A 43,267-nucleotide genomic window follows, 5' to 3' on the forward strand; every position below is an offset into this window, starting at 1 on the left:
GCGTCCACCAGCCCGTAGTAGGCGGTCACGAAGACGACCGGCATCGAGGCGGCCTCGGTGAAGGTCCAGCCGGCCGGGATCCGGGCGAGCCGCCGCCGGTCGGCGACGGCGACGGGGCCGAAGCCGCCGGGGAACAGGCCGAAGACCCGCTCGCCGGGGGCGAGGTCGGTGACCTCGGCGCCGACCTCCAGGACGACGCCGGCGCCCTCGGAGCCCAGCTCGGCGCGCTCGGGGTACATGCCGAGCGCGAGCAGCACGTCGCGGAAGTTCACGCCGGCCGCGCGGACGCCGATCCGCACCTCGCCGGGGCCGAGCGGCCGCTCGGCGGTGTCGGCGGGCAGCAGCCGCAGGCTGGTCAGGATGCCGGGCTCGGTGGGGTCGAGGGTCCAGGCGGCGGCGTCCTCGGGGACGGTCAGCGCGGCGGAGGCGGGCACGCGCACCAGTCGCGGCGCGTACAGGGCGCCGCCGCGCGCGGCGAGCTGGTTCTCCCCCAGCTCCACCGCCCGGCGGACCAGCGCCCAGTCGGCCGAGCCGTCGTCGTCGAGCAGCAGGACGCGGTCCGGGTGCTCGGACTGGGCCGAGCGCAGCAGGCCCCACACCGCGGCGCCCGCCGGGTCGGCGGGCTCCTCGCCCGGGTGGACGGCCGCGGCACCGCGGGTGACGACCACCAGGCGGTCGGCCTCGTCCCGGTCGCCGGCCAGCCAGCGCCGGGCGGCGTCGAGCGCCCCGGCGGTGGCGGTGCGGGCCCGGGCGGCGTCGTCCGCGCCGGTCGCCTCGACCCGGTGCAGCACCAGGGCCGCGCGGGCGTGGCCGGCCTCGACGGCGGACAGCTCCGCCACCGGGCATTCCTCGGCGGCGGCGGCGCCGGTCGGCAGCGCGCTCCACTCGACCGCGAACAGCGCGTCGCCGGCCTCGGCGCGGCGGCCGTCCGGCTGACCGGTGGGCGCCGGCCGCAGGGTCAGCGAGCGGACGTCGGCCACCGGTGCGCCGGTGGCGTCGGCGACCCGGATCGAGATCGCGTCCCGGCCCGCGGGGGCGAGCCGGACCCGGGCCACGGAGGCGCCGGTGGCGTGCAGGGTCACCCCGGACCAGGCGAACGGCAGCGGCGTCGCGCCGGCGTCGTCGAGGAACCCGCCGACGGTGGTGGCGTGCATGGCCGCGTCGAGCAGCGCCGGGTGGACGCCGTAGCCGGCGGCCTCCTCGGCGGCGCCCGCCGGGAGGGCGATCTCCGCGTAGACGGCGCCCTCGGCCCGCCAGGCCCGGCGCAGCCCGCGGAAGACCGGCCCGTAGCCGTAGCCGGCCTCGGTCAGCCGCTCGTAGTAGCCGTCCAGCTCCACCGGCTCGGCGTCGGCCGGCGGCCAGGCGGAGAGGTCGTACGGTTCGGCGTCCGTCCCGGCGGCCAGGGCGCCGGAGGCGTGCCGGGTCCAGCCGGCCGCGCCGTCGGGCTGGGCGTGGACGGCCACCGGGCGGTCGCCGGCCGGGTCCGGGTCGCCGACCCGCACCTGGATGCGGACGCCGCCGGTGGCGGGGACGGCCAGCGGGGCCTCGACCATCAGCTCGCGCAGCGCGGTGCAGCCGACCTCCCGGCCGGCCCGCAGCGCCAGTTCCACGAAGCCGGTGCCGGGCAGGATCGCCGTGCCGCGCACGGCGTGGTCGGCCAGCCAGGGCTGGGCGGCGAGCGACAGCCGGCCGGTGAGCAGCGCGCCCTCGCCGTCGGCGAGCGGCACGGCGGCGGTCAGCAGCGGGTGCTCGGTCCGCAGTAGGCCGGCGCCGGTCACGTCGGCCCCGGACCGGCCGGGGCGCAGCCAGTAGGGCCGGCGCTGGAAGGCGTACGGGGGCAGGGTGATCCGGCGGCCGCCGCGGTCGGCGAGGACGGCGGACCAGTCCACCGCGGCGCCCCGGGTCCAGGCGGTGGCGACGGCGGCCAGCAGGGTCTCGGCCTCGGGCCGCTCGCCCCGGGAGGCGGGCACCAGTGCGGCGTCGTCCCGGTCGGTGGCGTCCAGGGTGAGGCGCGCCATGGCGGTGAGCACCGCCTCCGGGCCGAGCTCCAGGAAGCGGGTCGCGCCCTGGCCGGCGAGCCAGCGCACGCCGTCGGCGAACCGGACGGCCCCGCGGACGTGCCGCACCCAGTACTCGGGGGTGCAGATCTCCTCGGCTCCGACGGCGGTGCCGGTGAGGTTGGAGACCACCGGCAGGCGCGGCGGGTGGTAGGCGAGGCGCTCGGCGACGGCGCGGAACTCGGCGAGCATCGGCTCCATCAGCGCCGAGTGGAAGGCGTGCGAGACCCGCAGCCGGCTGGTCCGGCGGCCCTCGGCGCGCCAGTGCCCGGCCAGGTCGGCGATCGCGTCCTGCGGTCCGGAGACCACGATCGCCCGCGGGCCGTTGACGGCGGCGACGTCGACCCCGTCGTGGGCGGCGAGCGCCTCGGCGGCCCCGGCCTCGTCGATCTCGACGGCCAGCATCGCGCCGCCGGCGGGCAGCGCCTGCATCAGCCGGCCGCGCGCGGCGACCAGGGTGCAGGCGTCGTCCAGCGAGAGCACGCCCGCGACGTGGGCGGCGGCGATCTCGCCGATGGAGTGGCCGAGCAGGAAGTCGGGGCGCACGCCCCAGTCCTCCAGCAGCCGGAACAGCGCCACCTCGAAGGCGAACAGCGCGGCCTGGGTGTGGACGGTCCGGTCCAGCAGGGCCGCCTCGGGGGTGTCCGCCTCGGCGAACATCACCGCGCGCAGCGGGTGGTCCAGCTCGGTGTCGAGCCGGGCGCAGACGGCGTCCAGGGCGTCGGCGAACACCGGGAAGGCGGTGTAGAGGGCGCGGCCCATGCCGGGGCGCTGGGAGCCCTGGCCGGAGAACAGGAACGCCGAGCGGCCGTCGGCGCTCTCGCCGCGCAGCACGCCGGGCGCCTCGGCGCCGGTGGCCAGCGCGCCGAGGCCGGCGAGCAGGCCGGCGCGGTCGGCGGCCAGGACGACGGCGCGGTGCGCCAGGCCGGTGCGGCCGGTGGCCAGTGCCAGGGCGATGTCGGCCGGGTCCGGGTCGGTGCCCGTCCCCGCGTCGGCGAAGCCGTGCAGCCGCTCGGCCTGGGCGGCGAGCGCGGTGGGGTCGGCGGCGGACAGCAGCCACGGCAGCGGCGCCCCGGTGGCGGGTGCCGCCGGGCCGCGGGCCGCCGTCTCCTCGACGGGGGCGCTCTCCAGGATGACGTGGGCGTTGGTGCCGCTGACGCCGAAGGAGGAGACGCCGGCCCGCAGCGGTCGGCCGTTCTCGGGCCAGGGCTGTGTGGCGGTCGGCAGCTCGATCGCGCCGGCCGACCAGTCCACGTGCGGTGAGGGCGCGTCCAGGTGGAGCAGGCCGGGCAGCTCGCCGTGGCGCATCGCCATGATCGTCTTGATCACCCCGGCGACGCCGGCGGCGGCCTGGGTGTGGCCGATGTTGGACTTCACCGAGCCGAGCAGCAGCGGCCGGTCGGCCGGTCGGTCCTGGCCGTAGGTGGCCAGCAGGGCCTGGGCCTCGATCGGGTCGCCGAGCCGGGTGCCGGTGCCGTGCGCCTCGACGGCGTCCACCTCGGCGGCCGACAGTCCGGCGTTGGCGAGCGCCTGGCGGATCACCCGCTGCTGGGCGGGGCCGTTCGGGGCGGTGAGGCCGTTGGAGGCGCCGTCCTGGTTGACCGCGCTGCCGCGCACCACCGCCAGCACCCGGTGCCCGTTGCGGCGCGCGTCCGAGAGCCGCTCGACCAGCAGCATACCCACGCCCTCGGCCCAGCTGGTGCCGTCCGCCGCCGCCGAGAACGGCTTGCAGCGGCCGTCGACGGCGAGACCGCGCTGCCGGCTGAACTCGATGAAGGAGTCGGGCGACACCATCACCGTCACGCCGCCCGCGAGGGCGATGCCGCATTCGCCGGAGCGCAGCGCCCCGGCCGCCATGTGCAGGGCGACCAGCGAGGAGGAGCAGGCGGTGTCCACCGTGATGGCGGGGCCCTCCAGGCCGAAGGTGTACGCGAGCCGGCCGGAGGCGACGCTGGTCGTGGTGCCGGTCAGCACGTGGCCCTCGACGCCGTCCGGCAGCACCGCGCCCTGCCCGTAGCCGGAGGAGGTCATGCCGACGAAGACGCCGCCCTGGCTGCCGCGTACGGCGGTGGCGTCGATGCCGGCGTCCTCGAAGGCCTCCCAGGCGGCCTCCAGCAGCAGCCGCTGCTGCGGGTCCATCGCCAGGGCCTCGCGCGGGGAGATCCCGAACAGGCCGGCGTCGAACTCGCCCGCGCCGGCGAGGAAGCCTCCGGAGCGGACATAGGTGTGCCCCTGCCGGTCGGGGTCCGGGTCGTAGAGGCCCTCGACGTCCCAGCCGCGGTCGGTCGGGAAGTCGACGATCGCGTCCCCGCCGGCCGCGACCAGCCGCCAGAGGTCCTCGGGGCCCTCGACACCGCCGGGGAAGCGGCAGCTCATGCCGATGATCGCGATCGGCTCGTCGGTGGCGGCGGTGGCCGTCGCGGCCGGGCCGGAGTCGAGCCCGCCGACCAGGTAGCGGGTCATCTCGCCGATGGTCGGGTGGTCGAACACGGCGGTGGCGGGCACCGGGGTGCCGGTGCCGGCCGCCAGGCGCTTGCCCAGCTCGACGGCGGTCAGCGAGTCGAAGCCGAGGTCCTTGAAGGTCCGGCCGGTCTCCAGGCCGCTCGGGTCGGCGTGCCCGAGCACCGCGGCGACCTCGGCGCGGACGACGGCCAGGGTCTCCCGCTCGCGCTCGGCGGCGGACAGTGCGGCGATCCGGCCGCTGAGGGCGGCCGCGCCGTCGGTGCCGGCGGCGGCCGCGGCGGTGCGCGGGCCGGGCAGGTCGGCGAGCAGCGGGCTGGGCCGGGCAGAGGTGAAGGAGGCCGTGAAGGTCGTCCAGTCGACGTCGGCGACGACGACGGTGGTCTCGTCCCGGTCGACGGCCCGGTCCAGCGCGGCCAGGGCCAGCCGCGGGTCCATGGCCGGGATGCCGCGGCGGCTCAGGAAGTCCGCGCCGCGGCCGTCCGGGCCGCCGGACCACGGGCCCCAGGCGACGGAGGTGGCCGGCAGGCCGAGCGACCGGCGGTGCTCGGCCAGCGCGTCGAGGTAGCTGTTGCCGGCCGCGTAGGCGGCCTGGCCGCCGCTGCCCCAGACCCCGGCGATCGAGGAGAACAGCACGAAGGCGTCCAGCGGCACGTCCGCGAGCGCGGCGTGCAGCCGGGCGGCACCGGCGGTCTTGGCGGCGAGGACGGCCGCGAACTCTGCCGGACCGGTCAGCTCCAGGGCCTCGGTCGGGCCGACCTCGGCGGTGAGGACCACGCCCGCGACGGGGTGCTCGGCCAGCAGCGCGGCGAGCGCGTCGGCGTCGGCGAGGTCGCAGACGGCCACGGTGGCCGGGGTGCCGGCCCCGGTCGACTCGGCGGCGAAGTCGGCGAGTTCCCCGGACGGTGCGGAGGCGACCAGCAGCAGGTGCGCCGCGCCGCGGCCGGCCGCCCAGCGGGCGGCCTGGCGGCCGAGGGCACCGTCGGCTCCGGCGACCAGGACGGTGCCGGTCAGCCGCCGGCCCTCGCCGGCGGGCGCGGGCTCGGGGGCGCGCAGCAGCCGGGCGGCGTAGGTCCCGGAGGACCGTACGGCGCTCTGGTCCTCACCGGTGGCACCCGAGAGGAGGGCCGCGAGGCGCCGCCCGGCGCGCTCGTCGAGCACCGGCGGCAGGTCGATCAGGCCGCCGGTGCGGTCCGGGTGCTCCAGCGCCAGCGACCGGCCGAAGCCCCAGAGCTGGGCCTGCACCGGGTGGTCCAGCCGGTCGGCCCGGCCGGTGGAGACGGCGCCCCGGGTCAGGGTCCACAGCGGGGCGGTGATCCCGGCGTCCCCGAGCGCCTGCACCAGCGTCAGCGACACCGCCAGGCCGGCGGGCAGCACCGTCCCAGGCAGCGGCTCCTCGGCCAGGCCGGCCAGCGAGACCACGCCGGCGAACGGCTCGGCCGCGGGAAGCGCCGCGCGGAGGGTGTCGGCCAGGGCCGTACGGCCGACGGCCGGGTCGGCCACGACCAGGGTCACGGTCTGCGCACCGGCGGTACGGATCGCCGCGACCACCTCCTCGGCGGCGGTCTCCTCGGCGGCCACCACCAGCCAGGTGCCGGTCAGGGCGACCGCCCCGCGCGGGGCGTCCACCGGCTTCCAGCCGATCCGGTAGCGCCAGGAGTCCAGCGTCGAGCGGTCCCGGCGGCGGCGCCGCCAGTCGGCCAGCGCGGGCAGCACCGAGCCGAGCAGCTCCGGCGTGTCGTCCAGCCGCAGCGCCTCGGAGAGCTCGGCCAGGTCCTCGCGTTCCACGGCGTCCCAGAACCGGGCCTCGGCCGGGTCGCCCTCGGCCGCCGGGGCGGCGGCCTGCTCCAGCCAGTGGCGCTCGCGCTGGAAGGCGTAGGTCGGCAGCTCGACCGGGCGCCCTGCGGGCAGCAGCGCGGTGAAGTCGACGGCCACGCCGGCGGTCCAGGCCTCGGCCAGGGCGGTCAGCAGTTGCTCGGGGCCGCCCTGGCCGCGCCGCAGCGTGCCCAGCACGGCCGTCGCGGTCTCGGCCGCGTCGGCGGTCTCCTGCACGCCCACCGTCAGCACCGGGTGCGGGCTGCACTCCACGAACACCGCCCGGCCGCTGCCGAGCAGCGCGCGGGTGGCCTCCTCGAAGCGCACCGGGGAGCGCAGGTTGTCGAACCAGTACCCGGCGTCCATCCGCGCCGTGTCGATCGGGGTGCCGGTCAGGGTGGAGTAGAGCGGCACGGTGGAGGTCACCGGGGCGACCTCGGCCAGGTCGTCCAGGATGCGCCCGCGCAGCCGGTCGACCTGGGCGGAGTGCGAGGCGTAGTCCACCGGGATCCGGCGGGCCCGCACCCCGCTCTCCTCGCAGAGCGCCATCAGCGCGTCCAGCGCATCCGGCTCGCCCGACACCACCGTCGAGGACGGGCCGTTGAACGCGGCCACCGAGATCCGGCCGTCGAACGAGCCGATCAGCTCCTCGACCACCACGCTGCCCGCAGCGACGGACACCATGCCGCCGCCACCGGCGAGTTCGACAATGGCCCGGCTGCGCAGCGCGACCACCCGGGCACCGTCCTCGACGGACAGCGCACCCGCCACCACCGCGGCGGCGATCTCGCCCTGCGAGTGGCCGATCACGGCCGACGGCTCCACACCGTGTGCCCGCCACACCTCGGCCAGCGACACCATCACCGCCCACAGCACCGGCTGGACCACGTCCACCCGGTCCAACTCCGCGCCCGAGCGCAGCACCTCGGTCAGCGACCAGTCCGTGAACGGCGCCAACGCCGCCTCACACTGCGCCAAACGCGCCGCGAACACCGGTGAGGCCTCGGCGAGTTCCCACGCCATACCCACCCACTGCGAACCCTGGCCCGGGAACACGAACACCACGTCACCGGGAACGACCCGGCCCCGGACCACACCCTCGCCACCGAGCACCGCGAGGCCGTCCAGCAACGCCTCCCGGTCCGCACCCAGCACCACCGCACGGTGCTCCAGACCCGCCCGCGACAGCAACGCGGACGCCACATCCGCCACCGACGCCTCCGGACGCCCCAGCACGAACTCCCGCAGCCGCTCCGCCTGCGCACCCAACGCCACCGGCGTCCGGCCCGACAGCAGCCACGGCAGTACACCCCCGGCCTCCGTCGGCTCCTCGGCCGCCGTCGCGGGCGCGGCCTCCAGGATCAGGTGCGCGTTGGTGCCGCTCATGCCGAACGAGGAGACGCCCGCCCGGCGCGGGCGACCGGCCTGCGGCCAGGGGCGCGCCTCGGACAGCAGCTCCACGGCGCCCGTCGCCCACTCCACGTGCGGGGACGGCTCGTCCGCGTGCAGCGTGGCCGGCAGGACGCCGTGCCGCATCGCCTGCACCATCTTGATCACGCCCGCCACACCGGCGGCGGCCTGGGTGTGCCCGATGTTGGACTTCACCGAGCCCAGCCACAGCGGCTCGCCGGCCCGCTCCTGGCCGTAGGTGGCCAGCAGGGCGTGCGCCTCGATCGGGTCGCCCAGCGTGGTGCCGGTGCCGTGCGCCTCGACGGCGTCGACCTCGGCGGCCGCGACTCCGGCGTTGGCCAGCGCCTGCCGGATCACCCGCTCCTGCGACGGGCCGTTCGGCGCCGTCAGACCGTTCGACGCACCGTCCTGGTTGATGGCGGTGCCGCGGATCACCGCCAGCACCTGGTGCCCGTTGCGGCGGGCGTCGGAGAGCCGCTCCAGCATGACCAGGCCGACGCCCTCGGCCAGCCCGAAGCCGTCCGCACCCGAACCGAAGGCCCGGCAGCGGCCGTCCTCGGACAGTCCGCGCAGTCGGCTGAACTCGATGAACAGGCCCGGGGTGGACATCACGGCGGCGCCGCCGGCCAGGGCGAGGTCGCACTCGCCGCCCCGCAGCGACTGGACCGCGAGGTGCAGCGCGACCAGCGAGGAGGAGCAGGCGGTGTCGACGGTGACCGCCGGGCCCTCCAGGCCGAGCGCGTACGCCACCCGGCCGGAGGCGACGCTGCCCGCGCTGCCGGTGACCCGGTAGCCCCCGTAGTTCTCCAGGGCATGGTCCATCCGCGGGCCGTACTCCTGGGTGGCGACACCGGTGAACACGCCGGTGGCGCTGTGCCGCAGCGTGGTCGGGTCGATCCCGGCGCGCTCGACGACCTCCCAGGCCGTCTCCAGCAGCAGCCGCTGCTGCGGGTCCGCGGCGGCCGCCTCGCGCGGCGAGATGCCGAAGAACGCGGCGTCGAACAGGTCCGCGTCGTACAGGAAGCCGCCCTCACGGGTGTACGAGCGGCCCGGCTCGTCGGGGTCCGCGTGGTACAGCCGGTCGAGGTCCCAGCCGCGGTTGGCGGGCAGGGTGGAGATCATGTCGCCGCGTTCGGCGACGACCTGCCACAGCTCCTCGGGCGAGCCGATGCCGCCGGGGAAGCGGCAGCCCATCGCGACGATCGCGATCGGCTCGCCCGGGGCGGCGGTCGCGGCCCTGGCCGCCGTCGGCGCCGGGCCGGTGCCGGTGGCGTCGGTCAGCAGGGCGAGCAGGTGGTCGGCGAGCGCGTTCGGCGTGGGGTGGTCGAAGGCGACGGTGGTGGGCAGCCGCAGGCCCGACGCCGCGTTCAGCCGGTTGCGGAACTCCACCGCGATCAGCGAGTCGAAGCCGAGCGCCTTGAACGCACCGTCCACCGCGATCCCGGCCGGGTCGGCGTGGCCCAGCGCGGTCGCGGCACTGGAGCGGACCAGGTCCAGCAGGGTGCGGCGGCGGTCGGCGGCGGGCAGCACGGTCAGCCGGTCGGCCAGGCCGCTCGCCGCCGCGGCGGCCGACGCCCGGCGCAGCGGGGTGCGGATCAGGCCGCGCAGCACCGCGGGGACGGCCTCGGCGCGCCCGGCCGCCTCGGCGACCGCGATCCGGGCCGGGGCGATCAGCGGGCGGCCGTCGGCGAGGGCCGCGTCGAAGAGCGCGAGGCCCTGCTCGGCGGTCATCGGTGCCAGGCCGCCGCGGACCAGGCGGGCCCGGTCGGCCTCGCCGAGCCGGCCGCCCATGCCCTCGCCGTGCGCCCAGAGGCCGGAGAGCAGCGCCTGGGCGGGCAGCCCGAGGGCGTGCCGGTGCTGGGCGAGCGCGTCGAGGAAGCCGTTGGCGGCGCCGTAGCTGCCCTGGCCGGCGGCGCCGACGGTGCTGGCCAGCGAGGAGAAGAGCACGAACGCGCTCAGGTCGAGGTCGCGGGTGAGCCGGTGCAGGTTCCAGGCCGCGTCGGCCTTGGGGCGCAGCACGGCGTCCAGCTGCTCGGGGCGCAGCCGCTGCACGGAGGCGTCGTCGACCACGCCGGCGGCGTGCACCACGGCGGTGAGCGGGTGCTCGGCCGGGACGGCGGCCAGCAGGGCGGCCAGGGCGGCCGGATCGGCCGCGTCGCAGGCGGCGGCGGTGACCTCGGCGTCCAGCCCGGCGGTCAGCTCCGCGAGTTCCCCGGCGGGCAGGCCGCGGCGGCCGACCAGCAGCAGGTGGCGGACCCCGTGCGCGGTGACCAGGTGCCGGGCCAGCACGCGGCCGATGGCGCCGGTGCCGCCGGTCAGCAGGACGGTGCCGTCCGGGTCGAACGGGGTGCGGGCGGGCTCGGCCCCGGCGAGCGGGGCGGGTCCGGCCTTGACCAGCCGCGGCGCCAGCAGGCGGCCGGCGCGCAGCGCGAGCTGCGGCTCGTCGCCGGCGAGGGCGTCGCGCAGGGCCTCGTCGGTGGGCCGCTCGCCGTCGTGGTCGAGGATCAGGATGCGGCCGGGGTGCTCGATCTGGGCGCTGCGGGCCAGGCCGAGGACGGCGGCCGCGGCGAGGTCGCGCACCTCCTCGTCCGGGCCGGTGGCGAGGGCCTGCCGGGTGAGCAGGACGAGTCGGGAGTCGGCCCGGCCCTCCTCGGCGAGGAAGGCCTGGATCAGCCCGAGGGCGCTGCGGGTCAGGGCGTGCGCGCTCTCGGCGGGGGCGTCGGGGTCGCCGGTGACCGGGAGGAGGACGGCCTCGGGCGCCGGGCCGCCGTCGAGCGGCGGCAGGCCCTGGGCGAGGTCGGCCGGGGCGGTCCGGACGGCGCCGCCGGTGGCGGCGGTGGCGGCGGGGATCCAGTCGAGCCGGTGGAGCGGGTCGGCGGTGCTCCGGCCGGCGGCCGACCGCTCCGGGTCGACGGCCCGCAGGACGAGCGCGTCGACGTCCAGGACGGCGGCGCCCGCCGGGTCGCTCAGCGTGACGGCGTAGCCGCCCTCGGGGCCGGCGGGCGCGGCGTGCACCCGGACGGCGGTGGCCCCGGCGGCGTGCAGCCGGACGCCGGCGAACGAGAAGGCGAGCCGGGTGGTCGCCGGGTCGCCGTCGAGCAGCAGCACGTGCAGCGCGGCGTCCAGCAGCGCCGGGTGGATGCCGAAGCCCTCGGTCGGGAGCGTCTCGGGGAGGGTGACCTCGGCGAACAGCTCCTCGCCGCGCCGCCAGGCGGCGGTCAGGCCCTGGAAGGCCGGGCCGTAGGCGTAGCCGCGCCCGGCCAGGCCGGGGTAGACGTCCTGGACCGTGAGCGGGACGGCGCCGGCGGGCGGCCAGGCGCCCTGCGGTGCGGGCGCGGCGGTCGGCCCGGCGATCAGCGCGCCGGTGGCGTGCCAGGTCCAGGGGCGGTCCTCGGCGGCGGCCCGCGGGCGGGAGTGGACGGTGACGGGGCGGCGGCCCGCCTCGTCCGGCGGCAGCAGCACCACCTGGATCTGGACGGAGCCGTCGGCCGGGAGGACCAGCGGGCTCTGGAGGGTGAGCTCCTCCAGGTGCGGGTGGCCGCAGCGCAGGCCCGCGTGCAGCGCGAGGTCGACGAGCGCGGAGCCGGGCAGCACGACCGCGCCGTTGACCACGTGGTCGGCGAGCCAGGGCTGGTCGGCGGTGGCGAGCCGGCCGGTGAGGACGAGGGTGTCGTCGCCCGCGAGGGTGACGGCGGCGCCGGCCAGCGGGTGGTCGGCGGGGTCGAGGCCGAGACCGGTGGCGTCGGTCGAGCCGGCGCCGGGCGCCAGCCAGTACCGCTCGCGCTGGAAGGGGTAGGTGGGCAGCGGGACCCGCCGGGCGGAGCCGGGGAAGGCGTCCGCCCAGTCCACCGCGACGCCGGCGACGTACGCCTCGGCGAGCGCGCCGAGGAACCGCTCGGGGCCGCCGTGGTCGCGGCGCAGGGTGCCGAGGGCGGCGCCGCCGCGGCCGTCGGCCTCCAGGGTCTCCTGGACGCCGACGGTGAGCACGGGGTGCGGGCTGGACTCGACGAAGGTGTGGTGGCCGGCCGCGAGCAGCGCCCGCACGGTGGGCTCGAAACGCACCACCTGGCGCAGGTTGCGGAACCAGTAGTCGGTGTCGAGTGCGGTGGTCGCCAGCAGGCCGCCGGTGACGGTGGACCAGAAGGCCGTGTGGCCTTCGCGCGGCTCGATCCCGGCGAGGGCCTCGGCCAGCTCCTCGCGCAGCGGGTCGACGGCCGGCGAGTGCGAGGCGTAGTCGACCGGAACGCGCCGGGCGCGGACGTCCTGGGCCTGGCACTGGGCGACGAACTCGTCGAGGGCCTCGGCCTCCCCCGCGACCACGGTGGCGGACGGGCCGTTGTGCGCGGCGACGGTGATCCGGCCGTCGAAGCGGGCGATGCGCGCCTCGACCTCGGCGGTCGGCAGCGGGATCGACGCCATGCCCCCGGTGCCCGCGATGGCGCGCAGGTAGCGGCTGCGCAGGGCGACGATCCGGGCGGCGTCGGCCAGGGTGAGGCCGCCGGCGACGTGCGCGGCGGCGATCTCGCCCTGGGAGTGGCCGATCACGGCGGCGGGGACGACGCCGGAGTGCCGCCAGAGCTTCGCCAGCGACACCATCACGGCGAACAGCGCGGGCTGCACCACGTCGACGCGCTCCAGCGAGGGGGCGCCGGGGGCGCCGTGCAGCACGTCGATCAGCGACCAGTCGGTGTGCGGGGCGAGGGCCTCGGCGCACGCGGTGAGCTCGGCGCGGAAGACCTCGGAGGAGGCGTACAGCTCGGCGGCCATGCCCTCCCACTGGGAGCCCTGGCCGGGGAAGACGAATACGGGGCCGTCGGGGGCGCCGGCCGTGCCGGTGGTCAGGTTGGCGGCGGGCAGTTCCCGGGTCAGCGCGTCCAGGCCGGCCAGCAGCTGCTCGCGGTCGGCGGCGACCACCACGGCGCGCCGGTCGAAGGCGGCCCGGGCGGTCAGCGACAGGCCGAGGTCGGCGAGGGACGCGGCGGCGGCCGGCCCGGCGCCGGCGCGGACGGCCTCGGCCAGCCGGGCGGCCTGGGCGCGCAGCGCGGCGTCGCCGTGGGCGGAGAGCGGGAACGGCAGCGGGCCGGTCCCGGTGGCGGCGGGGGCCGCCGGGGCGTCCTGCGGCACGCTCTCGACGATCATGTGGGCGTTGGTGCCGCTGATGCCGAAGGAGGAGACCGCGGCGCGGCGCGGACGTCCGCGCTCGGGCCAGTCCCGGGCCTCGGTCAGCAGCCGGACGCCGCCGGCGCTCCAGTCCACCCGGCTGGAGGGGGTGTCCGCGTGCAGGGTGCGCGGCAGCGTGCCGTGCCGCATCGCCTGCACCATCTTGATGATCCCGGCGACGCCGGCGGCGGCCTGGGTGTGCCCGATGTTGGTCTTCACCGAGCCGAGCCAGAGCGGGTCCTCGGCGGCGCGGTCCCGGCCGTAGGTGGCCAGCAGCGCCTGGGCCTCGATCGGGTCGCCGAGGGCGGTGCCGGTGCCGTGCGCCTCGACGGCGTCCACGTCGGCGGCGGCGAGCCCGGCGCCGGCCAGCGCCTGGCGGATCACCCGCTCCTGGGAGGGGCCGTTCGGCGCGGCGAGGCCGTTGGAGGCGCCGTCCTGGTTGATGGCGCTGCCGCGGATCACCGCGAGCACCGGGTGGCCCAGCCGCTCGGCGTCGGAGAGCCGCTCCAGGGCCAGCAGGCCCACGCCCTCGCCCCAGCCGGTGCCGTCGGCGCCCTCGGCGAAGGCCTTGCAGCGGCCGTCGGCCGACAGGCCCTGCTGCTTGCTGAACTCGATGAACATGCCGGGCGTCGCCAGCACGGTGGCGCCGCCGGCCAGGGCCATGTCGCACTCGCCGAGGCGCAGCGACTGGGCGGCGAGGTGCAGGGCGACCAGCGAGGAGGAGCAGGCCGTGTCGACGGTGACCGCCGGGCCCTCCAGGCCGAGCACGTAGGCGATCCGGCCGGAGGCGACGCTCGCGGTGTTGCCGGTCAGCAGGTGGCCTTCGAGGTCGGCCGGGGCCTGGTGCAGCCGGGGGCCGTAGTCCTGGGCGGTGGCGCCGACGAACACGCCGGTGCGGCTGCCGCGCAGCACGGCCGGGTCGACGCCGAGGCGCTCGACGGCCTCCCAGGCGGTCTCCAGCAGGAGCCGCTGCTGCGGGTCCATGGCGAGGGCCTCGCGCGGGGAGATGCCGAAGAACGCCGCGTCGAAGCGGGTCGCGTCGGTCAGGAACGCCCCGGCGGGGGTGAGCGTGCCGGTCGGGTTGCGGCCCTCGTCGGCGTAGACGCCCGCGATGTCCCAGCCGCGGTCCTCGGGGAAGCCGGTGACCAGGTCGCGGCCGTCGAGGACCGCCTGCCACAGGGTCTCGGGGGTGTCGATGCCGCCCGCGTAGCGGCAGCTCATCGCGACGATCGCGATCGGCTCGGCGCTCACGGCGCCGGGGGCGGGCGTCGCGGGCGCGACGGCGGCGGGCTCGCCGTAGAGCAGGCCGGACAGGTGCTCGGCCAGGCGCAGCGGGGTCGGGTGGTCGAAGACCAGGGAGTCCGGCAGCCGCAGCCGGGTGGCCGCGGCGAGGCGGTCGCGCAGTTCCACGGCGGTGAGCGAGTCGAAGCCCAGGTCGCGGAAGGTGAGCCGGGCGTCCACGTCGCCGGGGGTCTCGTAGTCGAGGACGGCGGCGACCTGGGCGCGGATCTGGTGCAGCAGCGCCCGCTCGTCCCGCCGCTCGGCGGCGGGCCCGGTCGGGGCCTCGACCGGGGCCGGCGCGGCGGGAGCGGGTTCGACGGCCGGACGGGCGGCCGCGTCCAGCCAGAAGCGGCGGCGCTGGAAGGCGTAGGTGGGCAGGTCGACCGGTCGGGGGGCGTGGCCCGCGAAGAGGGCGTCCCAGTCCAGCGGCGCGCCGGCGGTGTAGAGCCGGGCGACGGCGCCGAGCAGGGTCTCCGCGTCGTCGCGGTCCTTGCGCAGGGCCGGGGCCAGCAGGCCCTGGGCGCCGGCCTGCCGGGCCATCGCGCAGAGCACGCCGTCCGGGCCGACTTCGAGGAAGCGGGTGACGCCCTCGCGGTGCAGGGTGTCGACGCCGTCGGCGAAGCGGACGGCCTCGCGGACCTGGCGGACCCAGTAGTCGGGGGTGGTGAGCAGCCCGGGCTCGGCGATCCCGCCGGTCAGGTTGGAGACGACCGGGATGCGCGGCTCGGCGAAGGTCAACTCCGCGAGCACGGCGGCGAATTCGGCGAGCATCGGCTCCATCAGCGCCGAGTGGAAGGCGTGCGAGACCGTCAGCCGGCTGGTCTTGCGGCCCTCGGCCCGCCAGCGGGCCGCGAACTCCTCCACCACCTCGGTCGGACCGGAAACCACCACGGAGGTCGGGCCGTTGACGGCCGCCACGTCCAGGCGGTCACCGATCTCCGAGCGCACCTCGGCCTCGGCGGCCTGCACCGCCAGCATCGCCCCGCCGCTCGGCAGCGCCTGCATCAGCCGGCCCCGCGCCGCCACCAGGGCGCACGCGTCGGCGAGCGAGAACACGCCCGCCACATGGGCGGCCGCGATCTCACCGATCGAGTGCCCGAGCAGGAACTCCGGTGCCACGCCCCAGGATTCGAGCAACCGGAACGACGCCACCTCGACCGCGAACAGCCCGGCCTGCGCCCACACCGTCCGGTCCAGGTCCTCCGCACCCGCGAACACCACGCTGCGGACCGATCCGCCGAGCAGCGGGTCGAGCTCCGCGCACAGCTCGTCGAAGGCGGTCGCGAAGGCGGGGTGGGCCTCGTACAGGCCCCGGCCCATGCCGACCCGCTGCGCGCCCTGGCCGGTGAACAGGAAGGCCGTGCGGCCCTCGTCCGTCTCCCCCGAGACCACCCCGCGCACCGGCTCGCCGGCGGCCAGCGAGCCGAGGCGGCGCAGCAGTTCGTCCCGGCCGCGGCCGAGCACGGCGGCCCGGTGGCCGAAGGCCGCGCGGGTGGTGGCCAGCGAGTGGCCGACGTCGGCCGGGTCGGCGGCGGGCGTGGCCTCCAGGTGGGCGCGCAGCCGGGCGGCCTGCTCGCGCAGCGCGTCCTCGGTGCGGCCCGACAGCGGCCAGAGCACCGGCGCGTCGGCGTCGGCGGTCCGCTCGCGCGGGTCCTCGGCCCGGCCGGGCCACTCCGTGAGCACGACGTGGCAGTTGGTGCCGCCCATGCCGAAGGAGCTGACACCCGCGATCCGCGGGCCCTCGGGCCAGGGTTCGAGGGCGGTCTGCACCCGCAGACCGAGGTCGTCCAGGGGGATGCGCGGGTTGGGCCGTTCGAAGTTGAGGCTCGGCGGGAGCTGCCGGTTGGCCACCGACAGGACGGCCTTGAGCAGGCCGGCCGCGCCGGCGGCGCCTTCGAGGTGGCCGATGTTGGTCTTGGCGGAGCCGACCCGCAGCGCGGCGTCGGGGGTGCGGCCGGCGCCGAGGACGGCGCCGAGGGCCGCCGCCTCGACCGGGTCGCCGACGGCCGTGCCGGTGCCGTGCAGTTCGACGTAGCGCACCGCGTCGGGGGCGATCCCGGCGCGCCGGTAGGCGGCGCCGAGCACGTCGGCCTGGGCGTCGCGGCTGGGGGTGGTCAGGCTGTCGCCGCCGCCGTCGTTGTTGACGGCGCTGCCGCGGATGACGGCGTAGATCCGGTCGCCGTCGGCGACGGCCCGGGCGACGGTCTTGAGGGCGACGACCACGCCGCCCTCGCCGCGGACGTAGCCGTTGGCCCGCTCGTCGAAGGTGTAGCAGCGGCCGTCCGGGGAGAGCGCGCCGAAGCGGGCCGCACTGACGGTGCTCTCCGGGGCCGCGATCAGGTGCACGCCGCCGGCCAGGGCGAGGGTGGCCTCGCCGCGCCGCAGGCTGTCGGCGGCGACGTGCACCGCGACCAGGGAGGAGGACTGTCCGGCGTCGACGGTCATGCTGGGGCCGCGCAGGCCGACGGCGTAGGAGACCCGGTTGGCGATCAGGCCGCGCTGCAGGCCGGCCAGCGAGTGCGGGCCGATCTGCGCGGCGCCGCCGCGCTGGGCGAGGGTGGCGTAGTCGGAGGCCATCACGCCGACGAAGACGCCGGTCCGGCTGCCGCGCAGGGCGTCCGGCACGATCCGGGCGTCCTCCAGCGCCTCCCAGCTCAGCTCCAGCATGAGCCGCTGCTGCGGGTCCATGGCGGTGGCCTCGCGCGGCGAGATGCCGAAGAAGCCCGGGTCGAACCCGTCGATCCGGTCGAGGAAGCCGCCGCGGCGCGGGACGTCCCGCTCGGCGAGGTCGCCCCGGTCGAGGGGGACGTCACCGATCGCTTCCACGCCGTCGCACAGCAGCTTCCAGAAGGCCCGCGGGGTCGCGGCGCCCGGCAGTCGGCAGGCGAGTCCTACGACGGCGATGGCAGCGTCATCGGCATGGACCTCAGGCATGGGACACCTCAACACGTAATGCGCCGGAAATAGCCGAACGGAATTCACGGGTGGAATTGCCCACCCGTCGACCTGGGCGGATTGGCGTTTCGCAAGGGCCACCGCGGTCCGCCGGGTGGAATTCCCCGGCGTACCCGATGGCGCGTCATCCGCGAGCTTAGGGAGCGAACCGACCGGCACCAACCCCTAAGCAGGGCGGATGCCGGCCCCCGGTACCGGCCCCACAGTTAGGGGTGCCGGTCCGGGGACTTCCGGCCGGGGACCCCGGTCCCGGGGATTCCCACCGGGCGGTGCGGGGTTCGCCGGGTCAGCGGTTCTTGCGCTGGAACGACCGCACCGACAGCGGCACGAAGACCACCAGGAGGCCCACCGACCACAGCAGCGTCGCGGCCACCGGGTGGTCCACCGGCCAGGCGTGCGAGCCGGTCACCGTCCCCGGGTTGCCGAACAGCTCGCGGCAGCCGGCGGTCAGGGCGCTGAGCGGGTTCCACTCGGCGATGAACCGCAGCCAGGCGGGCATCCCGTCGGTCGGCACGAAGGCGTTCGACAGCATGGTCACCGGCATCACGAGCAGCGTGAGCTGCTGCGCCATCTGCTCGTTGGGGACCTTCAGGCCGAAGAAGCAGCCGACCCAGCTGAGCGCGTAGCGCATCAGCACCAGCAGCCCGAAGCCGGCCAGGGCGTTCAGCAGCCCGTCGGACGCGCGCCAGCCGACCAGCAGGCCGGCCACCGCCATGATGGCCACGCTGAGCAGGCCGCCGACCATGTCGGAGGCGGTGTGCCCGAAGGCGACCGCGACCCGCGACATCGGCATCGAGCGGAACCGGCTCATCAGTCCGCGCGAGACGTCGGCGGCGACCCTCTCGATCACCGCCACCACCGAACTGGCCGTCACCATGGCGAACAGCCCGGGCATCAGGTAGGCGCGGTAGTCACCGCCGCCCGGAATCCGGATGGCGCTGCCGAAGACGTAGCCGAACAGCAGCACCATCACGGCGGGGAAGATCAGGGCGGCGATCAGTGAGCCGGGCTCCTGGCGCAGCCGGCTGAACTCGCGCCCGACGAGGACGAAGCCGTCCGACAGCGCCCAGCGCAGGCGGGTCACCGGGGTCCGGCGGGCAACGGGGGTGATCTGGACGGTCATCAGGCGTGGTCCTTGACTCTGTCGTCGGCTCGGGCGCCGGCCGGGGCGTCGCCGTCGGTTTCGGTGTCGGCCGGGGCCGAGCGGTCGGTCAGGCGCAGGAACACCTCGTCGAGGGTGGGGCGGCGCAGGCTGACGTCGGCGACCTCGATCCCCGCCCGGTCCAGCTCCCGGACGAGTTCGGCGACCCGCACGGTGCCGTCCGCGGACGGCACGCTCAGGCTGTTCTCGCCGGTCCCGGTCGGCTCGGCCCCGGTCAGCCGGTGCAGCACGGCGGAGGCCTGCGGCAGCAGCGCCGGGTCCTCGACGACCACGTCGAAGCGGTTGCCGATCGTCGACTTGAGTTGGTCGGGGGTGCCCTCGGCGATCACCCGGCCGTAGTCCACCACCGCGATGTCGTCGGCCAGTTGGTCGGCCTCGTCCAGGTACTGGGTGGTGAGCAGCACGGTGGTGCCCTCGGCGACGAGCTCCCGCACGCAGTCCCAGATCTCGCCGCGGCTGCGCGGGTCGAGGCCGGTGGTCGGCTCGTCCAGGAAGAGCACCTGGGGGCGCAGGATCAGGCTGGCGACGAGGTCGAGCCGGCGGCGCATGCCGCCGGAGTAGCCGCGCACCTGCCGGTCGGCCGCCTCCATCAGGCCGAAGCGCTCCAGGAGTTCGTCGGCCCGCTGGTGCACCTGCCGACGGGGCAGGTGGTAGAGCCGGCCGAACATCCGCAGGTTGCCGCGGCCGGTCAGCTTCTCGTCCACCGCGGCGAACTGCCCGGCCAGGCCGATCACCGAGCGCACCCGGTCGGCCTCGCGGACCACGTCCAGCCCGGCGATCCGGGCGTGCCCGGCGTCCGGGTCCATCAGGGTCGCGAGGATGTTCACCGCGGTGGTCTTGCCGGCGCCGTTGGGGCCGAGCACCCCGCAGACCGTCCCGGCCGGGACGGCGAGGTCGAGCCCTCGTAGGGCGTGGACCTCGCCGAAGTGCTTGTGCAGTCCTTCGGCGAGGATGATCGGGTCCGCCATGATCCCTCCACTGGGAAGTGCCGTGTGCGCGGGTCGCGCCGTACGCGGTCGTGGTGCGGTCGCGGCCGACCCGCGCCGGGGAGCCGTGCGCCGACGCCGGGTCAGCTCGCCGACAGCGGGAACTCCCGCAGGCCGCGAATGATGAAGGAGCCCCGCCGGCGCACCGGCCCGGCCTGCCGCAGCCCGGGCATCCGGGAGATGAGGGTCCGGTAGGCCACCTCGGCCTCGAACCTGGCCAGCGGCGCGCCCAGGCAGTAGTGGATGCCGGCCGAGAACGCCAGGGTGTCGTTGCGGCTGACCCGGGTGATGTCGAAGCGGGCGGGGTCGGGGAAGACCTGCGGGTCCCGGTTGGCCCCGGCGGCCACGATCGCCAGCTCGCTGTCGACGGGCAGCACGACACCGCCCAGCTCGACCGGCTCGTGGACGATCCGCCGGTAGGTCTGCACCGGCGGGTCGTGGCGCAGCGTCTCGTTGACCACGTTCTGGGCCAGTTCCGGGTCCTCGGCCACCATCCGCCACTGCTCGGGGTGGCGCAGCAGCGCCAGGATGCCGTTGCCGATCAGGTTGACGGTGGTCTCGGTGCCGGCCAGCGGCAGGAACATGCACAGCGGCAGCAGTTCGTCCATGCTCAGGCTGCCCTCGTCGACCAGCGGCAGCATCCGGCTGATCATGTCCTCGCGCGGCTCGACCCGGCGCTGCTCGACGATCCGGGTGAACAGCTCGGTCATCCCGGCGATGGCGGCGTCCACGCTGCGCGCCTTCTCGTAGGTGACCACACCGTCCAGCAGCGGGACGATCTCCCGGCTGAGGTGGTGGAAGTGCTCCCGGTCCTCCTCGGGGATGCCGACCAGGTCGCCGATCACCGCGGTCGGCAGGTGGTGGGCGAAGGCGGTCATCAGGTCGAACCGGTCGCCCTGGGCCAGGATGTCGTCGATCAGCCGGTGGCAGATCTCCTCGGCCCGGCCGCGCCAGCGCTCGACGACGCGCGGGTTGAGGGTGGGCATGGTCATCCGGCGCAGCCGGGTGTGGTCCGGCGGGTCGAGGCCGAGCATGGAGTTGTCGAAGTTCATGAACTCCGGCACCTTCTCGCCGTCGGCCTTGCGCACGCCGAAGCGCTTGTCCCGCAGCACCTGGTTGGCGAGTTCGTGGTCGGTGGTGACCCAGGTGCCCAGCGGGCTGCGGTAGACCCGGCCCCGCGCCCGGATCTCCTCGTACGCGGGGTAGGGGTTGTCCGGCGCGCTCAGCACCTTCGCGTAGGGATCGCCCTGGGCGGCGAGCTTGCGCACCAGGTCGTGGAAGAAGCGCATCTGCGCCCGGAGTTGCCGCTCACTCGACTCCATCGTCCCGTGCCCCTTCAGCCTCCGCGAATGGGGCCGAGCGTAGGCATGGCCGTCACAGGGCCGACACCCCTATCCGGGGCCCGGGCAGGTGATTAGGGGCCGGGCCCGGGAGCCGGTCGCGACGTCCGGGGCCGCGCGGGTCGGATCCGGGTGTCAACCGTTCGATCGCGGGAAGTTCCACCGGATGGATATCACCAGGTCGATCCGGGCGCGGCGGTGCGGGCCGGACACTGGTGGGACCTCGGAGAACGGAGACCAAGACCGTGCCAGCGATCGTCGTTTCGAACCTGCGGATGCAGTACGGCCAGAAGGTCGTCGTGGACGACATCTCGTTCGAGGTGCAGGAGGGGGAGATCTTCGGCATCCTCGGCCCCAACGGCGCCGGGAAGACCACGACGGTCGAGTGCATCGCCGGGCTGCGCAAGCCCGGCGGCGGGAGCATCTCGGTGCACGGCCTGGACCCCCAGCGCGACGCCGCCAAGCTGCACCGCATCCTGGGCATGCAGCTGCAGAAGAGCGAGATGCCGGACAAGCTGCGGGTCGCCGAGGCGATGGAGCTGTACGCCTCCTTCTACGACGACCACGCCGACTGGCGGGAGCTGCTCGCCGAGCTGAACCTGCTGGACAAGATGAACAGTCCGTTCGCCAGCCTCTCCGGTGGCCAGAAGCAGCGGCTGTCCATCGCGCTGGCGCTGGTCGGCAACCCGAAGGTGGCCGTGCTGGACGAGCTGACCACCGGTCTGGACCCGGCGGCCCGGCGGGACACCTGGGAGCTGATCGAGCAGGTCCGCGCCCGGGGCATCACCGTCGTCCTGGTCACCCACTTCATGGAGGAGGCCGAGCGGCTCTGCGACCGGCTGGCCCTGATCGACGGCGGCCGGATCGTCGCGCTGGACACCCCCGCCGGCCTGGTGGCCGGGGTGGGCGCCGAGCAGAAGGTGCGCTTCCGCCCGACCTCCCCGCTCGACGACCACATCCTCACCTCGCTCCCCGAGGTGACCTCGGTCCAGCGGCACGGCTCCCAGGTGGAGGTCACCGGCACGGGCAACCTGGTGTACGCCGTCACCTCGGCGCTCGCCCGCAACCAGATCGTCGCGGCCGACCTGCGCGCGGAGCTGGCCAGTCTGGAGGACGCGTTCCTCGCCCTGACCGGCCGCCGGTTCGACCACCCCTCCCACTGATCCCCGGCCCGTAGCCGACCCCCGACCCCTAGAAGGAGGCCCCCCGTGCGGGCGATGAACCGGCTCACGGCCGTGGAGTTCAAGCTCTTCCTGCGAGACCCCGCCGCGTACTTCTGGACGCTGCTCTTCCCGGTCGCCCTGGTGGTGATCATCGGCAGCATCCCGTCCTCCCGCGAGTTCAAGGCCGAGCTCGGCCAGCGCGCCATCGACTCCTACACGCCCGTCACCGTGGTGCTGGCCTTCGCGATGACCGGCCTGTTCATCACCCCGGGCTACCTGGTGGGCTACCGGGAGAAGGGCATCCTGCGCCGGCTGTCGACCACGCCGGTGGGCCCGGCCCGGGTGCTGATCGCCCAGTTGGTGGTCCAGATCACCGTGGCGATCGCCACCACCCTCCTGGTGCTCGCGACCGCGCGCCTGCTGTGGGACGTCAAGCTGCCGAGCAACCCGCTCGGCTTCGCGCTGACCTTCCTGCTCTCGGCCACCGCGGTGCTGTCCATCGGGCTGTTCGTCGCCTCGGTGCTCAAGACCACCAAGGCCGCCACCGGCGCGGGCAGCATGCTGTTCTTCCCGCTGATGTTCTTCGCGGGCCTGTACGTGCCCCGCGACCAGATGCCCGCCGCGGTCAACCGGATCGGTGACTTCACCCCGCTCGGCGCCTCCGTCCAGGCCTTCGGCGACGTGGCCAAGGGTCACCTGCCGGGCACCACGGCCCTGTTGGTCCTCGTCGGCTACACGGTGGTCTTCGGTGTCGCGGCCGCACGGCTCTTCCGCTGGGAGTAGGCCCGGGCCGGAGGTCCGCTCCGGGAGTAGGCCTAGGGTGGAGGTCCGCGGTCACGGGCGGTCGCGGCGGGGCGGGAGCCGGGGAAGCAGCGGGGGCCGAGGAGCAGCACCATGAAGAGCGCCGAACCGATCGACCTGCGTCGCTTCCTCACCCCCCTTCCCGTCGTGCTGCTGGGCGTGGCCACCGTGCTGTGCGTCGTGCAGCCGGAGGAGGGGGCGGCCACCGCCCGCGTCACCGTCTTCCCGCTGGTCGCGGTGACCGCCGCGTGGACGCTGGCGATGTACACCCTGCGGTCGCCGCAGTGGACGGGCCGCACCGGCCCGATGCTGACCTACGTGGCGGGCCAGCTGGTGCTGGCCGCACTGCTGATGACCCAGCACCCGATCTTCTTCGTGTTCGCCGTGATCGGGTTCGTCCAGGCCTACGACCTGCTCCCGCCGCAGTGGGCCTTCGTCAGCGTCGGCGCCACCTCGCTGATCATCAACCTGATCCCCGGCGGGGTGCCGGACAGCTCCCGGCGGATCGCCATCGCCGCCGCCTCGGTCTGCCTCCAGACCTGCCTGATCGGCCTGTTCGGCAACCTGTCGCACCGCTTCAACGAGCGCAGCGAGGAACGCTGCCGGCTGGTCACGGAGTTGAAGACGGTGATCGGCGAGAACAACGGCCTGCACGCCCAACTGCTGATCCAGGCCCGGGAGGCGGGCATCCAGGACGAACGCGAGCGGATGGCCCGGGAGATCCACGACACCATCGCCCAGGGACTGGCCGGCATCATCACCCAGCTCCAGGCCGCCGACCGGGCCCGACCGCAGCCCGAGCAGCGCGAGTGGCACCTCGAACAGGCCCGGGGGCTGGCCCGGGAGAGCCTCACCGCGGCCCGGCGCTCGGTGGCCGCGCTGCGGCCGGCGGAGCTGGAGGAGGCGCACCTGCCGAACGCGATCCGGGAGCTGGCCCAGCGCTGGTCGGCGCGTGCGGGCGTGCCGGCCTCGGTGGAGACCACCGGTGATCCCGTCCCGCTGCTGACGGAGATCGAGGTCGCCCTGTTCCGTGCCGCCCAGGAGACCCTGGCGAACACCGCGAAGCACGCCGCTGCCAGTAAGGTCAGACTGACCATTTCCTACCTGGAGGACACGGTCATGCTGGACGTTCACGACGACGGGGTCGGCTTCACCGTGACCGACCTCGACGGGCCGCCGCCCGCCGACGGCGACAGCGGGTACGGGCTGGACGGCCTGCGCCGACGGCTCGACCGGGTGCTCGGGACACTGACCGTGGAGAGCACCCCGGGCTCGGGCACCGCGGTGAACGCGAGCGTGCCCGCGATCCGCCGGGGCGGCGGCGCATGAGCGAACAGCCCGCCCCCGTACGGCTGCTGATCGTCGACGACCACCCGATCGTCCGGGACGGCCTGCGCGGCGCGTTCGCCAACAGCCCGGAGTTCGAGGTCGTCGGCGAGGCCGGCAACGGCGCCGAGGCGCTCGACCGGGTCGCCGAACTGAAGCCCGACCTGGTGCTGATGGACCTGCGCATGCCGGTGATGGACGGCGTCACCGCGATCCACCGGCTCGGCGAGAGCGCGCCCGAGGTGCGGGTGCTGGTGCTGACCACCTTCGACACCGACAACGACGTGCTGCCCGCGATCGAGGCCGGCGCCACCGGCTACCTGCTGAAGGACGCGCCCACCGAGGAGCTGCTGCGCGCGGCCCGGGTCGCGGCCCGGGGCGACGCGATGCTCTCCCCCGCCATCACCAAACGGCTGATGGACCGGGTGCGCCGGCCCAGCCTCGGCGTGCTGAGCGCCCGTGAGCTGGAGGTGATGCGGCTGGTCGCCCACGGCTCCTCCAACAAGGAGGTCGCCGGCAAGCTGTTCATCACCGAGGCCAGCGTCAAGACGCACCTGCTGCGGATCTACGACAAGCTCGGGGTCCGCGACCGGGCGGGCGCGGTCGGCGAGGCGTTCCGGCGCGGTCTGGTGACCTGACCCGGAACGCCCCGCCGGCCCGCCGTCAGCTCCCCAGCTCGTCGTCGATCAGGGCGAAGATGTCCTCGGCCGTCGCGGACTCCAGGTCGCTGTCGTCGTGCTCCGGCTGCGGCCCGTCGGCGTCCCGCAGCCGGTCGAGCAGCTGCTCCAGCCTGGCGCGGGCCCCGGCCCGTTCCGCCCCGGCCAGCGCGACCAGATCGGCCTCCATTCCGGCCAGCCGGCCGAGCAGGTCCTCCACCGGGTCGGCCTGCGGCAGCAGGCTCTCCCGCAGGTGGCGGGCGAGCGCGGCCGGGGTCGGGTGGTCGAAGACCAGGGTGGGGGGCAGCCGCAGGCCGGTGGCGGTGTTCAGCCGGTTGCGCAGCTCGACCGAGGTCAGCGAGTCGAACCCGAGGTCCTTGAACGGCCGGTCGGCCGCGACGGCGTCCGTCGAGCCGTGTCCGAGGACCACCGCGGCGTTCCCGGTGACCAGGTCCAGCAGGGCCGCGTCGCGCTGGGCGTCTGCCATCACGGCCAGCCGCTCGGCCAGCGCCGGGCCGTCCGGGCGCCGGTTGTCGGCGGCCCGGCGGACCGGTTGGCCCACCAGCGCCCGCAGCAGCGCGGGCACCGGGTGGGCGGCGGCGCGCAGCACGCCCAGGTCGATGTCGACCGGCACCAGGTGGGAGCGGCCCGCGGTGCGCGCCCGGTCGAACAGGGCGAGCGCCCGGGCGGTGGACAGCGGCGCGCTGAGGCTGCCGGCCCGGGCCTGGTCGACCTTCCCGAGGTGGCCGGTGAGCCCGCTGGCCTGCTCCCACAGGCCCCAGGCCAGCGACTGGCCGGCCTGGCCGGAGGCCGTCCGCCGGGCGGCCAGGGCGTCCAGGAAGGCGTTCGCGGCCGCGTAGTTGGCCTGCCCGCCGGAGCCGAAGGTGCCCGACACCGAGGAGTACAGCACGAACATCGACAGGTCGAGGTGCGCCGTCAGCTCGTGCAGGTTGAGCGCCGCGTCCACCTTCGGGCGCAGCACCCGGGAGAGGCGCTCCGGCGTCAGGGTGCCGAACACCCCGTCGTCCAGCACGCCGGCGGCGTGCACCACGCCCGTCAGCGGACGGGCGAGGCCGTCCAGCACCTGGGCCAGGGCGGTGCGGTCGGCCGCGTCGCAGGCGACGACCTCCGCCCGGGCGCCCGACTCGCCCAGCTCGGCGAGGAGTTCCCGCACGTCCGGGCCGTCCGCGCCCCGGCGGCTCAGCAGGGTCAGGTGGCGCACGCCGTGCGTGGCCGCCAGGTGCCGGGCCAGCAGCCCGCCCAGTGTCCCGGTGCCACCGGTGATCAGCACCGTGCCCTCGGGGTCCGGCTCCACCGGCAGCGTCAGCACGTTCTTGCCGACGTGCCGGGCCTGGCTGACGTGCCGGAAGGCGCCGACCGCGTCCCGGACGTCCCAGGCGGTGATCGGCAGCATCCGCAGCGCACCGGCCTCGAACAGCTCGATCACCTCGTGCAGGATGCCGCCCATCCGGGCCGGTCCGGCGTCGCCGAGGTCGAAGGCCCGGTACCGGAGGCCGGCCGGCTGCCGGACGTCGGTCTTGCCCATCTCCAGGAAGCGCCCGCCCTCGGCCAGCAGCCGCAGCGAGGCGTCGGTGAACTCCCCGGCCAGCGAGTTCAGCACCAGGTCGACCCCGCGCCCGCCGGTCGCGGTGCGGAACCGCTCCTCGAAGGCGAGGTCGCGGGAGGAGGCGATGTGCGCCTCGTCCAGCCCCAGCTCCCGCAGTGTGCGCCACTTGCCCGGACTGGCGGTGCCGAACACCTCCAGGCCGAAGTGGCGGGCGAGTTGGACGGCCGCCATGCCGACGCCGCCGGCCGCGGCGTGCACCAGCACCGATTCGCCCCGCTGCGCGTCGGCCAGGTCGCGCAGCCCGTAGTAGGCGGTGGCGAACACCAGCGGTACGGAGGCGGCCTGGGCGAAGGACCAGCCCTGCGGGACGCGGGCCAGCAGCCGCCGGTCGGTGACGGCCCGGACGGCCGCGCCACCGGCGAAGAAGCCGAAGACCCGCTCGCCCGGGGCGAGGTCGGTCACTCCGGCGCCGACCTCCAGCACGACGCCAGCGGCCTCGGAGCCCATCGCGGCCGTCCGGTCCGGGTACATGCCCAGACCGATCAGCACGTCCCGGAAGTTGACGCCCGCCGAGCGCACCGCGACCCGGACCTCGTCCGCGCCCAGCGGCGCGTCGGCGTCCGGCGCGGGCACCAGCGCCACGTCCTCCAGTCCGGCGCCCCGCCCCGCGAGGCCGAGCCGCCAGGCGCCCGCGGGCTCCGGCGGGGTCAGCCGGGCGACGGTGGCCTCCCGGACCAGTCGCGGCACCCTGATGTCGCCGCCGCGGACCGCGAGTTGGGGCTCCTCGCCGCCCACCAGCGCGGGCCAGCCGGCCCACGGGTCGGCCGCGCCGCCCTGCGGTTCGACGTCCACCAGCACGATCCGGTCCGGGTTCTCGGTCTGCGCGGAGCGGACCAGTCCCCACACGGCGGCGCCGGCCGGGTCGGCCTCGCCACCGGTGCCGGACCCGGCCGGGGTCGCCCCGCGGGTGAGCACCACCAGCCGGGAGTCGGCGAACCGCTCCTCGGCCAGCCAGGCCCGTACCTCGCCGAGCACCCGGGCGGTCGCCCCGTGCACGGCCTCGGCCCCGAGCGCACCGTCAACACCGGCGGCACCGGCGGAGACGGCCAGGACGGTCACCGACGGTACGGCCGCGCCCTGTTCCAGGGCGGCGACCAGGGCCGCCAGGTCGGTGTGGCGGCGGGCCGGCCCGCCCTCGGGGGCCGCCTCGCCGACCGCGGCCCACCCGGTCAGGTCCGGCTCGGCCGCACCGGCCGCCGGGGGCACCGGCCGCCAGTCCACCGCGAACAGCGCGTCCGGTCCGGCGTCGGCCGTGGCGCCGAGCGCCTCCGGGGACACCTCGCGCATCACCAGCGAACGCACGGTGGCCACCGGGCTTCCGGTGCCGTCGGCCAGCCGCAGCGCGACGCCCTCGGCGGTCCGGGTGATCCGCGCCCGCAGCACCGAGGCGCCCACCGCGTCCACCCGCACGCCGGTCCAGGCGAACGGCAGGGCGGTGCCCTCGACCTCGCTCCCGCCGGCGAAGCCGACGGCGTGCAGCGCCGCGTCCAGCAGCGCCGGGTGCAGGGCGAAGCCGGCGGCCTCGTCCGCCGCCTCCTCGGGCAGCGCGACCTCGGCGTAGACCGCGTCCTCGGCCCGCCAGGCGGCGCGCAGGCCGCGGAAGGCCGGCCCGTAGCCGTAGCCGCTGTCGGCCAGGGTGTCGTAGAAGCCGTCCAGCGGCACCGGCTCGGCGGCCGGCGGCGGCCAGGCCGCCAGTTCGAAGGGCTCGGCCGGTGCGGCCTCGGTCAGCAGGCCGGTGGCGTGGCAGGTCCAGGGCGTCCGGTCACCGGTGTCGGGCCGGGCGTGGATCTCCAGCCGGCAGTCGCCGCCGTCGCCGGGCGCGGTCACCCGGACCTGGACCTGGGCCTCGCCCCGTTCGGGGAGGGCGAGCGGGGACCGCACCACCAGTTCGTCCAGCACCGTACGGCCGACCTGCTCGCCGGCCCGCAGCGCGAGTTCGACCAGCGCGGTGCCGGGCACCACGGTCCGGCCCAGCACCACGTGGTCGGCCAGCCACGGGTGGCTCGCCGTGGACAGCCGTCCGGTCAGCACCGCGCCGCCGTCCCCGGCCAGAGCCAGGACGGCGCCCAGCAGCGGGTGCCCGGCGGGCAGTTGCCCGAGCGCCGCGACGTCGCCGGCCCCGGCGACCGGCCGGGGCCAGTAGCGCTCGCGCTGGAAGGCGTAGGTGGGCAGTTCCGCGTGCGGACCGGCCGGCAGGGCCGCCGCCCAGTCGACCTGGGCACCGGCCGTCCAGAGCCGGCCGAGGCCGTGCCAGAGCGTGTCCACCTGGTCCCGCCCGGCCCGCTGGAGCGGGGCGAGCACGGCGTCGGGGAGGGTCTGCTGGGCCAGCCCGCAGAGCACGCCGTCGGGGCCCAGCTCCAGGAGGCGGGTCACGCCGTGCTCGCCGAGGCGGGTGACGCCGTCGGCGAAGCGGACCGCCTCGCGGACCTGGCGCAGCCAGTAGTCGGGGGTGGTGAGCAGCCCGGGTTCGGCGAGCGTCCCGCTGACGTTGGACAGCAGCGGAATGCGCGGCTCGGCGAAGGTCAACTCCGCCAGGACGGCCGAGAATTCGGCGAGCATCGGCTCCATCAGCGCCGAGTGGAAGGCGTGCGAGACGGTCAGCCGGCGGATTCGCCGGCCCTCGGCCTTCCACCGCCCGGCCAGCTCCTCCACCGCCTCGACCGAACCGGAGACCACCACCGAGGTCGGCCCGTTGACGGCCGCCACGTCCAGCCGCTCGCCGATCGCGTCGCGAACCTCGGCCTCGGTGGCCTCGACCGCCAGCATCGCCCCGCCGCTCGGCAGCGCGTCCATCAGCCGGCCGCGCGCCGCCACCAGCGCACAGGCGTCCGCCAGCGGGAACACCCCGGCGACGTGAGCGGCCGCCACCTCGCCGATCGAATGCCCGAGCAGGAAGTCGGGGACCACACCCCAGGATTCGAGCAGCCGGAACGACGCCACCTCGACCGCGAACAGCCCGGCCTGCGCCCACACCGTCCGGTCCAGGTCCTCGACGCCCTCGAACACCACGTCCTTCACCGGCCGGTCCAGCAGCAGGTCCAGCTCCGCGCAGACCGCGTCGAACGCCGCCGCGAAGGCGGGGAACGCCTCGTACAACTCCCGGCCCATGCCGACCCGCTGCGCACCCTGACCGGTGAACAGGAACGCCGTCCGCCCCTCGGCGACCGTACCGGTGACCACGCCCGCGCCGGGCTCCCCGGCGGCCAGCGCCGCCAGCTCCCGGTCCTGCTCGGCCCGGTCCGCGCCGGTCACCACCGCGCGGTGCGCCAGTGCCGTCCGCCCGGACAGGGCCCGGGCCACCTCGGCCGGTCCGTCCTCCGGGCGGTCCGTCAGGTGCTCGCCCAGCCGGGCGGCCTGGGCCCGCAGCGCCGCCGGGGTCTGCCCGGACAGCGGCCACGGCAGCGGACCGTGCGGCCGACGCCCGGCGGGCTCGGCCGGGGCGGGCTCGCCCTGTTCGATGATGACGTGGGCGTTGGTACCGCTCATGCCGAACGAGGAGACGGCGGTGCGGCGCGGCCGTTCGGCCCGCGGCCACGGCCGGGCCTCGGTCAGCAGTTCGACCGCCCCGGTGGACCAGTCGACGTGCGGGGTGGGCTCGTCCACGTGCAGGGTCGCCGGCAGCGTGCCGTACCGCATCGCCATGACCATCTTGATGATCCCGGCGATGCCGGCGGCGGCCTGGGTGTGGCCGATGTTGGACTTGATCGAGCCCAGCCAGAGCGGCTCCCCGTCCCGGCCCTGCCCGTAGGTGGCCAGCAGGGCCTTCGCCTCGATCGGGTCCCCGAGGCGGGTTCCGGTGCCGTGCGCCTCCACGGCGTCGACCTCGGCGGCCGACAGCCCGGCGTTGGCCAGCGCCTGCCGGATCACCCGCTCCTGCGACGGGCCGTTCGGGGCCGTCAGACCGTTCGACGCACCGTCCTGGTTGACCGCGCTGCCGCGCACGATGCCGAGCACCCGGTGGCCGTTGCGCCGGGCGTCGGACAGCCGCTCCAGCAGCAGGATCCCGACGCCCTCGCCCCAGCCGGTGCCGTCGGCCGCGGCGGCGAAGGCCTTGCACCGGCCGTCGGCGGCCAGGCCCAGCTGGCGGCTGAACTCCACGAAGGCCGACGGGGTCGCCATCACCGTGGCGCCGCCCGCGAGGGCCATGGTGCACTCGCCGCGGCGCAGCGCCTCGGCCGCCGAGTGCAGGGCGACCAGGGAGGAGGAGCAGGCGGTGTCCACCGTCATGGCCGGGCCCTCCAGCCCGAACACGTACGAGATCCGGCCGGAGAGCACGGCGGCCGCGGTGCCGGTGCCCCGGTGCCCCTCGCTGTCGGAGGGGCCGGAGAGCAGCGCCGCGTAGTCCTGGCCGTTGGTGCCGATGAACACGCCGGTGCGGCTGCCGCGCAGCGAGCGCGCGTCCACCCCGGCCCGTTCGAACGCCTCCCAGACGGTCTCCAGCAGCAGCCGCTGCTGGGGGTCCATGGCCAGCGCCTCGCGCGGCGAGATGGCGAACAGCGCCGGGTCGAAGTCGGCGACGCCGGACAGGAATCCGCCGGCCCAGGTGGCGTCCGCGCCCGCCTCGCCGGAGGGCGCGCCGAGCGGCGGCCAGCCGCGGTCGCCGGGCAGCCCGGAGACCGCGTCCACCCGGTCGGCGACCAGCCGCCAGAGCTGTTCGGGGTTCTCGACCCCGCCGGGGTAGCGGCAGCTCATCGCGACGATCGCGATCGGCTCCTCCAGCGCGGTGGCCTCGGCCCGCACGGCCTCGGCCGCCACCGCGGTGCCGAGCAGCTCGCCACGCAGCTGGGCGGCCAGTTCGCGCGGCGTGGGGTGGTCGAAGACCAGGGTGGCGGAGAGCCGCAGCCCGGTCTCGGCGGCCAGGGCGTTGCGCAGTTCGAGCGCGGTGAGCGAGTCGAAGCCGAGGCCCTTGAACGGGACCTCCGGCGGGACGTCGCCCGCCTCGCGGTGGCCGAGCACGGCCGCCGCCAGCCGCCGGACCAGGTCGAGCAGGGTCCGTTCCTGCTCGGCGGGCGGCAGCGCGGCGAGCTTCCCGGCCAGCGGGGAGGCACCCTCGGCCGGCTCGGCGGCCGGGGCTTCCAGGGCCCGGAGCACCTCGGGCAGGTCCTCGATCAGCGGACGGCGGCGGCTGGCCGTGAACGCGGGGGCGAAGCGCTCCCAGCGGACGTCCGCCACCGCCACGCAGGCCTCGCCCCCGGCGACGGCCCGGTCGAGCGCCCCCACGGCGAGGGCCGGGTCCAGCAGGGCGAGCCCGCGGCGGCGCAGGAAGTCCTCCGACTCCCCCTGCACGGCCATGCCGGCCTCCGCCCACGGGCCCCAGGCGACGGCCAGCGCGGCCCGGCCGGCCGCCCGGCGCTGTTCGACCAGCGCCTCCAGGTAGGCGTTGGCGGCGCCGTAGACGGCCTGGGCGCCGGAGCCCCAGGTGGCCGAGATCGAGGAGAAGACGACGAACAGCTCCAGGTCCAGCCCGGCGGTCAGCTCGTCCAGGTGCGCCGCGCCGTCGGCCTTCCCGCCGAGCACGGCGGTGATCTCCTCGGCGGCGGTGTCCATCAGCAAGGTCGCCTGGCCGACGCCGGCCGCGTGCACCACGCCGGTCAGCGGGAGCTCGGCCGGGATCGCGTCGAGCACCGCCGCCAGCGCCGCCCGGTCGGCGGCGTCGCAGGCGGCGACCGTCACCCGGGCACCCAGCCCGGTCAGCTCGGCCACCAGCGCGTCCACGCCCTCGGCCGCCGAACCGCGCCGACTGGTCAGCACGAGATGGGGAACGCCCCGACCGGCCAGCCAGCGCGCCACCTCCGCGCCCAGCGCCCCGGTACCACCGGTCACCAGCACCGTGCCCGAGGGCGGCCCGAGCGGTTCGACACCGTCCGGTCGGGCGGCCCGCACCAGGCGGCGGACGTACGTGCCGGCGCCCCGGACGGCGACCTGGTCCTCGGTGCCGGTCAGGACGGCGGCCAGCCGGGCGGCCGTCCTGGCGTCCTCGGCGGGCGGCAGGTCGACCAGCCCGCCCCAGCGTTCCGGCAGTTCCAGGGCGGCGGCCCGGCCGAGGCCCCAGAGCTGCGCCGCCACCGGGTCGGACGGCCCGTCGGAGCGGCCCACCGACACCCCGCCCCGGGTGGCCAGCCAGAGCGGGGCGTCGATGCCCGCGTCTCCGAGCGCCTGGATCAGCGCGACGGCTGCCGGGACCGGCTCGGGGTGCCGGGCCGGGCAGGCGACCACGCCGGCCGGGGCGGCCGCGAGCTCGCGCAGCCGGGCGGCCAGGGAGGCCCGGGTGGCCCCGGGGCCGAACTCCAGCAGGACCACGTCGGCGCCGGCGGCGGTCAGCAGCCGCTGGGCGTCGGTGTCCCCCGGGGTCGCGACGACCAGCCAGGTGCCGGTGAGCGTGCCCGCGGCGGGCGCGTCGGCGAGCGGCTTCCAGCGGACCCGGTAGCGCCAGGAGTCGATGACGGCCTCGTCCCGGCGGCGGCGCCGGAAGGAGGACAGCGCGGGCAGCACGGCCCGCAGCTCCCCCTGGTCCGCGTCCACGCCGAGGGCGCCGGTCAGTTCGGCCACGTCCTCGCGCTCGACGGCGGCCCAGAACCGGCCCTCGGCGGTGCCCTCCGCTCCCTCGGCCGCGGTGGCGGGAGCGGCGGGACGGGCCCAGTAGGACTGGTGCTGGAAGGCGTACGTGGGCAGCGCGACCCGCCCCTCGCCACGGCCCGCGAAGGCCGCCGGCCAGTCCACGGTGGCACCCGCCGCCCAGAGCGCGCCGACGGCGGCGTGGAAGGTGCGCACGCCGTCGTGGCCGGAGCCGCGCAGCAGCGGCGCGAAGGCGCCCTCGACGCCGGCGTGCTGGGCCATCCCGCACAGCACGCCGTCGGGGCCGAGCTCGGCGAAGCGGGTGACGCCCCGTCGGCCCAGGGCGTCGACGCCGTCGGCGAAGCGGACGGCCTCGCGGACCTGGCGCAGCCAGTAGTCGGGGGTGGTGAGCAGGCCGGGCTCGGCGATCCCGCCGGTCAGGTTGGAGACGATCGGGACGCCTGGCTCGGCGAAGGTCAACTCCGCCAGCACGGCGGCGAATTCGGCGAGCATCGGCTCCATCAGGGCCGAGTGGAAGGCGTGCGAGACGGTCAGTCGACGGATCTTGCGGCCCTCGGCCGACCAGCGCGCGGCGAACTCCTCGACCGCGTCCGCCGGCCCGGAAACCACCACCGAACGCGGCCCGTTGACGGCCGCCACGTCCAGCCGGTCGCCGATCTCCGCCCGCACCTCGGCCTCGGCGGCCTGGACCGCCAGCATCGCGCCGCCCTCGGGCAGCGCGTCCATCAGCCGGCCCCGCGCCGCCACCAGGGCGCACGCGTCCGCCAGCGAGAACACCCCGGCCACATGAGCGGCCGCCACCTCACCGATCGAATGTCCGAGCAGCACGTCCGGGAGCACGCCCCAGGACTCCAGCAGCCGGAACGACGCCACCTCGACCGCGAACAGCCCGGCCTGCGCCCACACCGTCCGGTCCAGATCCTCCGCACCCGCGAAGACGACCTCCCGCACCGACCGCCCGAGCCTCGCGTCCAGCTCCGCGCAGACCGCGTCGAACGCCGCCGCGAAGGCGGGGAAGGCCTCGTACAACTCCCGGCCCATGCCGACCCGCTGCGCACCCTGGCCGGTGAACAGGAACGCCGTCCGGCCCTCGGTCGAGACCCCGGTCAGCACGTCCTGGGCGGAACGTCCCTCGGCCAGCGCCGCCAGCCCCTCGCCGAGGCCTGCGGCCGAGTCCCCGAGGACCACCGCGCGGTGCTCCAGCGCCGCCCGGGTGACGGCCAGCGCGTGCCCCGCGGCCGCCGGGTCGGGCCCGGTCGCCGCGAACTCGGCCAGCCTCTCGGCCTGTCCGCGCAGCCCCTCCGGGCTCCTGGCGGACACCGGCCAGAGCACCGGGCCGCTGTTCTCCACCGGTTCCGGCGCGGGCAGCGGATCGCCCTGCTCCAGGATGACGTGGGCGTTGGTGCCGCTGATGCCGAAGGAGGAGACGCCCGCGCGGCGCGGACGGTCCGCCTCGGGCCACGGCCGGGCCTCGGCCAGCAGTTCCACCGCGCCCGCCGACCAGTCCACGTGGGGCGTCGGCTGCTCGGCGTGCAGGGTGGCGGGCAGCAGGCCGTGCCGCATCGCCTGCACCATCTTGATGATGCCCGCGACGCCGGCCGCCGACTGGGTGTGCCCGATGTTGGACTTGATCGAGCCCAGCCACAGCGGCTCGTCGCCGCGGCCCCGGCCGTAGGTCGCCAGCAGCGCCTGGGCCTCGATCGGGTCGCCCAGCCGGGTGCCGGTGCCGTGCGCCTCCACCACGTCCACCTCGGACGGGGCGAGCCGCGCGGAGGCCAGCGCCTGCCGGATCACCCGGCGCTGCGAGGGGCCGTTCGGCGCGGTCATCCCGTTGGACGCGCCGTCCTGGTTGACCGCGCTGCCGCGCACCACCGCCAGCACCTCGTGCCCGTTGCGGCGCGCGTCCGACAGCCGCTCCAGCAGCAGCAGTCCGACGCCCTCGCCCCAGCCGGTGCCGTCCGCGCCGGCGCCGAAGGAGCGGCACCGCCCGTCCGAGGCGAGGCCCTGCTGGGCGCTGAAGGCGTGGAAGACCTCCGCGTTGGTCAGCACGGTCACCCCGCCGGCCAGCGCCAGCGTGCACTCGCCGGCGCGCAGCGCCTGGACGGCCAGGTGCAGCGCCACCAGCGAGGAGGAGCACGCGGTGTCCACGGTGACCGCCGGGCCCTCCAGGCCGAACACGTACGCCACCCGGCCGGAGAGCACGCTGGTCGCTCCGCCGGCCAGGACGTACCCCTGGTCGGCGTCGGCCGCACCGACCCCGTAGCCGGAGGAGGTCGCGCCGACGAACACCCCGGTCCGGGTGCCGCGCACGGTGTCCGGCGCGATCCCGGCCCGTTCGAAGGCCTCCCAGCCGCTCTCCAGCAGCAACCGCTGCTGGGGGTCCATGGCGAGGGCCTCGCGCGGGGAGATCCCGAAGAACGCGGCGTCGAAGCGCTCGGCGCCGTCCAGGAACCCGCCCTGGGCGGCGAGGTCGCTCGCCGCGGCGTCCGCGCCGAGCCCGTCCGCCCTCCAGCCGCGCTGCTCGGGGAAGGGGGCGATCGCGTCGCCGGCCCGTTCGACCAGCCGCCAGAGGTCGTCCGGCGAGGAGACGTCGCCGGGGTAGCGGCACGCCATCGACACGATCGCCACGGGTTCGCTGACCGCGGCGGTCAGTTCACGGTTTCGGGCGCGAAGCTTCTCCGTCTCCTTGAGGGAAGCTCGCAACGCTTCGACATAGTCCTGGGTAGAGGCCATCGCAAGCTCCGTACTGCGGTCAGGAATCACGTTCGCCGAGGGCCAGCCTCAGCAGGCTTTCGCCGTCCATCTCGTCGATCGACTCGATGGCGGTCACGGGTGCGGCGTCCTCGGCGGCGGGCGCGGACTCCTGCGAGGCGAGCCGCAGCAGCGGCTCCAGCAGTCCGGACTCGCGCAGCCGGGACACCGGGACGGTGAGCAGGGCGCGGCGCGCCTGCTCCGCCTCGTCGGCGTCGAGGGCGTCGTCGCCGAGCAGTTCGGCCGTGATCTGCTCGGCCAGCGCCCTCGGGGTGGGGTGGTCGAAGATCAGGGTGGCGGGCAGGGCCAGCCCGGTGGCCGCGGTCAGCCGGTCGCGCAGTTCGACCGCGGTCAGCGAGTCGAACCCCAGGTCGCGGAAGGCCCGGTCGGCGACGACCGACCCGGCCGCGCTGTGGCCGAGGACCAGGGCGGCCTGCTGCTGCACGGTCTCCAGCAGCAGGGCGAGGCCGTCCTCACCGGACAGCCCGGCGAGGCGCTCGCGCAGCGCGGTGCCGTCCTGCGGGCCGCCGGCGGCACCCGCGGCGAGGACCTGCCGCACCTCGGGGACGTCCTCGATCAGCGGCTGCGGGTGGTACGCGGTGAAGCCGGGCACGAAGGCCTGCCAGTCCACGTCCGCGACGGTCACGCAGACGTCGCCGGTCCGGATCGCCGTGTCCATCGCCTCCAGGGCGAGGTCCGGGGCCATCGCCCGCAGGCCGCGGCGGCGCAGGAACTCCTCGGCGTCGGCGCCGCCGGCCATGCCCTCGCCCGCCCACGGGCCCCAGGCCACGGAGGTGGCCGCCAGCCCGCGGGCCCGGCGGTCGACGGCGAGGGCGTCCAGCGCGGCGTTCGCCACCGCGTACGCGGACTGCCCACCGCTGCCCCAGACGCCGGCGACGGAGGAGAAGAGCACGAAGTAGTCGAGGGGGGTGTCCCCCAGCAACTCGTCCAGGCAGACCGCGCCTTCGGCCTTGCCGTCCACGATCGCCGCGAACCCGGCGCGCGCGGTGCTGCCGAACGGCGTCGGGTCGCCGACGCCGGCCGCGTGCACCACGCCGCTCAGCGGGAACTCCGCCGGGACGGCGGCCAGCACCCCGGCCATCCCCTCCCGGTCCGCCGTGTCGCAGGCGGCGACGGTCACCCGGGCGCCCAGCGCCTCCAGTTCCGCGACCAGCTCCGCCGCCCCCGGCGCCGTCGGGCCCCGGCGGGAGACCAGCACCAGGTGGGGGACGCCCTGCCCGGCCAGCCGGCGCGCCACGGCGGCGCCCAGCGCCCCGGTGCCGCCGGTGACCAGGGCGGTGCCGGTGGCGGGAACGGGATCGGCCGTCACCGGCCCGGTTCCGGCCGGGACCAGCCGGCGGGCGAAGGTCCCGGTGGCCCGGACGGCGACCTGGTCCTCGGTTCCGGACAGCACCTCGGCCATCCGGTCACCGAGCACCGGCCCCGCCGGACCGCAGACGTCCACCAGCCCGCCCCACAGGCCGGGCAGCTCCAGGCCGACCACCCGGCCCAGGCCCCAGATCCGGGCGTGTCCGGGCCGGACGGTCTCCTCCTCGCGCACGGTCACCGCGCCGGAGGTGACCCACCGGAGCGGCACCCGCAGGTCCAGGGCGGTGAGCGCGTCGATCAGGTCCAGGGCGTCGGCGACGGGATCGGCGTCCGGGGCCGTGCCGGGGAAGGCCAGCACCCCGGCCGGGTCCGCGATCCGGGCGAGGTCGTCCGCCAGCCGTTCGGTCGTGGTCCGCACCACCCGGGCGCCCGCCCGCTCGACGGCGGACAGGCAGGCCTCGGCCAGGTCGGACCCCGGTTCGCCGGACTCCGCCGCCCCGGCGGGCAGCACCGCCAGCCAGCTGCCGGTCAGCAGCGGCGGAACGGCCGCGGTGGGCACCGGCTTCCAGGTGATCCGGTAGCGCCAGGCGTCGGATCGCTCCTCCGGCCGGGCGGAGTGACGCGCGACGGGCGGCTGCGCCCAGTAGTGCTGCCGGTCGAAGGCGTACCGGGGCAGCAGCGCCCGGTGCCCGCCCCAGTCGGCGTAGACGGCCGGCCAGTCCACGGCCGTCCCGGCGGTCCAGAGCGCGCCGAGCGCGGCCAGGGCGCTCTCCGTCTCGTCCCGCTCGCGGCGCAGCAGCGGCGCGAACGTGCCCTTGGCGTCGGCCTGTCGGGCCAGGGCGGACAGCACGCCGTCGGGGCCGAGCTCGGCGAAGCGGGTCACGTCCTGGCCGCCCAGGGTGTCGACGCCGTCGGCGAAGCGGACGGTCTCCCGGACGTGGCGCAGCCAGTAGTCGGGGGTGGTGAGCAGGCCGGGCCCGGCGATCCCGCCGGTCAGGTTGGAGACGATCGGGACGCCCGGCTCGGCGAAGGTCAACCCGGCCAGCACGGCGGCGAATTCGGCGAGCATCGGCTCCATCAGGGCCGAGTGGAAGGCGTGCGAGACCGTCAGCCGGCGGGTCTTGCGGCCCTGGGAGGCCCACTCGACCGCGAACTCCTCGACCACCTCGACGGGGCCGGAAACCACCACCGAACGCGGCCCGTTGACGGCCGCCACGTCCAGGCGGTCACCGATCTCCGCCCGCACCTCGGCCTCGGCGGCCTGCACGGCGAGCATCGCGCCGCCCTCGGGCAGCGCGTCCATCAACCGGCCACGTGCCGCCACCAGGGCGCACGCGTCGGCGAGCGAGAACACTCCCGCCACATGGGCGGCGGCGATCTCGCCGATCGAGTGCCCGAGCAGGAAGTCGGGTGCCACGCCCCAGGATTCGAGCAGCCGGAAGGACGCCACCTCGACCGCGAACAGCCCGGCCTGCGCCCACACCGTACGGTCCAGATCCTCGACGCCGTCGAGGACGACCTCGCGCACCGACCGCCCGAGCCTCGCGTCCAGCTCCGCACAGACCGCGTCAAAGGCCTCGGCGAACACCGGGAACGCCTCGTACAGCCCCCGGCCCATGCCGACCCGCTGCGCACCCTGCCCCGTGAACAGGAACGCCGTCCGGCCCTCGACCGCCGTACCCGAGACCACGCCCTCGCCGGGCCGGCCCTCGGCCAGCGCGGTCAGGCCTGCCCCGATCGCGGCAGCCGTGTCACCGACGGCCACCGCGCGGTGCTCCAGCGCCGCCCGGGTGACGGCCAGCGCGTGCCCCGCGGCCGCCGGGTCGGGCCCGGTCGCCGCGAACTCGGCCAGCCTCTCGGCCTGTCCGCGCAGCCCCTCCGGGCTCTTCGCGGACACCGGCCAGAGCACCGGGCCGCTGCTCTCCACCGGTTCCGGCGCGGGCAGCGGATCGCCCTGCTCCAGGATGACGTGGGCGTTGGTGCCGCTGATCCCGAAGGAGGACACGCCCGCGCGGCGCGGCCGACCGTCCTCCGGCCACGGCCGGGCCCGCGTCAGCAGTTCCACCGCGCCCGCCGACCAGTCCACGTGCGAGGTCGGTTCGTCCACGTGCAACGTGGCCGGGAGGACGCCGTGGCGCATCGCCTGCACCATCTTGATGACGCCCGCGACACCGGCCGCCGACTGGGTGTGGCCGATGTTGGACTTGATCGAGCCCAGCCACAACGGCCGGTCGGCCGGCCGGTCCTGGCCGTAGGTCGCCAGCAGCGCCTGGGCCTCGATCGGGTCTCCGAGCGGAGTGCCGGTGCCGTGCGCCTCCACCACGTCCACCTCGGACGGGGCGAGCCGCGCGGAGGCCAGCGCCTGCCGGATCACCCGCTCCTGGGAGGGGCCGTTCGGCGCGGTGAGCCCGTTGGAGGCGCCGTCCTGGTTGACCGCGCTGCCCCGGATCACCGCGAGCACCCGGTGGCCGTCCCGACGGGCGTCGGACAGGCGCTGGAGCACCAGCACGCCGACGCCCTCGGACCAGACGGTGCCGTCGGCCCCGGCGGAGAACGCCTTGCAGCGCCCGTCCGAGGCCAGGCCGTCCTGCCGGTCGAACTCGGCGAACACCCCCGGGGTGGACATCACGGTCACACCGCCGGTCAGTGCCATCGCGCACTCGCCGCGCTGCAGCGCCTGGATCGCCCAGTGCATCGCCACCAGGGAGGAGGAGCAGGCGGTGTCCACGGTGACCGCCGGGCCCTCCAGGCCGAACACGTACGAGACGCGGCCGGAGAGGATGCTGGTGGCGGCGCCCGTCATCAGGTGCCCCTCCGACTCCGGCAGGTCCATCCCGGCGCCGTAGCCGAACGCCGAGGCGCCGACCAGAACGCCGGTGGACGACCGGTGCATGGACAGCGGGTCGAGGCCGGCGGCCTCGAAGGCCTCCCAGGAGGCCTCCAGCAGCAGCCGCTGCTGCGGGTCCATCGCCAGCGCCTCGCGCGGCGAGATCCCGAACAGCCCGGCGTCGAAGTCGGCGGCGTCGTGCAGGAAGCCGCCGCGCGGCGTGTAGGTGGCGTCGGCGACCTCGATCTCCCAGCCGCGGTCGGCCGGGAAAGCGGTCACGCCGTCGAAGCCCTCGGCCAGCAGCCGCCAGAGCCGCTCGGGGTTGTCCGCACCGCCGGGGAAACGGCAGCTCATGCCGATGATCGCGATGGGCTCGCCGGTGTCCACGGCCGTCTCGACGAGCGGCGCCACGGAGGCGGCCCGCGCGAAGAGCAGCTCGTCGAGGTGTTCGGCCAGCACGGTCGGTGTCGGGTAGTCGAAGACCAGGGTCACCGGCAACCGCAGCCCGGTGACGGCGTTCAGCCCGTTGCGCAACTCCACGGCGGTCAGCGAGTCGAAGCCGAGCTCCCGGAACGCGTGCCGGGGGCCGACCGCGTCCGTGGCGCCGTGGCCGAGCACGGTGGCCGCGCTGCCGCGGACCAGCTCCAGCAGTTGCGCGCGCCGATCCTCGGCCGGCAGCGGCCGCAGCCGGGCCAGCAGTCCGGACTCCGCACCCGCGCCCCGGTCGGCGGCCCGCCGGGCGGACGGCCGGACCAGGCCGCGCAGCAGCGGGGGCACCCCATGGGTGGAGACGGCCTGCGCGGCGGCCAGGTCCAGGACCGTCGGCAGGAGGTGCGGTACGGGCAGGGTGATCGCCCGGTCGAACAGGGCCAGGGCCTGCGCGGTCGGCATGCCCGAGCCGCTGCGTGCCGAGGAGAGATGACCGGTCAGCTCACTGGCCTGCTCCCACAGGCCCCAGGCCAGCGACTGGCCCGCCCGGCCCGCAGCCGTGCGACGGGCCGCCAGCGCGTCCAGGAAGGCGTTCGCGGCCGCATAGTTGGCCTGCCCACCCGAACCGAACGTCGCCGCCACCGACGAGTACAGCACGAACAACGGCAGCTCCAGATCCGCCGTCAACTCGTCCAGATTCAGCGCCGCATCCACCTTCGGACGCAGCACCGCCGCCAGACGCTCCGGCGTCAACGCACCGAACACCCCGTCGTCCAGCACACCCGCCGCATGCACCACACCCGCCAACGGACGGGCCAGACCGTCCAGCACCCGGGACAGAGCGGCCCGGTCGGCCGCATCGCACGCGACCACGTCCGCCTCGGCACCCAACTCACCCAAATCGGCGAGCAGTTCACTCACAGCCGGACTGTCCGCACCACGACGACTCAACAGGGTCAGATGCCGCACACCGTGCACAGCCACCAGATGCCGGGCCAGCAACCCGCCCAGCGTCCCCGTGCCACCCGTGATCAGCACCGTGCCATCGGCATCCAACTCCACCGGAGTCTCCACCAGTTGCAGGGAAGAAGCCCGCACCAGACGCGGCACCGACACCTCACCACCCCGGATCGCCGCCTGCGGCTCACCACCGCCGACCACCCCCGGCCACAACCCCTCCGAACCACCCGCCGGATCCAGATCCACCAGCACGATCCGGTCCGGATTCTCCGTCTGCGCCGAACGCAACAGACCCCACACCGCCGCCTGCACCGGATCGGCCCCACCAGCGGCAGGAACCGCAACCGCCCCACGCGTCAGCACCACCAGGCGCGAAGAGCCGAACCGCTCCTCCGCCAGCCACTCCTGCACCACACCCAACACCCGGGCCGTCAGCGCATACACATCGCCCTCGACCGGCACCGGCAGCACCACCACCGGCGGCACCGCCAACCCACCGGCCTCCAACTCACCCACCAGGCCCGCCACATCGACGAACCCCCGCACACCGGCGACCTCACCGATCGCCACCCACTCCGACGAACCCACACCCTCCGCAACCGCCGGAACCGGCACCGGAACCGGCACCCAGTCCACCGCGAACAACGCCTCCGGCCCACCCTCACCGACCGGCCGAAGCGCCTCCGCCGAAACCTCCCGCATCGCGAGCGATGCGACGGTCGCGACGGGCTCGCCCACGCCGTCGGCGAGGAGCAGCGACACGCCGTCCGCCGTACCCTCGACCCGCACCCGGAGCACCGAGGCACCCACCGCATCCAGTCGGGCGCTCGTCCAGGCGAACGGCAGCCGGGTGCCCCCGGCCTGGGCGACCGGGGAGAGCCCGACCGCGTGCAGTGCCGCGTCCAGCAGCGCCGGGTGCAGACCGAAACCGCCCGCCTCACCCGCCACCGCCTCGGGCAGCGCGACCTCCGCGTAGACGGTCTCACCCACCCGCCAGGCCGCACCCAGACCCCGGAACACCGGACCGTAGCCGTACCCGACCTCGGCCAGAGCCTCGTAGAAACCCTCCAGCGGCAACGCCGTGGCACCGGCCGGCGGCCAGGCGGTGAGGTCCGGTCCGGCGTCGGCAGCGGCGGCCTCGTCGGCCAGGAGTCCGGCCGCGTGGCTGATCCAGACGGCGTCGCCGGTGCCCTCGGGCCGCGAGTAGACCTCGACGGTGCGCTCACCGGTCTCGCCGGCGGCGCTCACGCTCACCTGGATCTGCACCCCGGCGTGCTCGGGCAGCACCAGGGGCGTGCGCAGGACCAGCTCCCGGATCGCCGGGGAGCCGGCCCGGCGGCCGGCCGCCCAGACCATCTCGACCAGCGCGGCGCCGGGCACCACCACCCGGTCCAGGATGACGTGGTCGGCCAGCCACGGGTGCGTGGCCACCGACAGCCTTCCGGTCAGCAGCAGGCCGTTGTCACCGGCCAGTTGAACCGCAGCGCTGAGCAGCGGGTGGCCGACCGGCTCCAGGCCGACCGTACCCGGGTCGCCGGCCGGCGGGACCGCCTCCGGCCAGTAGCGCTCGTGCTGGAAGGCGTACGTCGGCAGTTCGAGCCGTCGGCCGGCGGGCAGCACGGCCCGCCAGTCGACGTCCGCGCCGGCGACCCAGATCCGGGCCAGCGCGCGCAGCGCGGTGTCCACGTCCTCCCGGTCGCGGCGGGCGACGGGGGCGAACACCCCGTCGGGCGCGGACTGTTGGGCGGCTCCGCAGAGCACCCCGTCCGGGCCCAGCTCCACGAAGCGGGTGACGCCCTGCCCGTCGAGGTGGGCGACGCCGTCGGCGAAGCGGACCGCCTCACGGACCTGGCGCACCCAGTAGTCGGGGGTGGTGAGCAGCCCGGGCTCGGCGATCCCGCCGGTCAGGTTCGACACGACCGGAACGCGCGGCTCGGCGAAGGTCAACCCGGCCAGCACCGAGGCGAATTCGGCCAGCATCGGCTCCATCAGCGCCGAGTGGAAGGCGTGCGAGACCGTCAGCCGGCGGATCCGGCGGCCCTCGCCCGACCAGCGCGCCGCGAACTCCTCCACCGCCTCGACCGATCCGGAGACCACCACCGAGGTCGGGCCGTTGACGGCCGCGACGTCCAGGCGGCCGCCGATCGCCTCGCGGACCTCGGCCTCGGCGGCCTCGACCGCCAGCATCGCCCCGCC

Annotated in this window: 10 protein-coding genes; 4 read left to right on the top strand and 6 right to left on the bottom strand. The window is 76.1% G+C overall.

Annotated elements, in window-relative coordinates:
• From ACWGKU_RS21470 to ACWGKU_RS21485, 4 genes are all read right to left on the bottom strand, one after another.
• The coding region (locus tag ACWGKU_RS21470) for a type I polyketide synthase (protein WP_452191520.1) at positions 1-17,117 on the bottom strand (17,117 nt) is incomplete at its 3' end.
• A gap of 307 nt (positions 17,118-17,424) precedes the next feature.
• Positions 17,425-18,261: an ABC transporter permease gene (locus ACWGKU_RS21475; protein WP_452179156.1), complete on the bottom strand. Its 837-nt coding sequence runs from the start codon at positions 18,259-18,261 to the stop codon at positions 17,425-17,427.
• Positions 18,261-19,268, bottom strand: a complete 1,008-nt coding sequence (locus tag ACWGKU_RS21480; RefSeq protein WP_401054403.1) for an ATP-binding cassette domain-containing protein — start codon at positions 19,266-19,268, stop codon at positions 18,261-18,263. The genes ACWGKU_RS21475 and ACWGKU_RS21480 overlap by 1 nt, the downstream gene beginning before the upstream one ends.
• Before the next feature lie 101 nt (positions 19,269-19,369).
• Positions 19,370-20,608: a cytochrome P450 gene (locus tag ACWGKU_RS21485; protein ID WP_452179155.1), complete on the bottom strand. Its 1,239-nt coding sequence runs from the start codon at positions 20,606-20,608 to the stop codon at positions 19,370-19,372.
• A 263-nt stretch (positions 20,609-20,871) separates the two neighbouring features.
• Between ACWGKU_RS21485 and ACWGKU_RS21490 the strand changes: the two genes are divergently transcribed.
• The 4 genes from ACWGKU_RS21490 to ACWGKU_RS21505 all read left to right on the top strand — a co-directional run bounded on the left by ACWGKU_RS21490 (position 20,872) and on the right by ACWGKU_RS21505 (position 24,554).
• Positions 20,872-21,789, top strand: coding sequence for an ABC transporter ATP-binding protein (locus ACWGKU_RS21490; RefSeq protein WP_387689964.1), 918 nt, complete (start codon positions 20,872-20,874; stop codon positions 21,787-21,789).
• A gap of 54 nt (positions 21,790-21,843) precedes the next feature.
• Positions 21,844-22,572: an ABC transporter permease gene (locus tag ACWGKU_RS21495; protein ID WP_401045044.1), complete on the top strand. Its 729-nt coding sequence runs from the start codon at positions 21,844-21,846 to the stop codon at positions 22,570-22,572.
• A 111-nt stretch (positions 22,573-22,683) separates the two neighbouring features.
• A complete protein-coding gene (locus tag ACWGKU_RS21500) occupies positions 22,684-23,919 on the top strand; it encodes a sensor histidine kinase (RefSeq protein WP_452179154.1) in 1,236 nt (411 codons plus the stop codon).
• Entirely contained in the window at positions 23,916-24,554 is a 639-nt protein-coding gene (locus tag ACWGKU_RS21505; protein ID WP_401045039.1) for a response regulator, read from the top strand. The genes ACWGKU_RS21500 and ACWGKU_RS21505 overlap by 4 nt, the downstream gene beginning before the upstream one ends.
• A gap of 25 nt (positions 24,555-24,579) precedes the next feature.
• Here the strand turns inward: ACWGKU_RS21505 and ACWGKU_RS21510 are convergent, their stop codons facing one another.
• Entirely contained in the window at positions 24,580-35,508 is a 10,929-nt protein-coding gene (locus ACWGKU_RS21510) for a type I polyketide synthase (RefSeq protein WP_452191522.1), read from the bottom strand.
• A 19-nt stretch (positions 35,509-35,527) separates the two neighbouring features.
• Positions 35,528-43,258, bottom strand: a complete 7,731-nt coding sequence (locus ACWGKU_RS21515; protein WP_452191524.1) for an SDR family NAD(P)-dependent oxidoreductase — start codon at positions 43,256-43,258, stop codon at positions 35,528-35,530.
• Positions 43,259-43,267 lie beyond the last annotated feature (9 nt).

It is taken from the genome of Kitasatospora sp. NPDC054768, from assembly GCF_053612025.1.

Bases quoted from the DNA above. Each gene is read 5' to 3' on its own strand.
- ACWGKU_RS21505 (WP_401045039.1), top strand. From the start codon at position 23,916: ATGAGCGAACAGCCCGCCCCCGTACGGCTGCTGATCGTCGACGACCAC.
- ACWGKU_RS21495 (WP_401045044.1), top strand. From the start codon at position 21,844: ATGAACCGGCTCACGGCCGTGGAGTTCAAGCTCTTCCTGCGAGACCCC.
- ACWGKU_RS21510 (WP_452191522.1), bottom strand. From the start codon at position 35,508: ATGGCCTCTACCCAGGACTATGTCGAAGCGTTGCGAGCTTCCCTCAAG.
- ACWGKU_RS21515 (WP_452191524.1), bottom strand. From the start codon at position 43,258: ATGCTGGCGGTCGAGGCCGCCGAGGCCGAGGTCCGCGAGGCGATCGGC.
- ACWGKU_RS21480 (WP_401054403.1), bottom strand. From the start codon at position 19,268: ATGGCGGACCCGATCATCCTCGCCGAAGGACTGCACAAGCACTTCGGC.
- ACWGKU_RS21485 (WP_452179155.1), bottom strand. From the start codon at position 20,608: ATGGAGTCGAGTGAGCGGCAACTCCGGGCGCAGATGCGCTTCTTCCAC.
- ACWGKU_RS21475 (WP_452179156.1), bottom strand. From the start codon at position 18,261: ATGACCGTCCAGATCACCCCCGTTGCCCGCCGGACCCCGGTGACCCGC.
- ACWGKU_RS21500 (WP_452179154.1), top strand. From the start codon at position 22,684: ATGAAGAGCGCCGAACCGATCGACCTGCGTCGCTTCCTCACCCCCCTT.